Origin of the sequence: Pseudopedobacter beijingensis, assembly GCF_042678145.1 — a bacterium.
Classification (GTDB): domain Bacteria; phylum Bacteroidota; class Bacteroidia; order Sphingobacteriales; family Sphingobacteriaceae; genus Pseudopedobacter; species Pseudopedobacter beijingensis.
In genome coordinates this window covers 57,672-115,342 of the sequence record NZ_JBHUDG010000049.1, presented here as the reverse complement: position 1 = coordinate 115,342, position 57,671 = coordinate 57,672, and the positions used below count along the sequence as shown (strand labels likewise).

The 57,671-nt window shown below is 36.9% G+C and carries 43 protein-coding genes and 2 tRNA genes (2 of these 45 cut by a window edge); 25 read left to right on the top strand and 20 right to left on the bottom strand.

The window, feature by feature from the left end; all coding sequences use genetic code 11:
- A protein-coding gene (gene gldB, locus ACFSAH_RS17470) for a gliding motility lipoprotein GldB (protein WP_379664035.1) crosses the window boundary here: on the bottom strand, positions 1-374 show its 5' portion. It extends 673 nt beyond the left edge of the window; only the first 374 of its 1,047 coding nucleotides appear in the window; its start codon is at positions 372-374; its stop codon lies off the left edge, out of view.
- A gap of 79 nt (positions 375-453) precedes the next feature.
- On the opposite strand from gldB, the gene ACFSAH_RS17465 reads away from it, so the two are divergent.
- The 5 genes from ACFSAH_RS17465 to ACFSAH_RS17445 all read left to right on the top strand — a co-directional run bounded on the left by ACFSAH_RS17465 (position 454) and on the right by ACFSAH_RS17445 (position 4,128).
- Entirely contained in the window at positions 454-1,101 is a 648-nt protein-coding gene (locus tag ACFSAH_RS17465; RefSeq protein WP_379664034.1) for a porin family protein, read from the top strand.
- Positions 1,102-1,376: 275 nt separating this feature from the next.
- On the top strand, positions 1,377-3,017 hold the full coding sequence (locus ACFSAH_RS17460; protein ID WP_379664033.1) for an NAD+ synthase: 1,641 nt from the start codon (positions 1,377-1,379) through the stop codon (positions 3,015-3,017).
- 37 nt (positions 3,018-3,054) lie between these two features.
- Complete coding sequence (locus tag ACFSAH_RS17455; RefSeq protein ID WP_379664032.1) at positions 3,055-3,486, top strand: nuclear transport factor 2 family protein; 432 nt, start codon at positions 3,055-3,057, stop codon at positions 3,484-3,486.
- A 140-nt stretch (positions 3,487-3,626) separates the two neighbouring features.
- Positions 3,627-3,875, top strand: a complete 249-nt coding sequence (locus ACFSAH_RS17450) for a hypothetical protein (RefSeq protein WP_379664031.1) — start codon at positions 3,627-3,629, stop codon at positions 3,873-3,875.
- Positions 3,865-4,128 (top strand): type II toxin-antitoxin system RelE/ParE family toxin, encoded by a 264-nt coding sequence (locus ACFSAH_RS17445; RefSeq protein WP_379664030.1) that lies wholly within the window; start codon positions 3,865-3,867, stop codon positions 4,126-4,128. The genes ACFSAH_RS17450 and ACFSAH_RS17445 overlap by 11 nt, the downstream gene beginning before the upstream one ends.
- Positions 4,129-4,680: 552 nt before the next feature.
- On the opposite strand, the gene lnt is transcribed toward ACFSAH_RS17445, so the two are convergent.
- Genes lnt through truA form a run of 3 tightly spaced genes read right to left on the bottom strand, consistent with a single transcriptional unit; the run spans position 4,681 to position 8,853 of the window.
- On the bottom strand, positions 4,681-6,279 hold the full coding sequence (gene lnt, locus ACFSAH_RS17440; protein WP_379664029.1) for an apolipoprotein N-acyltransferase: 1,599 nt from the start codon (positions 6,277-6,279) through the stop codon (positions 4,681-4,683).
- A gap of 8 nt (positions 6,280-6,287) precedes the next feature.
- Complete coding sequence (locus ACFSAH_RS17435; protein ID WP_379664028.1) at positions 6,288-8,072, bottom strand: ABC transporter ATP-binding protein; 1,785 nt, start codon at positions 8,070-8,072, stop codon at positions 6,288-6,290.
- Entirely contained in the window at positions 8,065-8,853 is a 789-nt protein-coding gene (truA, locus tag ACFSAH_RS17430) for a tRNA pseudouridine(38-40) synthase TruA (protein WP_379664027.1), read from the bottom strand. Before truA ends, ACFSAH_RS17435 begins: the two co-directional genes overlap by 8 nt.
- Before the next feature lie 133 nt (positions 8,854-8,986).
- Between truA and ACFSAH_RS17425 the strand changes: the two genes are divergently transcribed.
- A complete protein-coding gene (locus ACFSAH_RS17425) occupies positions 8,987-9,448 on the top strand; it encodes a DUF4293 domain-containing protein (RefSeq protein WP_379664026.1) in 462 nt (153 codons plus the stop codon).
- Between the two features lie 89 nt (positions 9,449-9,537).
- On the opposite strand, the gene ACFSAH_RS17420 is transcribed toward ACFSAH_RS17425, so the two are convergent.
- A complete protein-coding gene (locus tag ACFSAH_RS17420; protein ID WP_379664025.1) occupies positions 9,538-9,837 on the bottom strand; it encodes a YgaP family membrane protein in 300 nt (99 codons plus the stop codon).
- 142 nt (positions 9,838-9,979) lie between these two features.
- Here ACFSAH_RS17420 and ACFSAH_RS17415 point away from each other — a divergent pair, with 142 nt between their 5' ends.
- From ACFSAH_RS17415 to ACFSAH_RS17390, 6 genes are all read left to right on the top strand, one after another.
- A complete protein-coding gene (locus ACFSAH_RS17415; protein ID WP_379664024.1) occupies positions 9,980-11,224 on the top strand; it encodes a T9SS type A sorting domain-containing protein in 1,245 nt (414 codons plus the stop codon).
- Positions 11,225-11,417: 193 nt separating this feature from the next.
- A complete protein-coding gene (locus ACFSAH_RS17410; protein ID WP_379664023.1) occupies positions 11,418-13,217 on the top strand; it encodes a DEAD/DEAH box helicase in 1,800 nt (599 codons plus the stop codon).
- Between the two features lie 262 nt (positions 13,218-13,479).
- Positions 13,480-14,223: a 3-oxoacyl-[acyl-carrier-protein] reductase gene (gene fabG / locus ACFSAH_RS17405; protein WP_379664022.1), complete on the top strand. Its 744-nt coding sequence runs from the start codon at positions 13,480-13,482 to the stop codon at positions 14,221-14,223.
- Positions 14,224-14,319: 96 nt separating this feature from the next.
- Complete coding sequence (locus tag ACFSAH_RS17400; RefSeq protein WP_379664021.1) at positions 14,320-15,045, top strand: SIMPL domain-containing protein; 726 nt, start codon at positions 14,320-14,322, stop codon at positions 15,043-15,045.
- 21 nt (positions 15,046-15,066) lie between these two features.
- Positions 15,067-17,121 (top strand): hypothetical protein, encoded by a 2,055-nt coding sequence (locus ACFSAH_RS17395; protein WP_379664020.1) that lies wholly within the window; start codon positions 15,067-15,069, stop codon positions 17,119-17,121.
- Positions 17,108-17,725 (top strand): trimeric intracellular cation channel family protein, encoded by a 618-nt coding sequence (locus tag ACFSAH_RS17390; protein ID WP_379664019.1) that lies wholly within the window; start codon positions 17,108-17,110, stop codon positions 17,723-17,725. Before ACFSAH_RS17395 ends, ACFSAH_RS17390 begins: the two co-directional genes overlap by 14 nt.
- Here the strand turns inward: ACFSAH_RS17390 and ACFSAH_RS17385 are convergent.
- Positions 17,722-18,033 (bottom strand): FtsB family cell division protein, encoded by a 312-nt coding sequence (locus tag ACFSAH_RS17385; RefSeq protein ID WP_379664018.1) that lies wholly within the window; start codon positions 18,031-18,033, stop codon positions 17,722-17,724. The two genes, ACFSAH_RS17390 and ACFSAH_RS17385, sit on opposite strands and share 4 nt — an antisense overlap.
- 141 nt (positions 18,034-18,174) lie before the next feature.
- Here ACFSAH_RS17385 and ACFSAH_RS17380 point away from each other — a divergent pair, with 141 nt between their 5' ends.
- A complete protein-coding gene (locus tag ACFSAH_RS17380; RefSeq protein WP_379664017.1) occupies positions 18,175-19,506 on the top strand; it encodes a DEAD/DEAH box helicase in 1,332 nt (443 codons plus the stop codon).
- A 286-nt stretch (positions 19,507-19,792) separates the two neighbouring features.
- Here ACFSAH_RS17380 and ygiD read toward each other — a convergent pair whose 3' ends face one another.
- The 5 genes from ygiD to ACFSAH_RS17355 all read right to left on the bottom strand — a co-directional run bounded on the left by ygiD (position 19,793) and on the right by ACFSAH_RS17355 (position 23,338).
- Positions 19,793-20,626: a 4,5-DOPA-extradiol-dioxygenase gene (ygiD, locus tag ACFSAH_RS17375; RefSeq protein ID WP_379664016.1), complete on the bottom strand. Its 834-nt coding sequence runs from the start codon at positions 20,624-20,626 to the stop codon at positions 19,793-19,795.
- 10 nt (positions 20,627-20,636) lie between these two features.
- The gene (locus ACFSAH_RS17370) at positions 20,637-21,290 is read right to left on the bottom strand and encodes an NAD(P)-dependent oxidoreductase (RefSeq protein WP_379664015.1); all 654 of its coding nucleotides are present in this window, start codon (positions 21,288-21,290) and stop codon (positions 20,637-20,639) included.
- A 52-nt stretch (positions 21,291-21,342) separates the two neighbouring features.
- A complete protein-coding gene (locus ACFSAH_RS17365) occupies positions 21,343-21,753 on the bottom strand; it encodes an Rrf2 family transcriptional regulator (protein WP_379664014.1) in 411 nt (136 codons plus the stop codon).
- 96 nt (positions 21,754-21,849) lie between these two features.
- Positions 21,850-22,320 carry a hypothetical protein gene (locus ACFSAH_RS17360; RefSeq protein WP_379664013.1) on the bottom strand — a complete coding sequence of 157 codons (471 nt, stop codon included), beginning with the start codon at positions 22,318-22,320 and terminating at the stop codon, positions 21,850-21,852.
- A gap of 4 nt (positions 22,321-22,324) precedes the next feature.
- Positions 22,325-23,338: an LLM class flavin-dependent oxidoreductase gene (locus ACFSAH_RS17355; protein WP_379664012.1), complete on the bottom strand. Its 1,014-nt coding sequence runs from the start codon at positions 23,336-23,338 to the stop codon at positions 22,325-22,327.
- A 139-nt stretch (positions 23,339-23,477) separates the two neighbouring features.
- On the opposite strand from ACFSAH_RS17355, the gene ACFSAH_RS17350 reads away from it, so the two are divergent.
- The gene (locus ACFSAH_RS17350) at positions 23,478-23,660 is read left to right on the top strand and encodes a hypothetical protein (protein ID WP_379664011.1); all 183 of its coding nucleotides are present in this window, start codon (positions 23,478-23,480) and stop codon (positions 23,658-23,660) included.
- Positions 23,661-23,698: 38 nt separating this feature from the next.
- Here ACFSAH_RS17350 and ACFSAH_RS17345 read toward each other — a convergent pair whose 3' ends face one another.
- From ACFSAH_RS17345 to ACFSAH_RS17335, 3 genes are all read right to left on the bottom strand, one after another.
- Complete coding sequence (locus tag ACFSAH_RS17345; RefSeq protein ID WP_379664010.1) at positions 23,699-24,235, bottom strand: ferritin; 537 nt, start codon at positions 24,233-24,235, stop codon at positions 23,699-23,701.
- A gap of 91 nt (positions 24,236-24,326) precedes the next feature.
- Positions 24,327-24,689: a hypothetical protein gene (locus ACFSAH_RS17340; protein WP_379664009.1), complete on the bottom strand. Its 363-nt coding sequence runs from the start codon at positions 24,687-24,689 to the stop codon at positions 24,327-24,329.
- Between the two features lie 179 nt (positions 24,690-24,868).
- A complete protein-coding gene (locus ACFSAH_RS17335) occupies positions 24,869-25,789 on the bottom strand; it encodes a PfkB family carbohydrate kinase (protein ID WP_379664008.1) in 921 nt (306 codons plus the stop codon).
- A 110-nt stretch (positions 25,790-25,899) separates the two neighbouring features.
- On the opposite strand from ACFSAH_RS17335, the gene ACFSAH_RS17330 reads away from it, so the two are divergent.
- Together ACFSAH_RS17330 and ACFSAH_RS17325 are read left to right on the top strand one after the other, a co-directional pair.
- A tRNA-Asn gene (locus ACFSAH_RS17330) sits at positions 25,900-25,973 on the top strand.
- A gap of 65 nt (positions 25,974-26,038) precedes the next feature.
- A tRNA-Asn gene (locus tag ACFSAH_RS17325) sits at positions 26,039-26,112 on the top strand.
- Positions 26,113-26,164: 52 nt separating this feature from the next.
- Here the strand turns inward: ACFSAH_RS17325 and ACFSAH_RS17320 are convergent.
- From ACFSAH_RS17320 to ACFSAH_RS17295, 6 genes are all read right to left on the bottom strand, one after another.
- On the bottom strand, positions 26,165-27,142 hold the full coding sequence (locus ACFSAH_RS17320; protein WP_379664007.1) for a PorP/SprF family type IX secretion system membrane protein: 978 nt from the start codon (positions 27,140-27,142) through the stop codon (positions 26,165-26,167).
- A 5-nt stretch (positions 27,143-27,147) separates the two neighbouring features.
- Positions 27,148-28,110, bottom strand: coding sequence for a T9SS type B sorting domain-containing protein (locus tag ACFSAH_RS17315; RefSeq protein WP_379664006.1), 963 nt, complete (start codon positions 28,108-28,110; stop codon positions 27,148-27,150).
- Positions 28,111-28,114: 4 nt separating this feature from the next.
- Positions 28,115-28,798: a hypothetical protein gene (locus ACFSAH_RS17310; RefSeq protein ID WP_379664005.1), complete on the bottom strand. Its 684-nt coding sequence runs from the start codon at positions 28,796-28,798 to the stop codon at positions 28,115-28,117.
- Positions 28,799-29,077: 279 nt separating this feature from the next.
- Entirely contained in the window at positions 29,078-31,075 is a 1,998-nt protein-coding gene (locus ACFSAH_RS17305) for an OmpA family protein (protein ID WP_379664004.1), read from the bottom strand.
- Between the two features lie 20 nt (positions 31,076-31,095).
- Entirely contained in the window at positions 31,096-32,085 is a 990-nt protein-coding gene (locus ACFSAH_RS17300; protein WP_379664003.1) for a PorP/SprF family type IX secretion system membrane protein, read from the bottom strand.
- A gap of 51 nt (positions 32,086-32,136) precedes the next feature.
- On the bottom strand, positions 32,137-37,602 hold the full coding sequence (locus tag ACFSAH_RS17295) for an Ig-like domain-containing protein (RefSeq protein WP_379664002.1): 5,466 nt from the start codon (positions 37,600-37,602) through the stop codon (positions 32,137-32,139).
- A gap of 416 nt (positions 37,603-38,018) precedes the next feature.
- Between ACFSAH_RS17295 and ACFSAH_RS17290 the strand changes: the two genes are divergently transcribed.
- From ACFSAH_RS17290 to ACFSAH_RS17250, 9 genes are all read left to right on the top strand, one after another.
- Positions 38,019-40,541, top strand: a complete 2,523-nt coding sequence (locus tag ACFSAH_RS17290) for a hypothetical protein (protein WP_379664001.1) — start codon at positions 38,019-38,021, stop codon at positions 40,539-40,541.
- A 78-nt stretch (positions 40,542-40,619) separates the two neighbouring features.
- Positions 40,620-41,252: a sterol desaturase family protein gene (locus ACFSAH_RS17285; protein ID WP_379664000.1), complete on the top strand. Its 633-nt coding sequence runs from the start codon at positions 40,620-40,622 to the stop codon at positions 41,250-41,252.
- A 10-nt stretch (positions 41,253-41,262) separates the two neighbouring features.
- Entirely contained in the window at positions 41,263-42,555 is a 1,293-nt protein-coding gene (locus tag ACFSAH_RS17280; RefSeq protein ID WP_379663999.1) for an NAD(P)/FAD-dependent oxidoreductase, read from the top strand.
- Positions 42,556-42,954: 399 nt separating this feature from the next.
- Positions 42,955-44,673, top strand: coding sequence for an FAD/NAD(P)-binding protein (locus ACFSAH_RS17275; protein WP_379663998.1), 1,719 nt, complete (start codon positions 42,955-42,957; stop codon positions 44,671-44,673).
- Between the two features lie 326 nt (positions 44,674-44,999).
- Positions 45,000-45,593 (top strand): RNA polymerase sigma-70 factor, encoded by a 594-nt coding sequence (locus tag ACFSAH_RS17270; RefSeq protein WP_379663997.1) that lies wholly within the window; start codon positions 45,000-45,002, stop codon positions 45,591-45,593.
- Positions 45,594-45,898: 305 nt separating this feature from the next.
- Positions 45,899-47,113 carry a FecR family protein gene (locus tag ACFSAH_RS17265; RefSeq protein WP_379663996.1) on the top strand — a complete coding sequence of 405 codons (1,215 nt, stop codon included), beginning with the start codon at positions 45,899-45,901 and terminating at the stop codon, positions 47,111-47,113.
- 287 nt (positions 47,114-47,400) lie between these two features.
- Positions 47,401-50,781, top strand: a complete 3,381-nt coding sequence (locus tag ACFSAH_RS17260) for a SusC/RagA family TonB-linked outer membrane protein (RefSeq protein ID WP_379663995.1) — start codon at positions 47,401-47,403, stop codon at positions 50,779-50,781.
- Between the two features lie 17 nt (positions 50,782-50,798).
- Entirely contained in the window at positions 50,799-52,310 is a 1,512-nt protein-coding gene (locus ACFSAH_RS17255) for a RagB/SusD family nutrient uptake outer membrane protein (RefSeq protein WP_379663994.1), read from the top strand.
- A gap of 108 nt (positions 52,311-52,418) precedes the next feature.
- Positions 52,419-57,671: the 5' portion of an FG-GAP-like repeat-containing protein gene (locus ACFSAH_RS17250; RefSeq protein ID WP_379663993.1), read on the top strand. 207 nt of this gene lie beyond the right edge of the window; the window shows 5,253 of its 5,460 coding nt (coding positions 1-5,253); its start codon is at positions 52,419-52,421; its stop codon lies off the right edge, out of view.

The window sequence follows — 57,671 nt, the reverse complement described above, 5'->3', positions numbered from 1 at the left end:
TCTATTTGTGGGGTTGCTGCATCCAGATTTTTGTACACACTGTCTGTTTCTTTTTGTAAATCCTGATAAGCGGGCCCGCTAAGAATCTGACGAACTAAATTATAGTAGCTGGTGTCATCGGTAGAACCTAAGGCTAAAATCTTACCAAAGTAGTCATGGTAGAATACGCCGTACTTTTTTTCCAGCAGGGGGAGTTGTACGGTTAGGCTATCTAGATTCACTTTGGCCAGATCTTTGTCAAACCGTTCTATATTTAAGGTGACCTGAATGTTACTGATGTCAATTTTCTTTTCGTTCCGACAAGATGATAAGCATAATAAGCTTATCGAGAAAAAAAAGCTAAATTTGGCACAATTAATATAAGAAAGCTTCATTAAATTTATTTTAATCAATTAAGTTCGAAATTATAAAACTTAGTGCAGCTCAAAGAAAAACATAATTAAATAAATAAACATGAAAAAGTTATTACCTATTGTCTTACTTGTTCTTTTGGTAAATGTGGCTAAAGCACAATACGATTACGATGATGAAAAAGATTTTAAACTTGGATTAACTGTACACCCTAATATTGGCTGGTTGAGATCGGATGTAGATGGCTTACAGTCTGATGGTGCAAAACTGGGTTTTAGCTATGGTGTGCTGGCCGACTTTATGTTTGCAGAAAGCTATGCTTTTAGCACTGCTTTAAAACTGACTACTATTAACGGGAAATCGGAAGCTAATGAGAATGGCGTGATTACAAAATCTGCTTTAAAATTGCAATACATAGAAATTCCAACAAAACTGAAATTACTAACAGGCTCTGATAAGGATATCAGATTTTTTGGAGAGTTTGGTTTAGGTCACGCATTTAATGTAAGGGCAAAAAGCAATATTAAATCCAGTGATCCTACTCAAAGTGAGCGTAATGTAGATATTTATAAGAACACGAAATTCTACAGAGGCTCTATTATTATAGGTGGTGGTGCCGAAATTAAAGTAGCCAGTACAACTAAAGCAATGGTAGGTTTAGCTTTGGATAACGGATTTACAGATATACAGAAGGGTAACGGGACACTTAAATCGTCTTATTTAGCGATTAACGTAGGCGTATTCTTTTAAAGAAACGTGAAGTATCAGGAGGGGTGAAGTCTGAAGTCGGGAGACCGAAGACCGAGGTCCGAAGTTTGGTTTCTGAAGACGGATGTCAGGAGACCGAAGACCGAAGTCTGGTGTCTGAGCGGTTACTAATCGTAAAGGATGTTTTTACGTATAAAGCTTAAAGTACAAAGCGTAAGGGTAAAGATCAGGCACCTGGTCTGGAGACTTGTATTAGTTACTACATACTAATGAACTAATCAGTCATCCGGATAGTTACTAATAACTAAAGATTAACGATGAAAATAGCACTTGCACAAATCAATTATACCATAGGTGATATAAAGGGTAATACTCAAAAAACTATTGATGTATTAAACCAGCAAAGAGCTAATGGTGCAGATTTGGTTGTTTTTGCTGAAATGAGTGTTTGCGGATATCTTCCTAATGATTTTTTAAACTATAAGCAGTTTATACGACAGTGCGAACAGGCTATAGAAGAAATTAAGGCACATACGCAGGGGATTGCCTGCATTGTAGGGGCTCCGGAGGTAAATCCGGTATTGCAGGGGAAGGATTTGTACAATGCGGCATATTTTATTGAAAATGGAAAAATAAGTGCGGTTGTAAGAAAGGGGTTACTACCTACTTATGATATTTTTGATGAATACAGGTATTTTGAACCTGCAACGGATTTTAAATGTATTGATTTTAAGGGGCACAAAATAGCTTTGACTATTTGTGAAGATCTTTGGAATTTGGGCGATAACCCTTTGTATACGACTTGTCCAATGGACGAGTTGATTAAAGAAGAACCAGATTTTATGATCAATATTGCTGCTTCCCCATTTGATTATAAGCAGGGGGAGCAGCGTATTTTTATTTTATCGCAAAATTGCCATAAATACCAGATACCATTGTTTTATGTTAACCAGGTTGGGGCAAATACGGATCTGATTTTTGATGGCGGTTCACTGGTTTTTGATAAGGCTGGCGATATGGTTGCCGAACTGTCTTATTTTAAAGAAGAGGTTCTGGTTTTTGATGTGGAACATGTTAAAAATTCGATTATCCTGGGTGAGAAGCCGGTAAAAAGGGAGCCTGTAGAGCAGGTGTACAATGCTTTGGTAATGGGGATAAGAGATTATTTCCAAAAATCAGGATTTAAGAAAGCCACTTTAGGATTGTCGGGAGGAATAGATTCTGCCATTGTATGTGTACTGGCTGTTGAAGCATTAGGGGCAGAGAATGTATACCCTGTTCTTTTGCCGTCAAAGCACTCCTCAGATCATTCTATAAAAGATGCAGAAGATCTGGCTAAGAATTTAGGGTGTAATTACACTACTTTACCTATATCAGATATTACTGATGCGGTAGAGGAAACACTTTCTGATGAATTTAAAGGATTGGAATTAAATATTACGGAAGAAAATATACAGTCGCGTACTCGTGGTTTATTGTTAATGGCTATGTCCAATAAATTGGGCTATGTGCTGTTAAATACTTCTAACAAAAGTGAAAGCGCCGTGGGCTATGGTACTTTATATGGAGACATGTGCGGTGCTATTGCTGTAATAGGGGATTGTTATAAGACCCAGGTTTATAAATTGGCTGAGTTTATTAACAGAGAGCAGGAGATAATTCCGGTTAATACCATTACTAAAGCTCCGTCTGCTGAATTAAGACCTAACCAGAAAGATTCTGATTCGTTACCGGATTATGATATGCTTGATAAAGTGCTTTATGAATATATAGAGCTACAGAAGAGTGCAGGCGAGATTGTAGAGCTGGGGTTTGATGAAGCGGAGGTAACTAGAGTAATGCGTTTGGTAAACAATGCAGAGTTTAAACGGTTTCAGACAGCTCCTATCTTAAGAATATCTCCCAAGGCTTTTGGTTCGGGCAGAAGGATGCCAATAGTTGCAAAATATAGTTTTTAGTTGTTAACTTAGCCCCGAACCCTATTATTAATATAAAATGAAGAAATTAATTCCCTTAATTGTTGTTTTTTTTATGAGCGTTTCTAATCTATCGGCACAGTCCAAAGCAGTAAAAGAAGTAGAAAATACTGTAGAAACCATGCGTTTGGCTATGATTTCCGGTGATAGAAATGTATTGAATAAGCTGGCTTCAGATCAATTGACTTATGGTCATTCCAGCGGTAAAATAGAAAGCAAAACGGATTTTGTAGAAACTCTGGCAACTAAAAAGTCAGATTTTAAATCGATTACTTTAAGCCAACAAACTGTTGATGTACAATGTAAAACTGCCGTGGTTCGTCATGTGCTGGATGCGGATACATTTGATGGAGGCAAACCAGGTAAAGTTCATCTGGGCATTGTATTGGTTTTTGCAAAAGACGGTTCTAACTGGAAGTTATTAGCCAGACAGGCGTTTAAATTACCATAGGGTAGTTTTTAAGTTGTTGATTATCTTCTAGTTCTGAATCTTTTGGAAGACTTGGGTGTAAATTCAAAATGAAATAGTTCCGACGGTTTTTGTATATTTGTTTTAATAGCACTTATATAGTTTTAGATAAATTTGGAGTCATGACTATACTTACTGTCAATATAGATAATGAAAAAGATTTACCTGTTTTAAAGGAAATTCTGAATCGTTTTGGTTTAAATTATACGATAGATAAGCATGATTCCGTGGAGAAAAAGGAGGAAAAGTTATATAAGAAATTAAAACAATCTTTTGGTGAGATTAAAGAATGGGAAGAGGGGAAAGTGAAACTACAAAAGGTTAAGGATGCCATCTCTGAAATTGAAGCTGAATTAGGGAATGACATTTGATGTTGTTTTAACTTCGGGCTTCAAAAAAGAACTGAAAAGAATTGCCAAAAAGCACCGTCAAATCTTGCAGGATATTCGCCTCTTAAGCGATGAGTTGACTAAAAACCCTACTTTGGGTATAAGTGTAGGTGAAAATGTATATAAAATACGAGTAGCTATCTCTGGCACTGCGAAGGGTAAATCTGGAGGTGCCAGGGTGATTACCTACGTCAAAGTAATAGGTGAAAGGTTATTTTGTCTGAGATTTACTTAAAGAGCGAATACGATACTGTAAATGTAGATGCGGTTATACAACGTTTGGTGAATGAAGGATTTATAGACCTATAAAAAAGAGAGAGACCAAAAAGCACTGCCCTTGTCAGGCTGATGCTGAATATATTGTAATATAAATCAATATAAAATGACTTTTGAATTGTATTTCGGTAATCAAACTAAAGCAGGTTCAACCGTTCTGCTTAAATTCCGCATCAGCACAATTCGGTTGGCATAGGTTAAGCCTAAGTATAATCTTTCAAAGAATTGTGCGTAGCGGAGAGTTTTTGGTTCCTTTTTGAGGGAAAAAGGAACTTGACCTGGCCGGTCAAGAGGCCGGAGAGGTAAGAGCGAAAATGCCTGATTGTGAGATTTTTGTAAATAACGTCAATGGTAGTCTTTCGTCGGACTCAGGATAAACAACTCTCAGTAGAAGTATCTTCAGTTTTACTGAGGAACACATTTCGACTTCAATGTGATATCTCCCATTTTTTAGATATTCCCTTTTTTACTTTTTGGGTATCTTCTTTTTAAATTTTACCTCCCCAAGAAGTTAAATACCCCTATCTTTTCCTTTAATCTTTTTACGTTCGAAAGCCACAAGTAATACTCCTATAATACCTATGCCTATAAAGGGATAAGCTATCCAGTCTTTATGTTTGGTATAAAAAGTCAGCTCAGAGTTAAGATTGATGTTCTGACTGATAACTGCTGGTTTCCACCAGGCTGTTTGCTGTACAATATCGCCTCGCTGGTTAATAAATGCCGAAATACCGGTGTTGGCAGAGCGGGCTACCCATCGTCTGTTTTCTACAGCGCGTAAACGGGCATATTGTAAGTGTTGATCTTTGCCGCTGGTGTTTCCCCACCAACCATCATTGGTAATAATAGCAATAAACTGAGCTTCTTTATCTATGTATTGGGCCACCCAATTTCCCCAGATAGATTCGTAACAGATAGCCACGGCTGCTCCAATACCTCCTTTAGAATAAAGTACAGATGGCTCGTTCTGGTAACCGTAACCTCCGGTAGTGCCGCCAAATTTGGCGAAAATGGGTTTCATAAAAGATAATGCTGCGGCAAAAGGCATTTTTTCTACACCGGGAACCAGTTTGGATTTATGGTAAAACTGAACCTCGGCGGAATTTTCAAATGCTACAGCTGTATTAAAGCTATCCCAATACATATTACTGGAAGCATCGTATTTTGCAGATGGCGTTTGTTCCGTCTGGTAGGTCAGAAAAGTTTCTGCTCCTGTAATTAACGTTACATTGGGATAAGGTTTTAAGAAGTTCTGAATAGTAGGGAATATGCGTGTATTCCTGATCTTTTCTTCGTTTATATATTCGGGAATGGCAGTTTCCGGCCATAGGATAAATTCGGTATTGAACTTTGCAGAGTCCTGGCTTAGCTTAATCAATTGGTCTAGTTGTTGGTATACAGAGCCGCTATATTTTTCATAAGGATCAACATTGGGCTGTACTACTACAATATTTGATGGGTTATTGGTTTCTTCGTAAGATGAATAGGTGTACAGCGAAAATGCTATAGGTATAATAATCCATAAAGCCCAGGCCATACTTGTTTTTAAAATACCTTGACGGTTGGCGGCGCTACGGCTCCGCCAGATATTTAGTAATAAAACGTTACTTGTTAGAATCCAGATGGTGCCTCCATAAACTCCTGTGTATTCATACCATTGGTAAAGCTGAGGTGTGTTTGCCAATCCATTGCCCAGATTCATCCACGGAAAGTTAAGGTCCCATGATTGATGCAGGTATTCGTAGGTTACCCAGAAACCAATAAGGAAAATGTCTGCAATAAGTGACTTTACTTTATTCCGGATTTTATAGTGTAGCCAGAAACTGAGAGCCATAAGTAATGCCCCTAACAGATAGGCTACAATAGAGCCTTCAGGACTGGCATTCCATATCCAATAGATAGAAGCTGTATTCCATATTACGAATGTAAGAAAGGTGATTAAAAACACCTTTTTACCTTTTTTGGGAACCTCTGTTTTATTGATGTTTTCTGTTGCTATCAGCAGTGGCAACAAAGCAAATAACAGAATGAACGAAGTATATGGAATGGGAGGCCAGGCTAACCATAGTAATAAAGAAGAAGCCAGGGCATAAAGAATGTTTCTCTTCATGTTTTTAACTAGTTTTTAATTCCCTCAGAGTTAAACTGAAGATCGTAAAGGTTTTTATACATACCGTTTTGGTGCAACAATTCCTGATGGGTTCCCATTTCCATTATTTTTCCATGATCAAGAACAATAATGCGGTCAGCATTTTGAATAGTTGATAAACGATGGGCTATTACAATAGAGGTTCTGCCTTTCATGAGTTTGTTGATGGCATTCTGTATCAGTAATTCGGTCTCGGTATCTACAGAAGAAGTGGCTTCATCTAAAACCAGAATAGTAGGGTTATATACCAGTGCTCTTATGAAAGAAATCAATTGAGCTTGTCCTGTAGATAAAGAGTTCCCTCTTTCCTGTACCTGATAATCGTATCCACCGGGTAATTTCATGATAAATTCGTGAGCGCCTACCTGCTTTGCCGCATTTATAATCTGCTCTCTTGAAATATTTTCGTTTTTTAGGCTGATATTATTAGCGATGGTGTCCGAAAACAAGAAAACATCTTGTAAAACTGTAGCAATTTGCGATCTCAGGTAGCTTAGTTCAAAATTCTGAATATTGATGCCGTCAATAGTGACTTCTCCTTTACTTATTTCGTAAAAGCGATTAAGGATATTAATAGTAGATGATTTACCCGCTCCAGTAGCTCCAACCAGAGCCAGCGTTTCGCCTTCTTTTACGTTAAAAGTAATGTCTTTTAATATCCACTCATCGTCTTGTATTTCTTCGTTGTGCTGTTGATAAGAAAACCAAACGTGGCTAAATGAAACATTTCCTTTGAGTTTCTCTGGTTGTAGTGTGCCTTTGTTCTCTGTTATCTCATCAGTATCTATCACATTAAAAATACGCTCGGCGCCAACCATTCCCATTTGCAGGGTATTAAACTTATCTGCAAGTTCTCTGATGGGTCTGAAAAGCATGTAAACATACATGATAAATGAAAATATTACCCCAGGAGAGATTTGGTTGTCGAGAATACTTTTAGAACCGTACCATACCAGTAATCCAATAGATAGGGCAGATATAATCTCTACCACAGGGAAAAAGATGGAGTAGTACCAGTTAGACCTGATATGGGCATCACGGTGCTCGGCATTAATATTCTTGAATTTTTTAAATTCCTGCTCTTCGCGGGCAAAATATTGTATAATGCTGATTCCGCTAATGTGTTCCTGTAAAAAGGTATTGAGCTTGGCAACCTGTGTTCTTACATCCTGAAAAGCAGATTTAATGGCTTCTTTGAATATGTAGGTTGCGATGATCAATAACGGCATGGGCAGTAATACAACCAGTGTAAGTTTCCAGTCGATATAAAACATGACGCCTATGACCGCTACAAGTTGTAAAATATCGCCTATAATGACAATTAAGCCTTCGGAAAAGATATCTGCAATAGTTTCCAGATCAGAAACAGTTCTGGTAATCAATTGTCCAATAGGGGTTTTGTCGAAATATTTTAACCTTAATTGGGTGATGTGGTTGAATACATCTTTTCGTAAATTTTTGATAACGGATTGTCCCAGAGAATTTGTAAGGTAGGTATGATAATATTGTATGATTGTCTGGAAAATTAATATTCCTACCAAAACAAGGGACATTTTTACCAATCCGTCATAATTGTCGAAAAGGACATAGTCATCAATAATATATTGTATCAGCAAAGGCCTTAAGGGAGAAATGGCAGCAATAGCAATAGTGAGGCATATAGACCAGAAGAACATTTTCTTATAAGGTCTGGCATAAGCGAATATTCTTTTTAGCAGCTGCCAATCGTAAGCTTTTCCGGTTGGTTTACTCATTATCTAAAATTTCTTCAAAAGGTTTTACAATATAAGGATAGCTTATTTCTGTTAAAAATAAACCACAGGCTGGTACGGATGCGCCTGCATGTGCGCGACTTTTGCTTTCTATCACTGAGCGGATATGCTGGGCCCTGTGCTTGCCTTTGCCAATATCTACCAAAGTGCCTACAATGGCTCTTACCATATTTCTAAGGAATCTGTTTGCGGTAATGTGAAAGACAATAGCGTTGCCCTCTTTAATCCACTCGGCGCGGCTTACATCGCAGATATTGGTGAAGTTTGCCGCATTGGCTTTACAGAAGGCTCCAAAATCTTTGTATTCTAATAAATAAGCAGCGGCTTTGTTCATTTCTGTAATATCTAATAAATCGGGAACCAGCCAACTTGTATGTGTTTTAAAAGGGTTTTTATGGAAGTGAATATGATATTCGTAGGATCTTTTGATTGCATCAAAACGGGCATGAGCATCCTCATGTACTTTAACTATATGCTTCACGGCAATATCATAAGGAAGCATGGCATTGATGCTTTTTAAAAACCTTTTTTGTTTTTGTTCTGAGAACTCTGTTGCGATATCAAAATGAGCAAAAAATTGCGTGGCATGTACTCCCGTATCTGTTCTGCCACAGCCTAATGTTTCAATCTTTTCTCCAAAAAAGTTGGACAAGGCCTGGTCCAGCTTTTCCTGAACAGCAATAGCATTAGGCTGGTATTGCCAGCCGTGGTAATGTTGCCCGTGATAGCTCAGCTCAATAAAAAATCTTTGTTTTTTACACACTTTACAAATTTAGCTTTATCTTGTTTATCCAGTGTACGAGAAGTGTTATTATTGGATAAATTTAAATCATTTTTGTAAAAAACAGCTAATTTGTGTTTGTTTGAACAAATTTTTAGCATTCAACTATTAAGATATGATACAGAGAATACAATCGGTATATTTATTATTAGCCTCTTTGGCTTTATTTGCACTATTTATTTTTCCTTTGGCTAATGTATTGGATGCATCTGGCGCAAAAAGAATAAGAATTACGGGTGTTTATGAAATTGCTGAAAATGGCCTGGTACAAAAAGAGAGCTTTTTGCTGCTTACTATTGCTACTGTTGTACTGGCATTAATTCCTTTAGTGCTTATATTTCTGTATAAGAACAGGAAACAGCAAATGCTTTTTGTGTACTTAACTGCCGGGTTGGTTATTGGATATAGCTATTGGCTTTCTACCCTTTTAAAAAGCGCAACTGTGGTGAGTTTGCAGGCTAGTGATTATGGTATAGGAATAGGTTTGTCTTCTGTGGCTGTTTTGTTTTTAATATTGGCAGCCCGGGGCATTAAGCGTGATGACCAATTGGTACGTTCTGCTGACAGACTGAGGTAGAGCGAATACTCAATAAATTAAGGTATTGTAGATTAGGTCGAGCACATTGGTTATTCTGAAGCTCGACCTTTTTCTTTTTAACTTCTCTATTACGATGATATTGTAGTGCCTTTAATGACTATGATCGGCTCGGAACGGTGTTCTTCTTTAGCGAACTTTTCTGCTATAGGGCAATATCCTGTTAGACCCCGGTTGATTAAGCCATAACTTAATGCCAGTTCTGAGACCGCTAACCAGGGCTTGGAAAATAATCTTTTAATTCCCTTAACTGCGAAGAAAGACCCCGTAGCTACCGAAAGAAGTCTTTCTGTTTTACTAATGTTAGTGTAAGAATCCATTCCTAGTGTTTCTTCAACTCTTTCTTTGATGTTATCGATCATGTTTGCCATAGTGTTTTTGTTTTTAATAAAATAAACTCTACAACAATGATGCCTTAAAAAGGTAGGTTTTTTTATTTCGTTTTAGTTGTGTGTTTTGATTTTAGGTTTTAAATTTTTATATTAAATATTTAATAACCAATTATTTAAACGTATGAATAGATTTTTACTTTTATTGATTGGACTGTTGTGTGCAGTTCAATTGAAAGGGCAATTATTAAAAGTTGAATTTAAAGATGGTACGGCTCTTAATTCTTATTACAGTAATGCTCCAACTTCAAATCAATTGTCTAATATTGATGTATCAAATGACTATAGTTCTGTTTCTATAGAATCTGGTATGCTGAAAATGAAAAGAACTTCTGACGCGACTTCCGTTGCGTCTTTTTCCAGAATCACACCCTTTGCTAATTCTCCTAAATTGTTGATTTGCGAGTTTGACCTGAAAGTGGAAGGAAATGCCAAAGCTACTACTACGGCCGCTACTTTTTTACTGGGAAGTAATTTTACAAAGGCAAATAATACTGAAGCCGTTGACAAAATTCATTCCAGATTCAGTATTAATTTATCAGAGAATGAAGGTGAGTTTTTTCTGAAAGAGTCGGGAAATAAAGGAGTAATAGGCACTGCGCTTACAGGGAAATGTAAGGTTAAATTTATTGTTAACAATTTGGGTGAATCTTATACTTATATTTCTGATGATAAAGAGTATAGTTTAGCAAACGATCAATGGGATCTTTGGGTAAATGGAGAAAAATACCTGTCGGGTAAAGAGGCTACAACTGCTGGTCAGGAGTTAGAGAATATGAAGTTTTTCTTTGATAAAGGTATAGCTTCAATATTTGTTGGAGATGTAATTGTGTATGGGTTAGAGGCTCTTCCTGTTGGCTTGCTTTCTTTTGAAGGTAAGGCGTTGCGAAATGGTAATCAGTTAACATGGTGTATAGCATCTGCGGAGAATTTGCAGCGTTTTGAAATACACCGATCTAAAGATGGTGTGAATTTTAGTTCCTGGAAAAGTGTTTCTTATCAGGATGGTTTTTTTTCCTATCGTGTGGAGGATATGGCTTCTGAAGGAATCTCTTATTATAAACTGATTGCAGTCGATGGAGATGGAGTGAAGACAGAATTGAAAACTATTTATATCAAATCTTCAGCTATTTATGCCATGGATATAATTCCGGTTATTGGTGATATTTTGTTTAAATTATCAGAAGAGAATAAATCTGTTTCCAGCGTCAGGATACTTGATGTAAAAGGTGCTGTATTGTGTTCTAAGGCTATAGATAGCCAGTCTATGGATGAGTATATTTCTTTAGGGGTAGATTTGCCAAAAGGAGTTTATATTTTATCGACACTTATAGGTAGCGAATGGATCAACAAAAAGTTTATTAAGTAATATTGGGAACTGAAATGTGGGTGTGAGTGTTTGTGGTGATGGTTTATGTTGGCATTTGGGTGTAAATGAAGTGGATAAGGATCTGTCTTTAGGGCGGGTATTTACGCTTTCTGTGAAATTTTATTTGCTTTTTCAGTGTAAAAGCGTAACTTTGCGCCCTATTTGGCAATGTTGCCATATTTTATAAGTTATCATGAACCCATTCAATGAACTGGGGATCCGTCATGATATTGTTAATGCGATAACTGAGTTAGGTTTTACAAATCCTACTCCAATCCAGGAAAGTGCCATTCCGGTCTTGTTATCAGGCAGCAACGATTTTGTCGGATTAGCCCAAACTGGAACAGGGAAGACGGCCGCGTTCGGTCTTCCATTGTTAGAGCTGATAGACAACACAAAGAATTATCCACAAGCTTTGGTTTTATGTCCAACACGTGAGTTGTGTTTGCAAATCAGTAACGATTTAAAGAATTTCTCTAAAAATTTAAAAAATGTTAATGTAGTTGCCGTTTACGGTGGAGCTAACATTGTAAATCAGCTTAGAGAGATAAAAAGAGGGGTACAAATTGTTGTGGCTACCCCGGGACGTATGCTAGATATTATCAACAGAAAAGCTATCGATTTCTCAAACGTTAATTACGTAGTACTTGACGAGGCAGACGAGATGTTGAACATGGGTTTTCAGGAGGATATCAACGATATTTTGTCTACCACACCAGATACTAAAAAAACCTGGTTGTTTTCTGCAACCATGCCAAGAGAGGTAAGAAGAATTGCAGAAAAATACATGACTGACCCACACGAGCTTACAGTGGGTAAACAAAATACAGGAAATGCTAACATAGAGCATGAGTATTATATTGTTAAAGCTCGCGATAAATACGCTGCATTTAAGCGTATTGTAGATTTTAACCCGGATATCTTCGGTATAGTTTTCTGTCGTACAAAGATAGAAACACAAGAAATTGCCGAATCTTTGGTTAAAGACGGATATAATGCAGATTCGTTACATGGTGATCTTTCGCAACAACAACGCGACAGAGTAATGAAGCGTTACAGGGAAAGAAACCTGCAGTTGTTAATAGCTACGGATGTTGCAGCCAGAGGTATAGACGTTAACGACGTGACTCACGTAATTAACTATTCTTTACCAGATGAGATTGAAAACTATACGCACAGAAGCGGTAGAACAGCAAGAGCCGGAAAAACAGGGGTATCTATCTGTATTATTAATTCGAGAGAAATTCATAAAATCCGTCAAATCGAGAAAGTTATTGGTAAGCAATTTACCAAAGCAGAAATCCCGACCGGATTTGATGTGGTAGAAAAGCAATTGTTTGGTTTAGTGAAGCGTGTACATGACGTAGAAGTAAACGAAGAGCAAATAGAGCAATACCTGCCAAGAATTATAGAAGATTTTAAAGACATGACTACCGAAGATGTAATCAAACGTTTTGTGTCTTTAGAGTTTAACATGTTGTTGGATTACTACAAAAATGCACCTGATTTGAATGCTTCTGCAGACGAAAGAGGTAGCAGGGAAAGAGGAGAAAGAAGCGAGAGACGTAGCGATGGTTTCACCAGATTATTTATTAACCTGGGTTCTGTAGATGATTTTACTCGTGGCGATTTGTTAGGCTATATCTGTAATAATACAGGTGTAAGCGGCAGAGCTATTGGGAGAATAGACATGAAAGGTGTGTTTTCTTTCTTTGAAGTAGAAGATGCTGACGCAGATAAAATAATGCAGGGCTTTAAATCTGTAGATTATAATGGCAGACCTGTAAGAATAGAAGTTTCTAGCGAACCAAGAGGAGGTCGTGGTGGTGATAGACGTGGTGGAGGAGAAAGAAGAGGTGGAGACAGACGTGGCGGCGGAGATAGAGAGAGAAGAAGTGCAAACGGAGGCGGCGGTTTCAGAGACTTTTCGGGTAAGAAAAGAGAAGGTGCCGGAAGCGGCGAGAGAAGAGGATTTGGAGGAAAGAGAAGATAAAATAATCCTAAGTAAGGATTAGAAAAAACAAAAAGCGCTTAATTTCAGGCGCTTTTTGTTTTATAAGGGGTAGTGAATATTAAAAACGGAAAAAGAACTTATAGCCTCAGCAAAGAGCTGTTTTTGAAGTTTGAGCATTTTTGGTAGCTACTCTTAATAAAAAATTAATATTTTCACAGTTTCAACTACTTGATTGAAAAGTTTTAATACTGTTCTGTAGAAGTAAGTTGAGTATTTTTATTTTAGACTTATTAAATAGAAGATGAAATTACTTGAAGGAAAAACCGCATTGATTACAGGGGCATCAAAAGGTATTGGTAAAAAAATTGCAGAAAAATTTGCAGAACAAGGTGCTCATGTGGCGTTCACATATTTGTCTTCCGTAGAGAAAGGACAGGCCTTAGAAGAAGAGTTAAAAGCTTTTGGAACCAAAATAAAGGGTTACCGTTCTGACGCTTCAAAATTTGATCAGGCAGACCAGTTGATTAATGATATTGTTGCCGAGTTTGGAACGCTGGATATTGTGGTGAATAATGCAGGAATTACCAAAGATGGATTATTGATGCGCATGACCGAGGAAAACTGGGATGATGTATTGGAGGTAAACCTTAAATCGATATTTAACACCACTAAAGCAGCTTCTAAGATTATGATGAAAAACCGTAAAGGCGTATTCATTAATATGAGCTCTGTGGTTGGTGTGCAAGGTAATGCCGGACAGGCTAATTATGCGGCATCCAAAGCGGGTATTATTGGATTTTCTAAATCTGTTGCTAAAGAATTAGGATCAAGAAATATCAGAACCAATGTGGTTGCTCCGGGATTTATACGTACAGAAATGACTGATGTTTTAGATCCGAAGGTAGTAGCAGGTTGGGAAGCAGGTATTCCGTTAAAAAGAGCAGGAGAGCCTGAAGATGTAGCAAATGTATGTGTTTTCTTAGCCTCTGATATGAGTGCTTATGTAAACGGACAGGTTTTATCTGTTTGTGGCGGTATGTTGTAAATAAAAAAATTATAAATGTAAGAGGCCACTGTTAAAGTGGCTTTTTTTTTGCTGTAGTTTTTTAACATAAAAAGAATTTATTCAATACTATTTATAATGAAAAACAACCAGCTTGTATTACCCGCTGTTATTTTGTCCGTAGCATTGTTAATAGCCATGCTTATTTTTTCTGGTACATGGAAAAAAGTGGGGGCAGCAGAACAAACTATTAATGTTACCGGATCGGCTAAAAAGCTTATTGTATCTGATTTAGCCGTTATCAGAGGGAGTCTGAGTGCAGAAGCGGAGACAGCGAAAGATGCCTATCAAAAACTACAAAGTCAGAAACCTGTATTACTGGCTTATCTGGCAAAACATGGCTTTACCGAAAAAGATATAGACTTTAAAACTACAAATTCGTATCCTAACTATAATTATAATAATAATGGGATGCAGGTAGGCGTGAGGTCTTATTCTATAAATCAGATGATAGAATTTGAATCTAAAGATGTAGAAAAAATGAAAGCCTTGTCTATTGATATAGCTTCTTTAGTAGAGCAGGGTGTCGAGTTTACAGTAAATCCACCGGAATATTATTATACCAAGCTATCTGATATTAAAATAGATATTCAGGCAGAAGCCGCAAAAGATGCAATGGTAAGGGGGAAAAGAGTAGCCGAAGCCACCGGTAGAAAATTAGGAGCCTTAAAAAGTGCCAGAATGGGTGTGTTGCAAATTACACCTGAAAATTCAAACGTAACATCTGATTATGGTATTAATGATGTCAGTTCAATTAGAAAAGAAATTACAGCAGTAGTAAATGCCAACTTTGAAATAGAATAATTTTTGCATTTTTAACATGAAATGTTAGGAGCAATATTATTCGAAAATACATCGGGCTGGTGGCTGTTGTTATGTCTGGCAACAGGCTTGTTTTATGCCTATATATTTTATAAAAAACAGGAGAAAGGATCTTTAAAATATATACTATTTACACTTAGAACAATTGTTGTAAGTGTCATCTGTTTTTTATTGATGGCACCTTTGCTGGCTGTGGATAAAAATGTAGAAGAAAAGCCCCTGTTAATTGTGGCTCAGGATAATTCTGCATCTATTCCTCTGGCTAAGTCTCCCGGATATGATTTGAAAAGTTATCAGAAGTCTTTAGATGAACTGATCAATAAACTTAAGGCGAAATATAAAGTAGAGGTACTTGGTTTTGGAGACCGGGTAGCTAAAGCCGAAATATTTGATTATAAGGATCAGCAAACAGATTTTTCTACACTTTTCAACTATATAGATGAGCAATACAGTGCCAATAATGTTGGCGGAGTAATAATAGCATCTGACGGTATTATTAATAGAGGATCTTCTATCAACCATCAGGCAATTTTAAATAGAGCTTCTGTCTATACTATTGCTTTGGGAGATACTATTCCACGAAAAGATGTTGCCATACGCACTGTGAACTACAATAGGATTGCTTATTTGGATAACGAGTATACTTTGGAGGTGGCCCTTCAGGCTAATAAATCGAAAGGCGAATCTATAACTGTAAATATTGAAACTTCTGACGGACAACAGAAAAGACAACAGCTGTTTATTGAAAATGAGGAATGGAAAAAGAATGTTTCTTTTAAGCTGGATGCCCGAAAAGTAGGAACGCATAAAATTACCATAAATGTATCCAGATTGCCGGAAGAACAGTCCTATCAAAATAATAATCGTACTATTTATATTGATGTACTAGAAGGGAAAGAGAAAATACTTTTAGTGGCTAATGCGCCGCACCCGGATATTGCTGCCTTGAAACAAAGTCTGGAAAGTAATAAGAACTATGCGGTAGATGTAGTTAAAGCTGATGAGACCCCCAAAAAACTTGGAGAATATAGTGTAATTATATTACATAATTTGCCTTCACTAAAATTTCCGGTTAAGAACTTGCTGGAGAGTACTCGGGAAATACCAATTTGGTTTATTGCAGGTACAGAAACCAATATGGTATTACTGAATGCAGCTCAGGAACCTTTTAGCTTAAATACAGCAGCTCAGTTCAAGAATCATACGGCAAATCTGAATAGCCAATTCTATGGTTTTACATTATCTGAGGCAACCCGGTCTTTTATGCGGAATCTGCCTCCGTTAGCAGGTCCTGCCGGACAAATGGTCTTTAAGGGAGAGAAGCAGGTGTTAATGAGCGATCAGGATGGACAGGATTTATGGGCCTTTTCAAAATTGCGGAGTAACCGGGCTATTTTGCTGGGCGAAGGTTTGTGGAGATGGCGTATAGAAAACTATAAAAACTCCGATAATTTTGTGGCATTTGATGAGCTTGTTTCCAGAACGGTACAGTTGTTAAGTATTAAACAGGATAAAAGACGATTTAAGGTATATCCGGCAAAAAGTAATTTTCTGAATAATGAAGATGCTTTATTTGGAGCTGAGTTGTACAACGAATCGTACCAGCCTATAAACGATGCAGACGTAGCTATAAATATGAGCAATGATGCTGGTGATAAATATAGTTTTGTATTCAATAAAAAGGATAAATTCTATGAACTTAATGCCGGGATGCTGCCTGCCGGACAATATAACTATACAGCCAGTACGCAGTTGGGAGAGAAGAAAATGGAAACAAAAGGTTATTTTGTGATTGAGAAAGTAAATGTAGAATACGAGAACTTAACGGCAGATCATCAGTTCTTATATCGTTTAGCCAGTATGAGTGGGGGAGAAATGGTTTCTCCGAATCAATTGGACAAACTTTATGAGCTTATAGAAGAAAATGAACATATTACGTCAGTTGTTCATAATGATCGTACCTTTGAGGAACTCATTAACATGAAGTGGATTTTTGCTGTATTGCTGTTGTTGCTAAGTTTAGAGTGGTTTTTAAGAAAAAGGAATGGACTTTTATAGTGTATTGCTGGAAAACCTGATCATTATTTTGGGTACTTCCTCTTTTGCTGTGTCTGGTGCATTTGCTGCGATGCAAAAACGTTTAGATGCTTTTGGTGTATTGATAGTGGCTTTTGTTGCTGCAGTGGGCGGTGGAACATTGAGAGACCTGATGATAGGAGATATACCGGTATTCTGGATTAAAGAGCCTTATTATGTCGTTATTATTATCATTACCGCCTTATTGGCTATGTTTTTCTGGAAGAGGCTAAAAAGGTTTAAAATTATATTATTTCTGTCGGATAGTCTCGGTCTTGGCTTTTTTACCATACTTGGCTTACAAAAAGGACTGGCTTTGCATTTAGATGCGGGTATATGCATTGCTTTAGGGCTGGTAACAGGGTGTTTTGGAGGGATATCCCGTGATATATTGTTGAATAATATTCCAATTATATTTAGAAAAGAAATTTATGCTACAGCATGTATTGTAGGGGGATTGGCCTATTTCGCTTTATATTATGCAGGATTGGATAAAAATCTGACAGAGGTACTGTCAATAGGTGTCATCGTATTAATTAGAATAATTGCTGTTAAAAAACATCTGGCTTTACCCAGGTTTTATTAAAAAAGACCTTTTTTTTCCGGTTGATCTTCTATAATTACAAAAACGTCTTCGTTATCTCTTTTCATGAGGTATTTTTCACGGGCAAATTTTTCCAGTCTGTCTTTGTTCGTTGTTAATTCTTCCAGGTCTTTTTTTACTTTGGCAATTTCATCAGTGTAAAAGGCTTTTTCCTGTTCAAGTTTTTTTACCTGATTTCGGTAATCGAATTGAGATATGGCATCATTTCGGTCAAAAAACAACATCCAAACTAAAAAAGCCATAGATGTTAAAAAGAATTTGTTTTTTACCAAGTCTACCAAACGTTTCATAAGTCTCTTTTCTAGATTACACACAAAGATGGTTATTTTATCAATAAACAGAAATTTTTTTATTAAGTTTTTGATTTATAGTGATTTGTGTTTGTGTTGTTTTGTTTTATATAAAGATTAATTCGAGTGCTGTTGCTAAATATGACGCTAAGTTTCCTGATACCGTTTTTCAATGCTATTTTTGCAGTAATGAGTTCATTCGAGAAATTAAGATTGAGTAAGCAGTTACAGATAGCTGTTTCTAATGCAGGCTATTTTCAGCCAACAGGATTACAATCAACTATTTTTAGCCGTATAAATGGTGGACAGGATCTGGTGGCTGTTTCTGGAGAAGGTGCTGGGAAATCTACTGCACTGGTGCTGGCGGCCCTTAATAAGCTAAAGCAAACCGAGGAGATTGCACCACGGATTTTGATTATGGTTTCCAGTCAGGAGCGGGGAGAAGAACTAATACAGCAGTTTGAACTATTGAACAGAAATAAATCGCTACGTATATATGGTTTGTTTAATAACGGACCTACTTTAGACGCACAGGTGCTGGAACTTACAGATGGAGTGGATATTGTGGTTGCAATGCCAGACAGGGCTCGTTCTGCTTACCTTAAACTGGGACTTAACTTAAATAAACTACAATTATTTGCTGTGGATGATGCAGATGAAATTGTAGCTAATGGATTGCAGTTACCCGTTGCCGAACTGGGAAGAAGTGTGCCTAAGGCGCAGAATCTTATTTTCTCTTCCGTTTATCATGGTAAGATAGCCCGGATGTTAAGTTATTTTATGGAGGAGTTTGATGTTATTGAGGTTGATAATCTGGAACAAAAAGATGTCCCATGTGTGGAGCAGATACTGTACACAGTTCCTAATTTTAAAACTAAACTGAACCTGCTTAATTTATTGTTGGAGGATAGGGAAGTGTTCGATAAAGTTTTAGTGGTTGTTGGGTCTAAGTTTACCGCTGAGACAGTTTATAAAATGCTGAACCCTAAGGAAGAATTGGTAGATGTTTACACTTTCAGATGTATTGAATTCTCTGAAAATAATATCGAAAACTTAGCTGATTTTGAGCAGATGCCACAGAGAAGGGTATTGATAGTTAGTGAAGAAGATTTGCCAGACTTGGAAACCAGTAATATTCCATTTTTGATGTTCTTTGATATTCCTGATCATCAAAATAACTTTATTCAGAAAGTAGTCTTGAAAAATGAGAAACAAGAAGATCAGCTGGCTCTTTGTTTAGTTACAGATCTGGAATTAGGGACGATACAGAAGATAGAGCAGGAACTTGGTTTACGGATGAATAGAATGGATTTACCGGAAGATTTATACGTAGAAACCGAAAGCAAAAAGAAGAAAGTGGAGAAGGAAGAAGAGGATGACCCTACGAGGGGTGGTGCTTTTCATGAAAAGAAAGCAAAGAATACAAAAACAGCAAACATTAAGCCTTCTGAAAGGTATAAAAAGCATAAATAAAGGGACTGTCTCATAAACAGGAATGTCATATTGAGCGGAGTCGAAATATGTCTTGAATGGTACTATACAGGCTTCGACTCCGCTCAGCCTGACAAAAAAAACACTAATTTGAGACAGCCTTTAGAATCATAAAGCTTTCATGATTTATGAAAAGAGATGGAAGTTTTGGGTGGTTTTTCAGAACAACAGAAACTTTAGCAAAAAGCGGAGACAATAGTAAAAACTTTGATTCCGCTTTTTCTTTATCTGACATAGCTTTAGCAATAGGCTATAGATTGCCCTCTCCCTATTTTAATACAACCGATGTCATTGTTAATGAACCTCCAACAGGAATATCATTTAAAAAGCTGATCTCATCTTTCTCATCCTGAACGGCCAATGAATAAAGCAAAGGCAGATAGTGCTCAGGCGATGGGATAGCGTAGTTTCCTGCCAATCCAAAATGCTGATAATTTATCAGTTCCTGATGTTTTTTTGCGACAATCAGGTCTTTCATCTTTTCGTTTATCTCTAATGCCCAATCGTAACCAAAGCCAGGCTCCAGCATATTGTCCCAGGCTATCATTCTCAGGTTATGAACCATGTTTCCACTACCAATAATTAATATTCCTTTTTTTCGTAGTATCTGTAATTCTCTGGCCAGTTCGTAATGATAGTGTGCTGGTTTTGAATAATCGAGGCTGAGCTGTAAAACCGGAATATCTGCATTGGGATAAAGATGTCTTACCACACTCCAATTGCCATGGTCTAATCCCCATACCTGATCCAGTTCAACTTCGGTAAAGTGATTTAATACTCCGCTGATATATTCTGCCAGTTCGGGATCTCCCTGCGCAGGGTATTGTACCTCAAATAAAGCTTTGGGAAACCCACCAAAATCGTGTATAGTTCTGGGGTGTTCCATTGCCGTGACTTTGGTCCCTTTTGTTTCCCAATGTGCTGATATTACCAAAATGGCTCGTGGTTTAGGAATTTCTAATGCCAGTTTACGCCAGTTTTGTACAAATATATTCTCATCAATGGCATTCATTGGACTCCCATGTCCCAGGAATAAAGCAGGCATCTTTTCTGTTTCCGAAAGATTTTGCTGCCATTGATATAGTTTTTTTAAAGATTCCATTTTTGTGGGTTTAATACGCTGCAGTAAATCTTTCCTGATGATGTTGCGGATGCTCTATTTCATCAAAAATAACTACAGCTAAATCTTCTACAGATAGTCTTGAGCGGTTTTCTGTGTCAAATACAGGTTGGTCTTTACCTAATCGGTATTGAGTTGTTCTTCCTGTTTTTACATCCGGAGACATCTCAAACGCAGGACTAAAAAACACCCAGTCCAAATCTTTGTTTGTGGTTAGGGAATTAAGATAATCTCTTGCAGCAGTGGCCCCTGGTTTTATTTGTTCAGGAAAGTCAGGTGTATCTACAGCTTGTAGGTTGTCGGCTACAAAAAGACTTCCTGCTCCGCCAATTACAATATAACGTTTAATCCCGGCATTTGTTACAGCTTTTTCTATTGCCTTAGAACCTGCTATAAAATCAGCATAAATATTGGGATTTGTCCAACCGGCATTATAAGCACTTATAACTACATCGCTACCTTTTATGGCGTCAGTAAGTTTTTGGGTATCAAGAACGTTTACAGCAATCTTTTCTACCCATTTTTCATTGGTAGGGATGTTTTCTGCGTTTCTTGCTATGGCTTTTACGCTCAATTCTCTAATGATAGCTTCATTTACCAGGCTTTTACCTACAAAACCGGATGCTCCTATGATTGATATTTTCATAAATATAAAGAATAAATGTAATTATTTTTGTTACAGTTTTGATTAAAAAAAATTATTCGAATTCTTTACAGAAATCTTCTAAAGTTTTGTTTTTAAGTTCTTGTAGTAATGCAATTTCAGCATCGGCATATACTTTGTTTAAACGTTTGTTTATTTGTTTACCAACAGGACAATTAGGGTTTGGTTCGTTTTTAGCAAAAGAAAATACGCTGTCTTTGTATATGCTTTTGAAAATTACCGCTAAATCTATTTTGGAAGCATCTTTTGCTAAAAAACAGCCGCCATTTTTTCCCTCTCTACTATTAACTAATCCGGTTTTTTTAAGTTCTGCTATTTCCTTTCTAACCAGTACAGGGTTAATATTAATGCTGGAAGCAATGTACTCAGAAGAAAGTAAAGCTTCTTTGCTTAACCTTAGTAGGGTTAAAATATGTATGGCTATAGCAAATCGTCCGTTGTTCATTTTTAATTGTAATCTTTTTTATTACAGTTAAAATGTAGAGATATTAAAATTTCTGAAAGAAAAAGATGAGTTAAAAAAACTTTGAAATGACAAACTTTAATATGATTTATTCTCTTTCTCCGCTTTTTTGTCAAAGTAGGTGCCTATTCCGAGACCTATTCCCAAACCTATAAATATGCCTAGTAAAGAGGTAATAAAGAAAGAATAAGGTATGCCAAAACCTATACCTATAATTGTCCAGATGATAGAGTGGTAACCTACGGGAACTAATCGGTAATTTCTTTTGAGATAAGACTTTAATGTTCTGATGCTCTTGTAATAAGGTTTAAGGTTTGTTTTAGTAAGTGTAGAGGTATTATTAGGTATTAAACTTATAGAGCGGTCTACTAGTCGTTTTAGTACATCAATTTGATCATCTTCATTAACGAAAGGCGTTACCTTATTCAATGCTCTGCAGATAATATCCAGATTCAGTCTTTTGAAATCTGCTTCGCCAATTTTTTCCTGAACCTTGTTTAGTTGAGAGAAAATTTGTCTTTTCCAGGTATTAAAGTCGTTCGTTTTCATAATACTAGCCATTCTTTTTCAGACCGAATATTTTAGCCATTAATTTATACGATTCAAACCTGTCTTGGGCATCCATGGTATAGGTAGATATAATTACTTCGTTAGTATCTACGTTTTTACATAGTTCTTCTATGTTCTTCTTTACACTATCTGGTGTGCCAATAATCATTCTTTTTCGGTTTTTGTCGATACGTTGTAAATCATAATCGCTATATTCTACATCCCTGATATCGTTATAATCAAATTGCTGATTATAGAGCCCCTTTTCAAAACTCAGTAATCTGTAATCCATATAGGCCTGTACTTGTTTTACTTTTTTTTCGTCTTCGGAACAAAATCCAAAAATACCTATACTGGTTTGTGGTGCAGCTAATTCTGCTGATGGACTAAATCTTTCTTTATAAGTTTTTATAGCTTCAGCGGCTCCAATAGGATTGATAAATTGAGCAAAAGAACAGGCTATGCCCATATATGCTGCTATAATGGCACTTTCCCCGCTCGAGGTTAAAATCCATAAATCTGGAGAAGTATTGATGGAGGGGATTGCCTTCACCATCATTTCAGATATTCCATCAATGGGTTCTTCGTTCAGGAAGCTTCTGATATCTTTGAGTTGCTGAAGATATTGCTGCGGATCAAAATTGTTAGAAGGATTAAGTAAGTGTGCTGTTAAACGATCACCTCCTGGTGCCCGACCCATGCCCAAATCTATTCTGTTGGGATACAATGCTTCTAATACCCTGAAGTTTTCGGCTACTCTTAATGTGCTGTGGTTAGGCATCATCATGCCGCCAGAACCCAAACGGATATTTTTAGTTTCAGCTCCTAAACGAGCAATCAGTACTTCTGGGGAACCTGTGGCTAGCATCACCGAATTATGGTGTTCGCTTAACCAATACCTGGTATAGCCAAGTTCATCGGTAAGTTTGGCCAACTGGATGGTCTCTTGTAAAGAAGCATTGGCATTACTTCCTTTTCGTACAGGAGTCTGATCTAGTACACTAAGTTTAATATCCATATATCAAAATTAACTAATATACGATGAGCCAGTAGAATGAATAAAGTCATACTTTGAATTCTGACTGATTGATGACCTTTATAAGGACGAATAAAGGCATGTTCTTTGATAGATTAATGCTTCATCAATACCAAATATTATGAAACATCAACCTAAAAACAATCAAGCGGACAAGGACACGCAGGGGCAAACAACTTCTAACAGGGGATTTGTAAGTGTGAAAGAGATTAAAGGGCATCAGGTTCCTAATGCAAGCAGTGCGTCTAATGCGAACCGGGAGAGGAGGCCAAGCCAGAGAAAAAGAGAGAACAACGATGAATAAAAAAAGCCGGGAATTATTTGTTCCCGGCTTTTTTATGCTTATTCTCCAGCATCTTCGCTGTAAGATATCTTTTTTACGTGTTTGTCTATTTCCCAGCGTCCTGTTCCTTCTTCTCCTATTACATCGAATAATTCCAGAGCCCTTCTGGCTTTATATTCTTCTTCTCTTTGCTCTTTAAAGAACCAATTCAGGAATTCTAATGTTACATAGTCTTGCTCTTTGTGGCATTTAGCGGCTATGTTTTTGAATGATTGTGTGATGGCTATTTCTGCTTCTAAGGCATCTTCAAAAACTTCTCTGAAAGAGCTGAATTCTACTTTAATATTACTGATTTCAGGAGATATAGCTGTTCCACCCATGTCTGCTACATAATGAAAGATCTTCATTTGATGATGTCTTTCTTCATCAGATTGCTTGTAGAAATATTCTGCTGAATAATCGTAGCCGTTTCTATCGCACCATGATGCCATAGATAAATATAATGATGCTGAAATAGCTTCCTTTTTAATTTGTTGGTTAAGTAGGTTTTCTATCTCTGTAGATAGTAAACTTTTGATACGAACTAAATCTTTCATGTGGTTATCTTTAAATCGTTTAATCCAAAGATAGGTATAGAAAAAGCTAATAGGATGGGGAAATGTTAATTTGGAGTTAATCTAAGTATGGTTATAGTACTATTCTGCTGAGTCTATCTGTAACGATACTGTTTAGTTCAAACATGGCAAAAGTACCATTTAAAAGATCTTTGAGGTTTAGTATTTCCTGAATATCTAACACGAAACATTCTTCGGCACCACATAAAAATATGATTTCTATCCCCGGGTGATCTACGTCTGTCATTCTAACCAAATCTATCTGATCCACGACTCTTTTTAGTCTTTGCAAGCAAGCCAATTTGTATTTAGCTTTTCTGCCGGAAAAATTGAGGTATATGCAATTCTCTTTGTCAGATTGGTGAACTGTTCCAAAAGGAGTAGAGAAAATCTCTTCTGGCTCACATCTTTCTAAAGTTGAATTGATAATTTCCATGACGGCACAAATATGCATCTTGTTTAGAAATAATCCAAATAAAAAACAAATGATTTTAGAAAGGTTTAGTGAATGAGGGAGTATATGGAATAAAATGGGGTTATTTTATTCTGACTTTATAAGTTTCCTGAACATAAAGGACATTTATCACCATGTCCTTTATGTTTTTAGGTTGTATTTTAGCCTTTTATTTCGAAATGGCTTAGGTTAACAAATTGTTGTACCCGGTTTGAGATTTCTTCTTGTGTAAGGTTTTTTATACGTTCGATTCCAAATTTCTCCACACAGAAAGATGCTAATGCAGAACCAAATATAATTGCATTTTTCATGTTGTTAAAGTTGATGGTTCCCACTTGTGCAAGATAGCCTATAAAACCACCAGCAAATGTATCGCCAGCACCTGTTGGATCAAATACGTCGGCAAGTGGTAAAGCAGGGGCAGAGAAAATCTGGTTTCCATGGAATAATAAGGCACCATGCTCTCCTTTTTTAATGATAAGATATTTGGGCCCCATTGTAAGTATTTTCTGCGCTGCTTTTACTAAAGAGTATTCTCCGGATAATTGTCTGGCTTCAGAATCGTTAATTGTTAAAACGTCTACCAGTTTTATAGTTTCTAATAAATCTGTTAATGCAATGTCCATCCAAAAGTTCATAGTGTCCAATACTATTAATTTAGGACGTTTCTTTAACCTTTCAATAACTGTTTTCTGTACTTGTGGGGTAAGGTTTCCCAACATCAGGTATTCGCAATCCTGATAAGTTTCCGGTATAATAGGATCAAAGTCTGCCAATACGTTTAATTCCGTAACAAGTGTATCACGGCTATTCATGTCATTGTGGTATTTGCCAGACCAAAAGAAAGATTTCTCCCCTTTTTTTATTTGCAGACCTTCTACATCTATGTTTTTTGATTTGAATGTTTCGATGTCTTCCTGATGAAAATCATCACCTATTACTGCAACAATCTTTGTTTTGTTGTAGAAATAAGAAGCGGCTATACTAGCATAAGTTGCTGCTCCGCCAACTATTTTGTCTGTTTTCCCAAAAGGGGTTTCTATAGCGTCAAAAGCTACGGTTCCTATAACGACTAAGCTCATAAAATTTATTTAAAAAATATTTTGTACAAATATTGCATAATAAATTTAAAATCCCGAATATTGCAGTCCCTTAACCAGAGGGCCGTTTTTTAAAAACGGATTGATGAAATTCCCGAATAGCTCAGCTGGTTAGAGCATCTGACTGTTAATCAGAGGGTCGCTGGTTCGAGCCCAGCTTCGGGAGCAAATTTACAGATCGCAAGGATCTTGTTTATAAAACATATTAAATACCAGAATTAAAAAAAAAATTCCCGAATAGCTCAGCTGGTTAGAGCATCTGACTGTTAATCAGAGGGTCGCTGGTTCGAGCCCAGCTTCGGGAGCTTAATAAAGCCGATAGGATTTTCCTGTTGGCTTTTTTTGTTTAAGGTGACTTTAGAAATAACACCCTGTAAATCCGTTTTTAGTATTGTTTAAATCTCTTAGATACAGCCCGATGGATATTTCATGAGTACCATTGTTTTCCCCCCGGAGTTTGTTTAAAGAGTAGTCAAATGAATAACCTATTCTTAATTTTTGTGTAGGGAATATTTCCATCATAATACCTGTGGCACTTGATTTTTGCAAATCTTTCTGCAGGTTTGATTTATCATATAATTTTACTCCGGTTCTGTACATTGCGCCAAGCCATATTTTTTCCCTTAACAGGATGAAGCCGTTTAGGTCTAAATTGGTAGGGCCTCCAAAATCGTCTTTAAGCAATGCTATAGGTTTGAGTATAATATCGTCAGATACATTTAATATCATGCCGCCTAGCAAATATAAATGAGGTTTTAAACCAATATACCAGTCACTTTTCTTTTTGCCAAAAGAGAAATTAGAAAGGATATTACTGGCAGATATTCCTGTAAAAAATGTTGCATTAGAAAACAGTACTCCAAATCTGGCATCGGGTAAAAGGTTTGATTGTGATGATATGGGTATATAATCGTCTCCCGAATCATTTGGGTCAAATAAATTTCCATTTAATGAGGTTTGTAAGAAACCAGCGTTTATACCAAAGGAAATTTTGCTATTCTCCTGGTTGAGGTATACGTGATAAGCATATCCACCATAAATACTTAAATCGTTTTGTACGCCTATTTTGTCTTTATTAACCATTAAAGACAATCCTACTTTTTCATTCATCAGTAACATATCTCCGGATAGGGAAAACGTTTCGGGTGCTCCCTCTACGCCTGTCCATTGTTTTCTATAATTGCTTTGAAGGTATATATTGTTTTTATAACCAGCATAAGCAGGGTTTATATGAATGGTATTGAAAATATACTGACTAAAATTTGCATCTTGCTGGGCACTTGCCGATAGGGAAAATACCAAACAGAAAAATAAAAAATAAACCTTTTTCATCATACAATTTATTTTTTGTCCCTAATAAGTGTAACGAAGCCTTTAAAGGTTTGCCATTGTCCGGCATCGTTTATGCGCAGTACATAGAAATAAGTGGCCTCATTAAGTCCATCACCTTTCCAGGTACCTTTGTATGGTTTTTGCTCAAATACGTGATTCCCCCATCTGTTGAGAATGGTTAACTCATTGTCGGGGTAATTTTCAAGACCTATAATTTCAAAAAAATCATTTTTACCATCATGATTTGGAGTAAATACATTAGGAATTTTAATTCCATATACCGGAATACTTATGCTAGATTCATTGTTTGAAAGGTCAGGATCCGGAGTTTCGGATTCAATAGTGGCTTTGTTAACTACCTGTCCCGTCGAAATGGCTTTGGCAATAATGTTCAGATCAATTTTTTCATCTTTGGATAGTCTTTTTATTTCCCATGTAGCTACATTAGAAGTGTAATTAAAAGAATGTTGTACTCCTTTAACCGGGGTAATTTCTTTTAACTCCAGTGCTTTGGGAAGAGTATCTTTTACAATAACTTTTTTGGCTACATCCGGACCGTTGTTTGAGACGCTTATCGTATAATTTATTTCGTCTTTGGTTTTGTGAGTTTTATTCTGATCGGTAGATTTTTGTATGGATAAATCAGCGGACAAGCCAAAGGAAGGATTGTCAACAACAGTGATAATGATAGCATCTGAAACGGATGAGCTACAGTTAACTGTGTTAAAAGCCATAACTGTATAGCTCCCAGCCTCTGAAACATTCAGATCTGAGGAGGTGGCTCCAGATATGATATTACCATCTTTAAACCATTGATAATATTGTGTGTTTAAGGAGTTCGCCTGTAAATTGATGTTGTCGCCACGTTTTATACTGACTTCTGTTAAATTGTTTTTTAATTGCGAAAACCCCGCTATTGATATTAATAGCAGGGTCTTTAAGATTATATATCTTAGGCAATTATAAACCATTTGTTTACAGCGTAGAGCTTCCTCCTCCTACAGATATGGTTGGTGTAGTTGGTTTGTCATGTACTTTGAATTCCATGTTTTTACTGTCGGCACAATAATATGTAGTTCCAAATTTATAGGCATACTTAACTATCAATTTGTAATCTCCCGCAGTAGTATAATTTGTGAGTGCATACGAAGAACTTGTTGCGCCGGTAATAGCAGTTTCTGTTGTTCCGCTTACACTATACCATTGGAAAGCAATGTCGGCATTAGTAATGTTGCTGTCGGTAATACTAACAGTTGCACTAAAATTTGTACTCGTAGCATCGGCAATACAAAAGTCTTTTTTAGTTTCTGTGATACTGAATGGAGGTAAGACATACACGGGTATTTTTTGTGCATCAGAGAGACATCCTGTCGTTGAATTTTTTGATACGATGTAATAATATCCTGTTTTTAAGTCTGTGCCACTAATCTGATTTCCTGTGATAGATAGGGGAGCAGGGGTATTGGTGTCATCTGCAATGTAGCTAACTTCCCATTCATGTCCGGGACTTGATGGTGTACCCAGATTGATGGTTCCTCCAGAGCATACGTATTGTACGTCTGCAGTTGTTTTAGGTACAACAGTTGCTGCATTTACAGTATTGCCTATTAATAAAGCCATAAGGCTTAATGCAAAAATGGTAGTACTAATTTTTTTCATGTTGTTATTGTTATGTGGTTTAAACTTTTATGTTGATGTTTTTTAGCCAAAGACAGGTTAGTGCTAAAAATGCCTGTATGGCATTAGCAAATTGTAAAAGGCGTTGATGTTAAAATGGAGATTTGTTGGTCTTTTAGCTAATTTCTAATAACCAGTAAAACAGGGAGAAGACGAAGAAATATTCGAGTATTAGAATGGTGTATTCAAATTCCCAAACAACTTTTCTTCTCTCTTTTCTACTGGCTCTTTTTTGTTTCATAGCCCTTTTGTACCAAAGCTCTATTTTTTTATCACTTTAAATTCTGTTCTTCTATTAAGTTGACGTCCTTCGGGGTTGTCTTTGCCATTGATCGTGTTTGGAGCAATAGGCATGCTTTTTCCGTAACCTCTAGCGGTTATTCTGTGAGCATGGATCTCCTTTTCTACTAAATAGTTGACACAAGATTGAGCCCTCCGTTGAGAGAGGTCAAGATTGTAGGCATCGCTACCAATACCATCTGTATGGGAACTTAGCTCTATGGTGATGTTAGGGTTATCTCTCATTAAGTCGGCTAAGAGATCTAATGCTATGGCAGACATAGGTGTTAGTTCTGCGCTGTTGAACTCATAATAAATGTCCTTTAGTACTATAGGTTTGTCTATCACCAATGGAGTCAGGCAATAATTTGTATTGATTAGGGTGTCTGCTTTTGCCAGTTCGGCATAAGAATATCTATAAATTTTTGAAAAATAATTGTCCTTTTCGATGGTGATTTTAATAGGTTTTGGACTATCTATCATAAATGAATAAACTCCGTTGTTATCCGTAGTTACTATTTTTGTTTTATTGGTTAACGAATCTGTTAGAGTAACTTTAGCGTCTACAACAGCATGGCCTGTTTCACAATCTGTTAATGAACCTTTGATTGTAATGTGCTCTCTCTTAAATTGGAAAAGCTCTAAACAACAAAGAGATTCTCTGTCTGAGCTGATAAAGCCTTCGTTGCCTAGTTTATCCGTAGCGGTAAAGTACAGATCGTCTTTTGAAGAGTTAAAAGGAAAACCAAGATTTTGTGGCTCAGACCAGATGGAGAAATCACCTTCACTTTCAAAGAAATCGAAACCGCCCAAACCTATTCTTCCGTTTGTGCTGAATATCAGTGATTTTGTCGCATTGTTATAATAAGGAGCCTGTTCATCATCTGTGGTGTTAACCATATTTCCCAGATTAATAGCTTGACCCAGAGAACCATCAGACCGGAGAGACGAGAACCATAAGTCATATTTCCCGTATCCTCCGGGCCTGTCTGAAGAAAATATCAGGTATCTACCGTCAGATGTTACAAATGGCTGTATGCTGTTATATCCGGATACGTTAATTTGCAGGCCTGCACTTTCTGGCTTAGACCACTTGGAGTCCATCTTTACAGCAGTATAAATAGCTTTTGTGCCTTCTTTTCTGTTCCATTTGGTAAAGAAAGCTCTGTTGCCATCTGGTGTTAATGCTATTGCTGCATTTTCATCTCCAGAAATTCCAAGGTCTGTTTTTATAATAGCATTTGCATTTGTGGAATTAAGATTGGTTTTTTCTATTTTATAAATTGCATTCAAATAGGGGGACTCTTTCTTCTTAATTTTAGATGAGCCTGTACTTAATACTTCATCTTTTCCTGAGACTTTTGTGGGGCGTGAAGAAGTAAAATATAATGCTTCTTTGGTTATTAATGGTGCATAGTTAGAACCTTTTGAATTGATGGGTTGTGACAACTGTTTCAGTGAATTCAAACGAGGATATTTCATCTCGTTAATTGCATATTTACAGCTTTCTATCTCCCTTTTAGCTCTGGCGGTGTAGGCATCATCTTTTTTATACTTATCCAAAAAATTATTGAAAGCCCCAATAGCATCCTCGTACTTATTATTGGCCCTAAGAGAAACAGCATACCAAAATTCCGAAAGATTGTATTTTTCGTCGGTAAAACCTTTAGAAACGGCATACCATTTTTCGGCATTGGTGTAATCTTTATAAAGACGGTAGCTTTCTGCCAAATTGTACACCATCTGTTCGGTCTCGTTTCCTTGTTTTTTGGTTTTTCCTTTCGAATCCGGAGTATAGGGTAGTTTTAATCCAACGCTGTCATCGGCAATGTTTAATGCTTTTTTATAATATTCTGCAGCAGCATAATATTCTTTATTTTGAAAGTATACATCTGCAGCTTTCCGGTAATCAGGGATAAATTGTGCCTTTGCATTACATGCAATCAGGCTAAGCAGTATAATTATATTTTTGAGTTTCATGTTGTTTTAGTTTAGGATGATCATAATCTTGGACAAAAGAAATTGGGACCTACTATTCCCTTTCTGCTAGTGAAAGAAAGAGAGATTTCCAATCCACCGTTATTTTTCGATACGTTTTTAAGTGATGATGTATTCATATCATAACTTAATCCTATAACCATATTTTTGATTTGCAATCCCAGAAAAGCAATTGCAGCACTTTCGAAACGATAATTACCTCCCACAAGCAAATCTGTTTCCTGATTTAACATAAATTCGGCATAAGCTCCGGCAGATGTTTCATGGGCATTGCCTTGTGCCATATAGAGTGCGTTTGGAGTGATACCTACATTGTCGGACACTTTTACCCGCGCTCCACCATGTACTGCATACCTCATTTCCATTTTTTCTTTATTTCCCAAAAATTTGTCTACCGGTCTGGTTAGGTGCGCTACACTGGCACCAGCAAAAACGTTAACCGACTTGTTTGGTGCTCCATCGAAATACATGATACCGGCATTAACGTCTGGAGTTAATGAAGAGCTGGAAGCCACATTGTCATAACCTGGTAAAGCAGGATTATATCCCATGGTAGGGTCAAACTGGTTGCCTAATGTCATTTTGGAAGCATCAAAGCTTTTGTTGATAATTCCCGCCTGTAACCCAAAGTTTAAGATGTTTAAACCATTAGAACCAAATCTTATTCTGTAAGATGCTGAGGCAAGTGCTGTTAGATAATTGAAATCAAGCTCGCCCGCTTTTTGGTTCATCACGGTTGCACCAAAAGCAAGTTGTTTGGTGGGGGCCATATCAAATGAAGCTGCACCGGTGTAAAAAGCATTGTTGAGATTACCCCATTGTTGTCTGGCGTTAATGGAAATTCTATAGTCCCCATCTACTACCCCGGTTAATGCGGGGTTTAATAATAAAGGATAAGCGTAGTATTGCGAAAAATGAGGGTCTATTTGAGCCTGTACTTTTGTGAAAAGCGACAGTGCTGCTATGAATATGATGAATTTATTTGCTTTCATGACTTTTATATAATAAAGTTTAAATACCTAAAGGGAGAGTATGACTTTGATCTATCTGATCAAAGTCACTGTACCCTTCTTAGTTGTTTTGCTTCCGTCATAGAAGCCGATATCTACTAGATATACATATACTCCTGATGGTTGTGCCTGCCCTTTGAAAGTTCCGTCCCAACCTTTACCTGTTTGGTTGCTTTCAAAGATCAGTTGTCCCCACTGATTGAATACTTTCATGTTTACTTTATCTAATGTGTTTCCGTAAATCAAGAAAATATCATTTTGTCCATCGTTGTTAGGAGTGAAAGCATTTGGTATAAATACATCGTTTCCTATAGGGTTATTTATATCTCCGTCTACTAAGGCAGATCCTGCACTTTGTTCACAAGCAGAAGATCCCAAAGCTCTTACAGAGAATGAAATTATTTCCCCAGGTTTTAAGCCTGTTACTGTATGGGTTATTCCGTTCGCTCCTGAACTTGCTTGTATCCAGGTTAAACCACCATCTATAGAAACTTCGTATGCCAGAGCAGTGGCTATTGCATTCCAGGAGAAGGTAACGCTATTGGTTGTACGGTCAAGCACTTTTGCAATTGGTGTATTTAGTTTTGCAATTACATTAATGGTTACTGCTGTTCTGGTTGTACTGGTACAACCATTGGTTGTTACCGCTTCTACATAATACGTTTTGTTTTCTGTGATATTACCAGTAGAGTAACTTGTGCCGGTATATATAGCTGTACCTCCTGTTTTATCGTTGTACCATTTGTACTCTATACCATTCACTGGATTATCAACCGAGATAGTGGTTCCCGAACCTGAACATACAGCGCCTGCATTTTGTACGGTTAATGAAGCTGGAGCAAGCGGTGTTGCCACTACTGTAACTGTAATGGTTGCTTTTGATGAGCTATTACAGTTTCCATTTGTAATGGCCTCTACAAAATATTGGGCACTAGCATTTAATGTTGCAGTGGTGTAGGTGCTGCCAGTGGTTAGCTGATTGTTATTTTCGTCATACCAAACATAAGTATGGTTAGCCAAAGGATTGTTTATTTCAAGTACTGCAGTACTGTTAGCACAGATTGTTATAGCACTTAGTTTTGTTACAGGTACAAGAGGTACAGTATTGACGGTAACAACAACTGAATTTCGGTCAACACTAGTACAACCTGCTGCGGATACTGCTTCTACATAATAAGTTTTAGTGCTGTTTGGGCTGACAGCGTAGGTTGTTCCGCTTTTTTTAAAATCTGTTCCTTCGTACCAGTTATAGGTATAATTAGAATTAGGATTGTCGACTTCTAAAGTTACAGATTGTCCTGCGCAAATGTTTATACCTGATGATTTAACGTTAGGAGCCAATGGTAATGGCACAACGTCAAAATCAATAGTTTTCATATCAGCAGCTTTTGTAGTACAATATCCATTTGCGGAAACAGCAACCTTATAGCTATAATGCTGATTGACATTTACTGAGATATTAAATATTCCATCCTGACTGCTTGCAACCAATGTTCCGTTTTCATACAGGTAGTATGTAGGGTTAGTTAACTGTAGGGCTGCGGTAGCAATAATCTCTACTTTGTTCTGTTGGTTTATACAAACGGTAGTGCCTGTCTTTCCGGTAACGGTCACTGTTCCAACTTGTGTAGTCGGACATTCGACGTTAATTTGAGAAACCTGGACTTTTCTTGACCCTTCGATAGTGATGTAAGATGTACTTGTGATTTTAGTAGCATTGCTTAAATCTGCATTGGTTTGTACCTTAAAGGTGAAGCTTTCACTTTGTCCAACAGGTATATTAGGAATTGTATGGCTAACAATCAAAGAATTTGCATCGTAACTTCCACCAGAATTTGGAACATAGCTGGTGTAACTAGGAATAAAGCTTTCAATAGTTGTATTATTAAGGGGTACATTCCCCACGTTTTCTACATTAATCGTAATTGTTAATTCGCTGTTCGGTTCAGCATCTCCGGATGTGGTATTAGCTACAATACTTCCCGAAACATTAAAAGATGAATTTTTAGTGTCTTTAGGCCCATCTTCTGCCGTTTTTGGATTGGATTCTGTGGGATCTGTAGGATCAACAGGATCTTTAATAATAGCAATGTTCCCAATTTTTGTAATACCAGTTAAGTCGTTATCTATTTTTACTTTTAGGGTAACATTTTTGGTCTCTCCAACCGGAACATCTATCGTCCAAGAGACTGTTCCAGCATTTTCTGTACCCAAATCAGATGCTTCAAGGAAGGTTGTGCCGTTAGGTAACTGATCTGTTATAGCTATATCTTCCAGTTTTACATTTCCTTTATTAATGACACTAATGGTATACGTGAGCTGTGATCCGGATACTATCATGTTGTTATTATCCAATCCACTAACTGTTTTGCTCACATCGTAACTCCTTTTCTGGTCTGTATCGTTTGGTGGTGTAGTTGGATTCTTAGGGTCGTTCGGCTTTTCTGGGTCTGTGATGGTAGCAGTATTGCCGATAGAAGGAATCCCTGTTAAATCACTGTTGACTTTCACATTAAAAGTAATGTCTTTAGCTGCACCTACACCTAAATCTATAGTCCAGGTTAACGTGTTAGAACTGAAAACCGGAGCATCTGTGGCTGATCCGTTTTCATAAGTAGTTCCTACCGGGATAAGGTCTACAATAGAAAGATTTTTGATGTCTATGTTTCCAGTGTTTTCCACCGAGATAGTATAGGTAATAATATCCCCTGGAGCAACTTTTGTCCCCGGTGCTATATTATCCTTTTTGCTTGCGGTAAAGTCTCTTTTTCCATCGGTGTCTGTTGGAGGAGTGGATGGATTTTTTGGATTACCCGGATCTGTAGGATCCGTAATTAAAGCAGCATTAACTATAGATGGTAAATTAGTTAAATTATCATCTACTTTAACTTTTAATAAGATAGTTGCGGTAGAACCGACAGGTATGTCCAAAATCCAGTTTACTGTATTGCCAGTTAAAATTCCTCCATGGTTATCGCTTACATAAGTAGTTCCGTTAGGGATGTTATCTGTGATAGATATGTTGTCCAGTATTACGGTTCCTTTATTTTCGACTTCAATTTTATAAGTTAGTTCGGCACCGGCATCAATCTTGCCATTGGCATTCAAACTTGTTGGATCCAGTGTTTTTTTAGCATCAAATGCTCTGATTTGTTCAGTGGCAATTGGTGTAATTTCTGGTTCCTGAATTTCATTGGTCGAACCTACCTCTATTTTAGCTTTGTTACCAATAGAAGGGATTGTTGTAAGATCATTAGGGATTGATACTTCAAATGATACGGTTAAATTATCTCCTGCATTTACTGAAAGGTTATCCCAGGTTAACGTATTGCCATTGAGAGAACCAGAATGGCTGGCACTATTTTGAACATAAGAGGTTCCGGTTGGGATAGGGTCTGTTATAGTAATATTAGTCAGGGTAGTTGATCCCGTATTGTTAATGCTGATATGATATGTTAATGTGGATCCCGCATCAATTTTACTATTGGCATTTAATCCGCTTACCGTTTTTGTAGAGCCGAAACCGCCAACCGATAGAGTTACAGCAGTGCTAGTTTGGGAGAAACAACCGCTAGTTCCTTTCACTTTTACTGTGTAATCTCCGGCATCGGTGGCAGCAGCATTATTTATGGTAAATTTATTGGAAGTTTCGGTGAGTTGAACTCCATCTTTATACCATATATATTCTAAGGCATCAGGTGAGTTGGCTGTAAAAGTTACAGATCCGCCTGTACCAATAGTTTGGTTACCTGCTAAGTCTATGGTTGCGGGTTGTACCTGAGTGACTACAAAGTTTATTTTTTTTAGACCTCCAGCTGGTGTTTCGCATATATTATTTCCTTTTAAACTGATGTAAAATGATTTTGATGCAGGTGCACCATTCATTAATAGCTTACCATCATTATCAAAAGTATAGGTAATGCCATTTTCTACGGTACCGTTTGTAATAGGCCTGGTGCGGTTTTCGTCAAAATACCAGGTAAAAACAGGGTTGGTAATGTTTGTACCCGATACCAGTTGCGGAGCAAGTAAAAAGTTATTGGGTTGACCATCATTACAAATGGCATTATCCTGAACTGTAAAGTCGGAAGCCTTTGCTGCCGGTGTAGCTATGATGGTTATTTTAGTTTGTTCAGATGCGGCATCAGTACATCCGTTTCTGTAAACAGCAACATAATAGGTGTGTGTTTTAGCGATAAGAGCATTTGTGGTGAATTCCGTTCCATTGTTAGCCAAACCAGTAGTAATAGGAGCTCCCGACTCATCAAACCACTTATAGGTAGCATTGCTTTCTGGTTGAGATATTGTGAGTTTTATTTGAGAACCTTCGCAAGTAGTTAATATATTATTTGTTAACCCTGGAGTAGAAACGGTTGGTTTTGGGGCAACTCTGCCTATTTCATAAACCTTCAAACCTTCCAGTACATTTGCTACTCCAACTCCTATAGCTACCTTTATTTTGTTGAAGGCTTTAGTAGTAGGATAGGTTAGTACATATTTAGTGCTGTTTCCGGGGAGTAGTCTTAATTGTAAGAAACTTGGGTTTAGCGAAAGAGACTCTGCAAGGTTATTGTCAGTAAATGTTTGAATTCCCATACTGTTTGTAATCAGGTTCAGATCTAACAAGCCAGGGTTTTCTTTTTCAATAACTAATCTTATAGAATCTTTTGCCCTACTTAAAGCAGGATACACTGCAGTTAGAGAAGTCTCGTTTAAAGCAGAAACATTTGCTCTGATGATGGCGGCAGTATTTTCGTTTCCATCAATAGAATTATAGGGATTTTCTACCCTATTTAATCCTCCTAATAAAATGCCATTGGCGCCATAAAGAACATCCAGTGGTTGATTACATATGATACTATTTCCCGGATCGGGTACAAACGATGCGTGAAAAACTTTTGCAGTAGTAAGGGCTCCTATCCCTAGTAGAGAACCTTCAGGAACTCCTAATTTTATTTTTACTCCGTCATATGCTACGCCGGGAATAAAGGTGAATTCTATGGTTTGATCACCGGATATTAAGTTAAGCAAGTCCTGGGCTTTATGTACCGATCCGACTTCATTTCCACTACCATCATTTTTCTTCTGTGCTCCATTTATGGCTTGTACGGTTAACCCCCCTAATACAGATAGCAGGTTACCTCCAATTCCTAACTTAACAGTTACAGGAGAATTTGGTGCTGGTTTTTTGTTTCCTGTAAAGCGTAGTCTTACAGTAGCTTCACCTCCTAGTTTTATTCCTAATACGTTTACGATGGTAGAATTTAGCTCGGTATACGTTTTTACGTCGCCATCTACAGCTTTTTGCTGATCAGTAACGTATCCGGCTTTAATTACGAGTAAATATTGATCATTACTCTTTTGAATATCGTTTGCATAAGTACGTATAGATTGCTGGGCATACGAACTTGCAAAAATAAACGTTAATAAGAGAAGAAAGAGGGTTTTGAGTGCCAGTGGACTCAAAAGCCGACTTTTTTGTGTAAATAAACTTTCCATAATGCGGTTGTTATAAGAAATATTAATTTCCAATTCTAACAACATGGCGTAGATAATTCTTAGTTTATTTTGTTCAAATAGTTAATCTGTTTGTTCATTCTGTTCATTCTGTTCATTATTTCGATTTCAGCAAACTATTGTAACAAAAATATGTCACTTAGGGTATATATAACCAAAAGCAAGAAGATGTGATGTAATCTAATTAATCTGGTTTTATTGTAATTAATTCATAAAAAATCATTACGTTCATTATTTGTTCATTTGTTATTTTAAAAGTATTATTTTTACGTAAAAGTTTTATTTGCTGAAAGTGCTGATTTTTTTAAGATTGAATAAGTGTTGTTTGCTTCTTGATCAATTATATTTTTACGCTATCTATGGACCCAAATTTACATTTGCTTAAAAAACATGTTTTGATGAAAGCTTCGATATCTGCACTTACACCGTCAGATTGTCGGAGACTTTCTGTGTTAATCAATAAGGCTGTACATAAAAACGTAAGTGAAACCACACTTAAACGATTATTTGGATTTGCCGAAACAAAACATAAATTTTCCAGATATACTATAACTGCACTCTGTGAATTTATAGGAAAACAGAGTTGGGAGCAATTTTGTGAGGAAAGCAAAAAAACTGAAAGCATAAAAAACAATGTATGGAATGTGCTTCAATCCAGAGCGAGATTAATTACCCGTTATACTTTAAATAATATAAAAAATAAGTGCTCTATCCCTTTTCCTTATACTATTAACAGAGAGTTTTCGGAAAGAGATTTTAATTATTTCTATAATAAAGAATTTGTATATAGTTCTTTTGTTTCGCAGGCGGGATTTGGTAAATCAGTCATGCTGGCACATTTAGTAGAAAAGTTTTTTATTACAGAAGGAGCTCCTTATCAAAAAGACATATTGCTGTTTATTAACCCAAATATGTTGCCCGGGTTAGAGAATCTGGATTACAATATAGAGCAATGGTTAGATGAGCAGATGGATGGTATTTCTACAGATAGCTTCAGCCAATATTTTAATGACCATCCTGAAGAGCTGGAAGGAAAGATCATTATCATATTTGATGGTTTTGATGACATTACTTTAAAAGATGAACCATTTAATAAACTAATTAACTCTCTTGCAGACTTTGTATCATTACATGCTAAAGCTTCCTGGATTAAGATAGTATTGAGTATGAGAACCACCATGTGGCTCAAGTTTTATGAAAAGATAAGACACTCAGCAATTATAAAATCAAAGTGGTATAAGGGAAATTATTCAGCAAATGATGATTTTTCTAACCTGCCTCCCCTTACGGATAGGGAAATCGATTTTGTAATTCAGAATTTTTCTCCGGAAAAAATAGAGGATATCAATCCTAAAATAAAAATGCAGCTCAAATCACCCTTTTATCTGCATATTTATTATGATTTGTTACAAGATGGACGGGATGCAAAATGTTTGACCGATTTGACATTTTACGAATTGATAGTCAGTTTTGTACATCATAAAATTAATCTTTCCTCTTTTTATACCGAAAAGGTTATCCTTCTGAAAAACTTTATCAATATAGCCTCCAAAAATCAGAAAGGCAATGCAGTATATAAAGTAGATATCCTTAACGATATCGTTAAATTTAAACAGGCGTATGATGAATTAATTCTTCATGGTATTCTGGTAGAAGAAAAACAATATGGTGATGTGCTTCCTGTAGAAATAGTGCGTTTCCAACAAACCCATGTTTTTGAATATTTTTTGTTTATAGAAACGATTGAAAAACACGATCGAAAAGTAAACTCAGAATATCTGAGGCATGTGTTAGAAGAATTTGAAAACTCTAATATTACTCTGAAATTATTGCAATGGACTGTACGTTATGTAGTTATTAACGATCATGAAGCAGCTTTAATAGATATTATCAGGATGAAACTACCTGTAGAAGAGAAAAAGTATTTGTTGTTTTTTATAGCGGAGATGTTGGAAAGTAAAACCAACGAAAAAGCAGATCATCACTTCAGAATTAATTCCCCTGATGTTCACAACGTATTTCTACAGGAGTTGCTGAACTTTGATTTTACAGATTTTTATTATAAGAACACCTTGAAGAGTTTGGCTTTGGCGAGTCCAGTCAGTGAAAACAAGCTTATTTATATGTCGCTGCTTGCTTATGTTTATTTTTTTGAGCTGGATATACTGCAATTGCGGGAAATATTTGGTTTAATGCAAGAGCTGTCAAATTTTGATTCGGCCTTTACCTTTAGTCAGATAAATGCGGTAGAACTTATTCTTAGTAGTTTAAGCTTGTCTTTAGACGATACAGCTGATGAACTAAAATTGGCCAACTTTATGAAAGGGAAGGATTATTTTGAACAATTATTTGAGGAGTTTAAACCAAAGGCAATTATCAGCTATTTGTCATTTTGTATAGTTTCTATTCTATATGGAAAAGTAGGCGAATTTGTTCAGCTTAATCAGGATTTATACAAAAAACATCCTCATATTGTTAAAGGTAGAAGTGGTTTTTCTCTATATGTATTAATTGTTTCTGCTTTTGTTAACTTAAGTACAGATAGCGGTGTATTAAAAAAATTGCTAAGACATATCAGTTTAGTTAAAAATAATATTGGAGATGGTTTTCACTCGTTTTTTTACGTGATGCTCTGTATGTTAATGACTATACATAACAAATTGTTAAGCAATAACGAACAAGCAGCCATATATATGGAAGAAGGGGTAGCTATATCTGAACTTAAAAAAATACATTCATTTGAAACCATTTTTTTAATGGTAGCAGTCAATATTTACGGGAATATGGGAGATATAGATAAAGCAGAGAAAATGTCGTATAAATTACACTGCTTACTGGAAGAAAAACGTATTTCAACTACCAATCTTATTGGTTTTTTCAAAGGAGTGAGGTTACGGGACAATAATCTTTTTATAAAATAACCTTATATTAGCCATTCAAAGCATTGCAACATTTCTGCATTTTAATTGTTTAGTACTCTTGAAAAATGTCTCTGAATTATGCAACCAGAAAAAGTGAAAAACAAAGGTCAGGCCAGGTTATTTAAAAATCCTGTACTGGAAAGCCTAACAAAAACAAGACCGTGGGTAATTTATATACTTTATATTCCGGTCTGTTTATATATGCTGTACTATTCACATACCAGTTTAGGATTCTCTATAGGTCAGGTTTTTAAAGTTTTTTTCATGGCATTGGCCATTTGGTCCTTATTTGAATATATAGCCCATAGGTATCTTTTTCATTTTGAGACAGATAGCAAATGGGGACAACGTATAGTTTATATTTTCCATGGAAATCATCACGAATATCCCAGAGATAGGATGAGGCTGTTTATGCCGCCTGTTCCAAGTATAATATTAGCCTCGGTAATATTTACGGCTATATGGTTTTTGTCCAAGCTTATTATGGGAAACCCTCATTACACATTTATGTTTTTTCCGGGTTTTATGATTGGTTATTTGGCTTATGTGTCCATGCATTATGCTATTCATGCTTATAAACCACCCAGATACTTGAAAGCCTTGTGGAGAAATCATCATCTTCATCACTACAAATATCCGGAAAAAGGATTTGGAGTAAGCTCAACCTTTTGGGATGTGATTTTCAAAACTGTCCCTGAAAAAAATAAATAATCTATAGCTAATGTTAGCAAAAACAAAAAAAGTTGTAATTGTAGGAGGAGGATTTGCAGGAATAAACTTGGCAAAGAAGCTGATGAAATCTTCTTTGTTTGAGGTGATTCTGGTAGATAAAAACAATTACAACTTTTTCCCCCCTTTGATTTATCAGGTTGCTACCGGATTTTTAGAAAATTCAAGTATCAGTTATCCCTTCCGGAAACTGTTTGCAGCTAAGCGTCTCAGGTTTAGAATGGGGAATGTGAAACGGGTACTTTTACAGGAAAAGCAGATAGAGCTGGATACAGGCATATTGGATTATGATTATCTGGTTTTTGCCACAGGTACAGAAACCAATTATTTTGGTAACCAAAACATCAGACAAAATGCTCTTCCGATGAAAACATTGGATGATGCTTTGTTTATGAGGAATACCTTATTGCAAAGGCTGGAAAGGGCAACTGTAACCAAAGACAAGCAGGAAAAAGAGCGACTTTTAACTATTGTTGTTGCAGGAGGAGGACCTACCGGAGTGGAGATTTCTGGTATGCTTGCCGAATTAAAAAAATCGGTTATCCGAAAAGAATACCCAGAACTTATAGGAGCCAAATCAGATATATACCTGGTAAATGGCGGGGCAGAATTACTTTCTCCTATGAGTGTGAAATCACAGCAATACACTTACCAATCTCTTGCTAATCTGGGTGTGAAAATATTATTGAATACCAGAGTTAACGATTTTAAAGACAATAAAGTTGTTTTAGGGAATGGAGAAGTTATAGAAACCGAAAGTCTGATTTGGGCATCGGGAGTAAAAGGAATTTCTTTTGATGGACTTCCTCAGGAAGTTTATGGGCCGGGGACAAGAATGCTGGTAGATCGGTTTAATCGGATAAAAGATTGTGAAGATGTTTATTCTATTGGCGATGCGTGTTTAATACTGGACGACCCCGAATATCCAAGAGGACACCCTCAGTTAGCACAGGTTGCCATTCAGCAAGGAGTAAATCTAGCACTCAACCTTATTAATAAAGAAAGCGCAAAACAGCAAAAACCTTTTATGTATAAAGACAGGGGATCGATGGCCATTATAGGTAAAAATAAAGCTGTAGCCGATTTACCTTTCAAGAATATACATTTTGATGGCTTTATAGCCTGGTGCGCCTGGTTATTTATACACATGATGTCTCTTTTGAATTATAGGAACAGGCTGAAAACATTATATAATTGGGCAGTAGCTTATTTTACAAGAGACAACTCTTTAAGAATGATTATCAGGCCAGGCGGAAAGAAACAGGAGGCGGAGCAGCAAAACTAAACTCTCTAAAATACCGTATTTATAAAACTGTTTTTCTGTTAAATATTCCAATTTTTAATCATTCTCTATACGATAAGATTATAGAACTGAGAGTTTAAGGCTTAAATACCTCGTTGAAAATAAAACTATATAGAGTATCTTCTTATACCCATGAGAATCAAAGACTATATAGCCTTTCTTAAAACTTTGCCCTTTTCGATATATCGTACCTACAATAGTTACCACCCTCATAAATCAATACCCATGGTAGATGTCTGATCGTCTATTAGTCAAGGCATTATTGCCCTTAATAAGGAATACATTGTCTGAATAGATACAAATTCAAAACTACCAAAAAGATTTTGTGTTATAATAAAATCCCCTTTAAAAGGAGATAAATGATCAGATAAATGTATTTAGATGAAAGCAAAAGACCATATTTGCAGAGTAGCCATAGTGGGGGGCGGTCCATCAGGACTGCTCATGTATAAACGACTTATAGAAAGCAATAAAAAATGGAATATAGATGTTTTTGAGAAGAAGCAGATTGTAGGGGCCGGGATGCCTTATAGTCGTGATGGCGCATTGGATGAACATATTACCAATGTATCTGGTAATGAAATTCCTTCATTGGTAACTAGCGTTGAAGACTGGTTAAAATCAGAGGATAGTGATACGCTCCATCGCTTCCATATCGATGCCGATAAATTTAATGATTACAAGGTATTGCCCCGGTTATTATTTGGTAGGTATTTATCGGATCAGTTTCACTTGTTAGAAAAAAGAGCTAAACAGAAAGGAATGCCTACAACCATTCATTATTGTGCTGAAGTAACAGATATTGTAGACTCTCCCGAAACCGGGCTGGTTACTATTGTTGTTAACCAAAATGAGCGTCTCGAATATGAAAGGGTAGTCATCTGTACCGGGCATTACTGGCCAAAGGATAAGGAAGATATCAGCAAACATTATTTCGAATCTCCTTACCCGCCATCTAAACTTACTATACGTTTAAACCATCCAGTGGCTATTAAGGGCTCTTCGTTAACAGCAATAGATGCGATCAGAACATTAGCCAGAAACAATGGTGTATTTCAAAGGGATGATAATGCTAAGCTAAGCTACCAGCTTGATCCAGAGAGTAAAGGCTTCCGTATAGTTTTGCATTCCAGAAATGGCATGCTTCCTGTTGTTCGGTTTCATCTTAAAGACTCGCATCTTGCTCAAAATGCAATATTGAGCGATGAAGAAATAGCAGAAGTCAGAAATCAAAATGAAGGTTTCCTACCATTAGATTATATCTTTCAGAGAATCTTTTTAGCCAAACTTGAAATGCAGGATCCAGAATTTTATGGACGGGTAAAACATTTGGATATGGAAGGGTTTGTAGAAGAAATGATGGTATTAAGGGAAAATGTACAGCCTTTTTTATTGTTGAGGGCAGAGTATGTGGAGGCAGAAAAATCCATCAATCGGAAAGAAACTATTTATTGGAAAGAAGCATTAGCTATTTTAAGTTTTGTGATGAATTATCCTGCAAAATATTTTTCTGCAGAAGATACAATACGCTTACAAAAAAGCTTAATGCCCTTAATTTCTATTGTTATTGCCTTTGTGCCTCAGTCCTCGGTATTGGAGATGTTGGCCTTACATGAAGCGGGAATATTAGATATTGTAGCCGTAGGAAATGATAGTGAAATAGAGATGTCAGAAGAAAAAGGAGCTGTGTACCATTATACTATGGAAGATGGTAAGGCAGTATCTCATCATTTTAAGACCTTTATTGACTGTGTAGGGCAACCCCATTTATTATATCGTAATATTCCTTTTCCCAGTTTAATCAGTAATAGAACTATTAGCCCGGCAAAAATCATATTCCGTAATCAGGCTAACGGCAAGCAGGAATTTAATGAGGGAAATAAAAAAGTAATACAGGAACAAGGTGGATTTTATTTACAGGTTCCCGGTATACGAATTAATGATTACTTTCAGGTGGTAGATGCTTACGGAGCCCTTAATGAACGAATTTATATGATGGCTGTTCCGTTTATAGGCGGGTATAATCCCGATTATTCAGGGCTTGATTTTGGAGAAGCGGCATCGGCCAGAGTTTTAAAACGCTTGATAGAGCATGAATGAAAAGTTTAAGAAACAAAATCTATCTCTTTCCTTATTATTCGTGACGATTCAATTCCTTTGTATCCCCACTTTTTAATTTCCTGCCCGCAACTTTAAAAAGCTTATATTTTCCTGATACTTCCAAACTGTATCTTAAACTCCCATATACCTGTTATTTTTTTTGGTTTTTGTTGCTCGAGTAGGAGGGCTGCAAATAAAACACCAAGACTACGAGTAGGTTAATAACATAAAACCATTTAAAAACTAAAAGTAAATTTGCACTATCGAAAAATATACCTATTATTGATGGTGGTTTTTCCATAAATTTTTAGCCAGCGGAGAGCATTATGGCAATTAAACCTATTTATAACGAAAGCGAGCTATTGATGAAAATTGCAGAAGGGGACGAATCAGCCTTCTGTGAACTTTTTGATTATTATCAAAAGTATGTGTTTTCATTTGGTCGTAAGTTAATGCGTTCCAATGAAATTGCAGAGGAAATTGTTCAGGATATCTTCATTAAAATATGGGAACGTAAAGAAAAACTAAGGGAAGTTGACAATTTTGGAGGTTATCTGAATATATTGGTTCGCAATCATTCTTTTAATCTGCTCAGGCAACTAGCCTATAGGCAAAAAACAGGGGCAGAGATGGTATTGTCTTATTCAGATGAAGATAACCATACCCAACAAACTATAGATTACCGCGAAACATTAAGAATATTAGAGGAGGTCCTTGATACCCTCCCGGAGCAACAAAAAACCGTTTATAGGTTATGTCATTTAGAAGGTCTTAAATATGAAGAGGCAGCAGCTAAAATGAATATATCTGTGGCAACTGTACATTACCACATGAAGCTGGCGCTAAAAAGTATCCGAAGTCATTTAATTAAGAACGGCTTATCCTATCAGATACTTTTATTTTTCTTTTTTGAGCTTTAAACCTAAATTACCAATATATTTAGACTCTGTTGAAGATAAACAGCTAATAAAATGTTAGAATCACAGATTTAAAAGATTTCCGGATTCCACAGATTAATTTGCATTGTAATCTCTATTTGTATACCAGTCTTCCGTAAAATCCGTCCGTATCATTAGTTATTCAGACAAAATGATTTAAATTAATTATCTTATTTTTAGATAGTTACAGTTTTGTTTCTCTTTTTTATCAAAAATGACTACCCGGTCATTCCGGTTATGTGTCAATATTAATAAACCAAAAGCCCAAATTAAGCTGTCTTAATCTAATGAGTGATAATAAACACAGAATTTTGGAACTATTCCGGAAATACTTGTCTAATACAAGTACGCTCTCCGAAGAGCAGGAGTTTTTGAGTTATATAGAGGATCCTTTACACAAGAATGAAATTCAGGAAATTCTTTCCGAATCTTTTCAAAATCAAACAGAAATAGAGAGCCTGAGCGATAGCAGCCGCAAACGTATATTAAACCAAATTTTGCATAACGACAAAGCGGAGCTTAAGTCAGGAAAGATTTATAAGCTTTGGAGTAGGATAGCTGTTGCAGCTACTGTTCTTTTATGCTTAGGTATCGCATTGTATTTGTATCAGTCGGATAATAATAAGATAAAAACAGAAACAGTTGCGAAAGGTCATATGAAACTGGATAGCAGTAAAGTTTATCTGACCTTGGCGAACGGAGATCGTATTGCTGTATCTGATACCAAAGAAGGTCATGTTGCAGAACAATCCGGAATTACCATCACAAAAACAGCGGATGGTCAATTGGTTTACTCCATTTCAAATGCCTCTCAAAAAGCAAATTCAAATGAATACAATACCGTGGAAACACCCAAGGGGGGGCAATATCAGATCAATCTGCCAGACGGCACAAAAGTGTGGCTGAATGCAGTATCCTCGTTACGATATCCGGTTTCTTTCTCTTCACTAAAAGAGCGGAAAGTTATCTTAAAGGGCGAAGGGTATTTTGAAGTATCCGAAGATAAAACCAGGCCCTTCATTGTTGTCACAGATAAACAGGAGGTAGAAGTTTTAGGCACTCATTTTAATATTAACGCATACAATACTCAGTTGACGAAAACCACTTTATTAGAGGGGTCTGTAAAGGTTTCGTCAGCGGGTCTAGTGCAGCCAACAGTTCTTAAACCAGGACAAATGGCTGTAAATGACAGTAAACAGATAGATGTGGCTGATATGCCCTATGCATACAATGAGGTTGCATGGAAAGACGGATATTTTGTTTTCAACAATGCGAATATTAAAGACATCATGAGAGATCTGTCGAATTGGTACGATCTGGAAGTTGAATATGAAGGGGACTTATCTAATGTCTATTTTCATGGAAACTATTTAAGATCCAGAGACGTAGTGAAATTACTCAGATCGATAGAACTGACCAACAAAGTTAAATTTATAATAGCTCCGGGAGATGTCTCCGGTAAAGAAAGGAGGATAACTGTAGTAGAAGAAAAAGATAATTGAATTATATAAATTCCGATTTTAGATTACATAAATGCTGTTGTATTAATCTATAAATGAGTTAACTGCGTTTTTTAATTTTGGACTTTATATAAATATTTGATATAATTTATTGTAGGGTTATCAAAAACCAGGAGTGTTGGAGCACTCCCGGTTTGCCAGTCCCTTTGGGATCGGATAGGATAACTAATTGTTGACACGAATTAATTAAACCTAGCCAAATGTATAAAAAAATTACTGCATTAACGTGTAGGAAGCAGTTCTGCTATACCTATAAATTTTTGTTAGTCATGAAACTCAGCTTTATCATCCTGATGCTTGCCTTTTTACAGGTTAGCGCATCGTCTTTTGCACAGAAAGTGAACATTCAGGTAAAAGATGCCAGTATCAATGAGGTTTTTTACAAATTAACCCAGCAGACAGGCCATACATTTACCGCAGATGCTGCACTCATTAAAAAGTTGGGGCGTATCAGTTTAAACCTGAGCAATAAAACACTTAAAGAAGTGTTGGAAAGGTGTTTTGTAGGGCATGATGTTCAAATGGTGTTTAATGAGAAGGACAAGATTGTAATTATTAAAAGCAATATCAGTAAAGCTGTAGCCCAACCTTCTGCGAATGTTACCGGTAGAGTAACTGATGAGAATGGAGAGCCGTTGGTAGGAGTGAGTGTGGGAGTAAAAAATCAGATAGCGGGAGTGGTAACTAATACAGAAGGTAGATATTCTATCAAAGTTCCCAGTTCTAACAGCATTCTGATATTTTCTTATTTAGGGTTTGCTACGGAGGAAAGGATTGTTCTTAATAACAGAGAAATAAACGTAGCGCTTAAAGGAAAACCTAAAGGGTTAGATGAAATCGTGGTTATTGGGTACGGGACTGTACAAAGAGGAGACCTGACGGGGGCAATTTCCAGTATTTCACAAAAAGATTTGGAAAAAGTACCGGCAGCAACGTTTGATTTAAAGCTACAGGGAAGGGCGGCAGGTGTAATGGTAACTTCAACATCTGCAGAACCTGGAGGAAATGCAGCTATAAGAATAAGAGGAGGAAATTCTATTTCAGGAGATAATCAGCCTTTATATGTAATAGATGGATATCCGATGCCAACAATTACAGAAGCATCGGGAACAGGATATGGTCAGGAATCGAATCCGCTTTCAGGTATAAATCCTGATGATATAGAATCTATAGAAGTCTTAAAAGATGCTTCTGCTACTGCAATATATGGAGCAAGGGGAGCTAATGGGGTTGTTATTGTCACCACAAAAAGAGGACGTGAAGGAGCTACCAATATTTCATTTGATGTATTGACAGGGACTAGTCGTATCATCAATTTGCCTGAAGTGGGTACGGCCCAACAATATGCAGAGTTTCAAAATGAGTGGAATCAATCAAGAGGTGTTTTTCCCTACTATGATGGTTCTTCTGAATACAGACCGACGCCAGAACAGGCAGGCATAGGGACCAGATGGCTTGATGAAATATTAAGAACTGGAGTTAATCAAAAATATAATCTCAGCATCAATGGAGGAAACAGCCAGACAAGATATAATATATCAGGTAATTATTTTGAAGAGAGTGGGGTAGTAAAGAACTCTAAAATGACAAGAGGAAATCTTCGGATTAATCTTGATAATAACATTTCTAAAAAATTTACATTATCGACTACTGCAAGTATAACAAGTTCGGCAAATAATAGGATTAACCCCGGAGCGGCAGCAGCTACTATACATGGTGATGCCATTTATTTGGCTTTGAGAGCAAACCCTGTTATACCGGTTGATGCAACAGGTACAGGCCCATGGGGAGGAACAACATCTGGTGACTCAGATGGTAATTTTTTTGAAAATCCATTGTTTCTGGTAACTCAAAAGAAAGACAAAACTAAAAATGAAGATTCTTTTGCCCAACTAAAGGGTGATTATAAAATTACTCAAGATTTAGGATTTGTAGCTAATGTAGGGTCTACCAGGAGGTATAGTGAAAGGGATATTTATTTTCCAAGACCTACAGCCTTAGGGTTTCTGTACAACAGTATGGCTTTTGTAAATAAATATACCAATATCAATTATGTTACAGAGGCATATTTCAGATATTCAAAAGTATTTGCAAACAAATATAAATTAAATGCAGTCGCAGGAACTTCTTATCAATTGAATGAATCCAGAGCATATAGCTCAAGAGTGTCTGGTTTCCCTGATGATATATTAAATACTGATGGAGTGCAGTTTGCAACAACATTATATACACCATCAACAAGCAAAGTGGTACGTGTAATAAAATCTTACTATATAAGAGGTAATTTTGATATTGCAAGTAAATACTTGTTCACTTTTGCAGGAAGGGCAGATGGATCATCGGTGTTTGCTAAAAACAACAAATGGGGATATTTTCCTTCCGGTGCTTTTGCATGGAAAATTGTTAATGAACCATTTTTTTCTGGACTGAAACGTACTGTAACAGATTTAAAGTTGAGAACCAGTTATGGTATTACAGGTAGTCAGGCTATTGCACCATTAGGTTCTCTTTCCAGAATTTCCAGTACTAATTATGCTTCGGGAGAGACTATTATATCAGGAACTTCTATTACTTCAGTTGGAAACCCGGATTTGACATGGGAACAATCCAAACAAGCTAATATAGGTTTGGACGTGGCATTTTGGAGAAACCGTGTCAGAATTACAGCAGATGCCTACAATAAAGAAACAGATAGATTATTACAATCTTTCAATATCCCAGCTTCATCAGGATTTTTAACAACAACTGTTAATATGGGATCTGTAAGGAACAGAGGACTGGAATTTGCTCTGGCAGCAGATTTAATAGATAATAGAGTTGCAAAATGGACATCAGGTTTTAATATCAGTATGAATCGGTCTAAGGTATTGGAGTTAGGAGGAAACAGTGAAATCTATGGTCTTGCTCCTGCTACAGCAGCGTCCTTTATCAGGAATGTTCCTATCACTATTGTTCAAAATGGAGGTACTCTTCCTGCTTATTGGGGATTGGTTGCTGAAAGACTAATACAGGAATCTGATTTTGATGAGAACGGAAAACCAACTTTTGCCATGTATAATAATGAGCGGAGACTTGGACAGTGGCTTTATAAGGATACTAATAACGATGGGATTATAACAGCTGCAGACAGACAAATTTTAGGAGATCCTAACCCTAAAGCTCTTTTTGGTTTCACTAATGATTTCTCCTATAAAAAGTTGTCGGTATCGGTATTCTTTCAGGGAGTGTTGGGAAATGATATCATGAATCTGACAAAGGCATATTTATCAACAGGAATGCCTTATTTGAATAAATCAGCAGACTGGTTCGCGAACAGGTGGACAGCAGAAAACCCTACGAACGATATTAGTTATCCGGCTTTGGGAACAGAGATGGCTAATTTACAACCAGGTAATTACTATATAGAAGATGGTAGCTATATACGTTTGAAGAATGTTACGTTGTCTTATGATTTTAAAATCAATAAATCTTTTATTAGAAATCTGACACTTAGTGCGTCGGCAACAAATCTGTTAACTATTACAAATTATTCTGGTTTCGACCCCGAAGTTGGGATTTTTGGTAATAGCAATCTTTTACCCGGCATAGATTTAGGGTCTTATCCGCGATCTCAAACTTTTCAATTAGGTCTTAAATGTAATTTAAAATAGTGATATAAATATTAGTTATGAAAAATATAGGAATAAGTTCAATTGTATGTATATCATTCATAATGATGTTATTTTCGGGATGCGAAAAATTAGACGAGAAAGCCTATTCGACTTTAACACCTGAAAATTATTTTAGTAATGCAGATGAGGCAAAGGTAGCTTTGATGGGCGTGTATAACACTTTAAACAGGGAACATATTTGGACACATAACCTGTTTACTATGGTTTTGTTACCCAATAAATATGTAAGAACAAGAGTACCCGTACATAAGTCAATTGCCCAATTTTCTTTCAGTGTATCTGATGATAGGATTGCTAATGTTTGGAATAATGCTTACGAAGCGATAAACAGGGCAAACACGATTATTGGCCGTGTACCAAACATCCAAATGACAGACTCTTTGCAGAGAATGTTTGTTGCAGAAGCCAAATTTATGAGAGCCTTAAGTTATTTTAATCTGGTGAGGTTATATGGAGGAGTTCCTTTGAAAACAGGAGAAACCGAAGGACTTTCTACTGTATATACTCCAAGAAGTACAGAGCAGGAGATTTATGATCTAATTGTTGCAGATTTACAATATGCAGAATCTAACAATTTACCGAAAATAAGACCCAGTTCTGAACGAGGAAGGGCAACGGAATGTGCTGCAAAGACTTTATTAGGGAAAGTGTATTTAACGATGGCAGGTTTTCCTTTAAAACAAACTGATAAGTGGAATTTGGCAAGATTGAAGCTAAAGGAAGTTATAGACAATAAGGCAACATATAATGTAGATCTTCTACCGAATTATGCAGACCTTTTTGATGTAAATAAAGAAGCTTCAAATAAAGAAGCCATCTTTGCTATACAATTTTCTTATTCACAAGTATCGGGAGGTAGTGCTCTTCCATTTTTTGCTGCTCCTTTGAATTCTACTTTTGCAACAGCAAACGGGCAGTACAATTATGGTTTTACTACTGATTTTAGAAGTTTGTTTGCTACGTCAGATAAACGTCGTGATGTTACATTAATATCGAGCTATGTAGCTGTTAATGGTGCTACTGTTACATATAACGCCCCGGGAAGTACCTATAGAGATCCTTTGGGAATTGCATTAGGAAAATATAAAGATGGTCCAAGTAAAGCGCCTGCTAATACAAGACATGCAACAGATATATTGGTTTTGAGATATGCGGATGTTTTATTAATGTATGCTGAGGCAGAAAATGAAGTGAACGGTCCGGATAACGCATATTCTGCAATTAATGAGGTAAGATTAAGAGCTAATGCAGGGGCATTGTCGGGACTCACGAAAGACACGTTCAGAGATGCAGTACATCTAGAAAGATTACTGGAGCTTTCAGGAGAGTTGCATGAATTTTTTGATATAAAAAGATTAGAGAAAATAGAAGATCATGTTACTAATTCATATGAAGCCCAACAGGTGCAAGTTAGTTATGATCCAAAAATGTATTTGTATCCAATACCAGATAGAGAGGTATCAACCAATAGGGCAATAGGTCTTGAAAATCAAAACCCGGGATATTAATATTCTAAAGATAGGATAATCAATTAATAAATATGGAAATAAGGTAGGTAGAGAACTCTATCAGGAGAGTTCTATGCCTATCATTTTCCAAAATTATAAACGATAAATATGAGAAGACAGCTATTTTTCTTATATGTGTTTGTAAGCTTGCTAAGCAGTAAAAATGTGAGCTCACAAACATCTAATGCTAATTTTACTTCCGGGAATTTATTGGTTGTAAGAATAGGAGATGGTGTGTCAAACCTGTCTGCGAATGCAGAAAAAATTTATCTGGATGAATATACGCCTAACGGCGTTCTGGTAAATACCGTAGAGATTCCTGCTGTAGCCAATGGCGGTAATCATGCTTTTGTTATCGGAGGAAGTTCTGCCACTTCGCATGGAGCGGGGAATTTATCACCCAATGGTCAATATCTTGCTTTGTCAGGTTATGATGCTGCAATAGGTACTTCATTAACTACTTTGCAAAATGTTGCTACACCCCGGGTTTTTGCAATTATCAGTAACGGAACAACACAGCCTATAATTAATACTACAACAAGAGTGACCATAGGAAATGGAGATAACAGATCTGCAATAACAACAAACGGTAATTCTATCTGGTTTGGAGGAACATCTCAGGGAGTACAATATACAACATTGGGCAGTACAACCTCAGTACAGGTTTCTGCAACACCTTCACCCACCAGAGGTACAGTAAGCATATTTAACGGACAGCTTTACCAAAGTACCAACTATAATCCCTATCGTATTGCAAAAATAGGGAGTGGTTTGCCTACATCTTCCGCTACAGTTACTCCTATAGAGGGGATTCCTGCAACCGGAACAAACGCACCTGCCGAACATGCGGCATGTGGCTATGTTTTCTTTGATGTAGACCCGGATATTCCGGGTAACGATCTGTTGTATTTTGTAAGTGAATTGGGAGGAGGTAATCTTCAAAAATATAAATACGATGTAAACAGCTCCAAATGGGTAAACATAGGCTCTTCGTCAGGCGGTTTGTTAACTTCTGTAAGAGGGCTTACCGGTTCGCTGGAAAATGATGTACCTGTTTTGTATGGTGTAGGGGCAGATAAGATTATAAAAATTGTTGATAATGCCGCATATTTTGGAGATACATTAGCTGTAAACATTTCATTGGTGCAGTCTGCTGTTTCGGGGAAAACTGCTTTCAGAGGATTGACTTTTACTCCGGGAAGCACACTTACCTATATAAGCAATAAAGGATTTATTCCGCCAACAGCAAATGCAAATTTTAAACCAGATAACCTGCTGGTTACGAGAATAGGAGATGGCATAGCAACTCTATCTGCAAATGCAGAAAAAGTTTATCTGGATGAATATACGCCTAACGGAGTTTTGGTGAATACAGTAGAAATTCCGGCTATAGCTAGTGGCGCTAATCACGCATTTGTTATCGGTGGAAGTTCAGCCACTTCGCATGGAGCAGGGAATTTATCACCCAATGGTCAATATCTTGCTTTGCCTGGTTATGATGCTGCAGTGGGAACTTCATTGGCTACTTTGCAGAATGTTTCTACACCACGTGTATTTGCAGTTATCAATAACGGAACAACACAGCCTGTAATTAACACAACAACTGCTGTTACCATAGGAAATAGTGACAACCGTTCTGCAGTAACTACAGATGGTAATTCCATATGGTTTGGGGGAACATCTCAGGGAGTGCAATATACAACTTTAGGCAGTACAACCTCGGTACAGGTTTCGGCAACACCTTCACCAACCAGAGGTACGGTGAGCATTTTTAATGGGCAGCTTTACCAAAGCACTAACCAGAATCCATACCGTATAGCCGGGATAGGAAATGGTTTGCCTACTTCATTAACCACAGCAACAGCTATATCCGGTATTCCTGCAACCGGGACAAATGCACCTGCCGAACATGCGGCATGTGGCTATGTTTTCTTTGATGTAGACCCTAACATTCCGGGTAACGACCTGCTATATTTTGTAAGTGAATTGGGAAGCGGAGACCTCCAAAAATACAAATATGACGCTGCTAATTCTACCTGGGTAAATATAGGTTCTGTTTCGGGAGGGCATTTAGCGTCTGTAAGAGGTCTTACAGGATCATTGGTAAATGGTGTTCCTGTGTTGTATGGCGTTGGAGGAAGCAAAATCATAAAAATTACTGACAATGCAGCTTATGGAAATACGCTGTCGGCAACAATTACCTTATTAAAATCAGCAGAAGTAAAAACTGCTTTCAAGGGATTAACTCTAACTCCGGGAACTGTTGCACAATACACCAACCATAACAATCTTCATTATACGTTCAGCGGAACAAAACAAGATTTAAGAAACTGGACATTTACCCCCGATGCAGCCTGGACAGTTAATAATGTAACAAGTTTAGATGGCAATGGTTCATTGGCAGCGCAGGCAAGCTCAACAAGTAGTACCTACACTGCGGTGCTGCCCTTCAGGTTGAATTTAACAGAGGATAGAATAATAAGAGTAGGATGCTGGGTAAAAACAGAAAATATTCCTTATGGAAGAGATGCAATAGCTACGGTACAGATTGCAGGGACTAATTACAGTCAGACTATGTCAGAATTTAAATCTCATTCTGAAGGGTTTAATTATTTAGAGAAAGACCTGAAAATACCAGCAGGAACAGAAAACCTGAGATTAATTCTAAGATTAAACGCAACAGAAGGCAAAGCATTTTTTGATGAAATCAAGATAACTGATATTACCGATTCCCTGAGTAATGGAAGCAGTAATTTTAATCCGTATGGGGTAGAGAAAGTTCCTGTATCGGGCGGAGCTTCATGGTTAGCAAATTTGCCCTATCGTATCATCGGAAATATCAATACAGGAAATGGAGATGAGCCAGTATGGGCAGATTTTGATTATTCAAGACTATTGCTTGCCGCAGGAGAGCGTAATCCTGTAAATCCGGATTCTATACGTGTTTTTGCAAGAATGTCAAATGGGCAGGGAATAGAATGTAAAGCTGTTTTAAGCGACCCTGTTTCTAATCTGGCAGATCATTATAACCGTAATGGTACATTAAAATGGCGTTCTGTTAACGGAGCTGTAAAGTATGAAATATATTTTGACATAGCCGGTGCAGAAGGACAGGTTTATTTTTCGGAAATGCCTAATCTGGGAGTAGGAGAACTGTTACATTATCCCGAGAACGAAAATAATCTGTTATGGGCAGGATGGCCTGGTGCAGGATTAGAAGTTATTGATGTTGATGGCGATGGAGATTTTGATATTTACGGACAAACTTCCGATTCGGGAATTTGGCTGCACAGAAATATAGGAACTAACGCTTCTCCACTTTTTCTGCCAAGAAGCAGACCTCTGGAGAACGATATAAAACCCACATATTTCCCAGCAGATCTTTATTTTGACTGGGATGGTGATGGACACCAGGATAGAATATATTATGTAAGACCTACCAGAACAGACCGTTATGATAATATACCCTCCACTATATATGTACAATTATATAGAAATGGAAGTTTTATAGCCGGGCAACCATTAAAAGACAGCAGTGGAAACAATGTGGTCTTTGAAAACTCAACATGGTTTTCGCTGAAAGCCGGAGATTTCAATAATGATGGTAAAATTGATTTAGTAGCAGGTACAGCCAATAGTGCAGCAGAAGTTATGTTGAATATGGGATTAGTGAACGATAAACCTACGGCACAATTAACCAAACTTCCATTTAATCTGTATGCTTCAGATGCTACACTTTCCGGAGGAATGTCTTTGAAACCATTTCCAATAGACTGGAATGCTGATGGTAAAACAGATATTGTATTTACATCATGGCAGGGCTTTTACTGGATATCTATGAACAAGGGCGTTAACAACACATTTGATTTTGATGACCCTGTTTATTTATATCAGAAAGGCGGAATAATGGTACATGATGATTCCTCTTCGCCATATACGGTAGATTGGGATGATGATGGCGATTTGGATATCATTAGCGGAGGAGCAGATGGTAATCTGATGTACTTTGAAAATGTAGGGACAAGAAGTGTCCCCAAATTTAAGGGAGGAGTATTTGTTACTGATGAAAATGGAGAGCGATTTTATGTTAATGCAGTAGAATCAGGAGGAACTGTTCAGGGATTAGAAGAGCAATATTGGGGATATTTGACCTGTGTGCCTGTAGATGTTGACCATGACGGGGATATAGACCTGATTATTTCTGACAGTATGGGCAGAGTGAGATGGATAGAAAATATAGGTACTCGTCAAAATCCGGTAATGTCTTCTGCCATACACAATTTTATAGTAAACGGAGATCCGTTTATTACACCCTGGCGAAACAGACCGGGAGTAGCGGATTGGAACAATGATGGCAGGCTTGAACTCATTGTGGTTAATGATACTATTGTTTCCAGCAGGAGTAAACTTATTTTCTATTCTCAATCGGCAACCAATCCGTCTGTTTTAATAAGAGGGACGGAATTAAAGGATCAGAATAACAACGCTGTTACGGTTGTAAACTACTCGCATCCCGGAGGTAATGGTCGAACACAGATTGAAGTTGGAGATTGGGATAGCGATGGAAAACTGGATTTAATTATTGGCCATCCCAGAACATTTATTACTGCTAATGGTATAACAGGAGGTAATTTGCTCTTGTTTAAAAATACAGGCACAAATGTAAATCCGGTTTTTGAAACAGGAGTGCTTCCTATAAGAGGAGATGCCCGTTTTGTGATACATGACGCCTGGCATTGTACCTATCCTAACATGGTGGACTGGAACAATGACGGATTACCGGATTTATTGACAGGAACAGAAACCGGCAGGTTTGCGCTTTATTTTAACGATTATTTTGTTGGTGATGAATATCCTGTATTTACAGCAGAAAACTTTGAATTTCAAGGCGAACAGGACAGTGTTTTTCAAGTATTGGATTTTAATAATCTGGATGCTTATACCACAGGTTTAAATACACAAAATATACAATTGCAACTGCTGGAAGAAGAAGCGTTGATTGCAGCAAATAAGACTTTACCAATAACCTTAACATCTTTTACCGGAAAAGTTTCGGGCAATTACGTAGATCTGGAATGGAAAGCCATTACAGAACAGAATGGTTCTTACTTTGATGTATTGCGTTCCTCAGATGGTACTGTATTTTCGGGTATAGGTAAGGTACAGGGGAAAGCAGAACAGCATACAGATTATACATTCAGGGACGAAGCACCATTAAATGGTATTACCTATTACAGATTAAGATTGGTTGATGAAAATGCAAAACAGAGTCTCTCCGGAATAATATCTGTGAAACGAGGAGTTCTAAAGTCAGAAAATATTATTGCTTCTGCATCAATAACCAGTCAACAGGTATCTGTA

What these genes read in the sequence shown, in the direction of transcription:
- ACFSAH_RS17390 (WP_379664019.1), top strand. Translation starts at nt 17,108, where the DNA reads ATGGACTTTTATAGTGTATTGCTGGAAAACCTGATCATTATTTTGGGT.
- ACFSAH_RS17295 (WP_379664002.1), bottom strand. Translation starts at nt 37,602, where the DNA reads ATGGAAAGTTTATTTACACAAAAAAGTCGGCTTTTGAGTCCACTGGCA.
- ACFSAH_RS17415 (WP_379664024.1), top strand. Translation starts at nt 9,980, where the DNA reads ATGAATAGATTTTTACTTTTATTGATTGGACTGTTGTGTGCAGTTCAA.
- ACFSAH_RS17360 (WP_379664013.1), bottom strand. Translation starts at nt 22,320, where the DNA reads ATGAAAACGAACGACTTTAATACCTGGAAAAGACAAATTTTCTCTCAA.
- ACFSAH_RS17385 (WP_379664018.1), bottom strand. Translation starts at nt 18,033, where the DNA reads ATGAAACGTTTGGTAGACTTGGTAAAAAACAAATTCTTTTTAACATCT.
- ACFSAH_RS17305 (WP_379664004.1), bottom strand. Translation starts at nt 31,075, where the DNA reads ATGAAACTCAAAAATATAATTATACTGCTTAGCCTGATTGCATGTAAT.
- ACFSAH_RS17365 (WP_379664014.1), bottom strand. Translation starts at nt 21,753, where the DNA reads ATGAACAACGGACGATTTGCTATAGCCATACATATTTTAACCCTACTA.
- ACFSAH_RS17355 (WP_379664012.1), bottom strand. Translation starts at nt 23,338, where the DNA reads ATGGATATTAAACTTAGTGTACTAGATCAGACTCCTGTACGAAAAGGA.
- ACFSAH_RS17290 (WP_379664001.1), top strand. Translation starts at nt 38,019, where the DNA reads ATGAAAGCTTCGATATCTGCACTTACACCGTCAGATTGTCGGAGACTT.
- ACFSAH_RS17410 (WP_379664023.1), top strand. Translation starts at nt 11,418, where the DNA reads ATGAACCCATTCAATGAACTGGGGATCCGTCATGATATTGTTAATGCG.
- ACFSAH_RS17425 (WP_379664026.1), top strand. Translation starts at nt 8,987, where the DNA reads ATGATACAGAGAATACAATCGGTATATTTATTATTAGCCTCTTTGGCT.
- ACFSAH_RS17300 (WP_379664003.1), bottom strand. Translation starts at nt 32,085, where the DNA reads ATGAAAGCAAATAAATTCATCATATTCATAGCAGCACTGTCGCTTTTC.
- ACFSAH_RS17345 (WP_379664010.1), bottom strand. Translation starts at nt 24,235, where the DNA reads ATGAAAGATTTAGTTCGTATCAAAAGTTTACTATCTACAGAGATAGAA.
- fabG (WP_379664022.1), top strand. Translation starts at nt 13,480, where the DNA reads ATGAAATTACTTGAAGGAAAAACCGCATTGATTACAGGGGCATCAAAA.
- ACFSAH_RS17450 (WP_379664031.1), top strand. Translation starts at nt 3,627, where the DNA reads ATGACTATACTTACTGTCAATATAGATAATGAAAAAGATTTACCTGTT.
- ACFSAH_RS17435 (WP_379664028.1), bottom strand. Translation starts at nt 8,072, where the DNA reads ATGAGTAAACCAACCGGAAAAGCTTACGATTGGCAGCTGCTAAAAAGA.
- ACFSAH_RS17270 (WP_379663997.1), top strand. Translation starts at nt 45,000, where the DNA reads ATGGCAATTAAACCTATTTATAACGAAAGCGAGCTATTGATGAAAATT.
- ACFSAH_RS17420 (WP_379664025.1), bottom strand. Translation starts at nt 9,837, where the DNA reads ATGGCAAACATGATCGATAACATCAAAGAAAGAGTTGAAGAAACACTA.
- ACFSAH_RS17275 (WP_379663998.1), top strand. Translation starts at nt 42,955, where the DNA reads ATGAAAGCAAAAGACCATATTTGCAGAGTAGCCATAGTGGGGGGCGGT.
- ACFSAH_RS17285 (WP_379664000.1), top strand. Translation starts at nt 40,620, where the DNA reads ATGCAACCAGAAAAAGTGAAAAACAAAGGTCAGGCCAGGTTATTTAAA.
- ACFSAH_RS17335 (WP_379664008.1), bottom strand. Translation starts at nt 25,789, where the DNA reads ATGAGCTTAGTCGTTATAGGAACCGTAGCTTTTGACGCTATAGAAACC.
- ACFSAH_RS17380 (WP_379664017.1), top strand. Translation starts at nt 18,175, where the DNA reads ATGACGCTAAGTTTCCTGATACCGTTTTTCAATGCTATTTTTGCAGTA.
- ACFSAH_RS17340 (WP_379664009.1), bottom strand. Translation starts at nt 24,689, where the DNA reads ATGGAAATTATCAATTCAACTTTAGAAAGATGTGAGCCAGAAGAGATT.
- ACFSAH_RS17350 (WP_379664011.1), top strand. Translation starts at nt 23,478, where the DNA reads ATGAAACATCAACCTAAAAACAATCAAGCGGACAAGGACACGCAGGGG.
- ACFSAH_RS17395 (WP_379664020.1), top strand. Translation starts at nt 15,067, where the DNA reads ATGTTAGGAGCAATATTATTCGAAAATACATCGGGCTGGTGGCTGTTG.
- ACFSAH_RS17465 (WP_379664034.1), top strand. Translation starts at nt 454, where the DNA reads ATGAAAAAGTTATTACCTATTGTCTTACTTGTTCTTTTGGTAAATGTG.
- ACFSAH_RS17260 (WP_379663995.1), top strand. Translation starts at nt 47,401, where the DNA reads ATGAAACTCAGCTTTATCATCCTGATGCTTGCCTTTTTACAGGTTAGC.
- ACFSAH_RS17400 (WP_379664021.1), top strand. Translation starts at nt 14,320, where the DNA reads ATGAAAAACAACCAGCTTGTATTACCCGCTGTTATTTTGTCCGTAGCA.
- ACFSAH_RS17265 (WP_379663996.1), top strand. Translation starts at nt 45,899, where the DNA reads ATGAGTGATAATAAACACAGAATTTTGGAACTATTCCGGAAATACTTG.
- ACFSAH_RS17310 (WP_379664005.1), bottom strand. Translation starts at nt 28,798, where the DNA reads ATGAAAAAAATTAGTACTACCATTTTTGCATTAAGCCTTATGGCTTTA.
- ACFSAH_RS17445 (WP_379664030.1), top strand. Translation starts at nt 3,865, where the DNA reads ATGACATTTGATGTTGTTTTAACTTCGGGCTTCAAAAAAGAACTGAAA.
- ygiD (WP_379664016.1), bottom strand. Translation starts at nt 20,626, where the DNA reads ATGGAATCTTTAAAAAAACTATATCAATGGCAGCAAAATCTTTCGGAA.
- ACFSAH_RS17320 (WP_379664007.1), bottom strand. Translation starts at nt 27,142, where the DNA reads ATGATGAAAAAGGTTTATTTTTTATTTTTCTGTTTGGTATTTTCCCTA.
- ACFSAH_RS17255 (WP_379663994.1), top strand. Translation starts at nt 50,799, where the DNA reads ATGAAAAATATAGGAATAAGTTCAATTGTATGTATATCATTCATAATG.
- ACFSAH_RS17315 (WP_379664006.1), bottom strand. Translation starts at nt 28,110, where the DNA reads ATGGTTTATAATTGCCTAAGATATATAATCTTAAAGACCCTGCTATTA.
- ACFSAH_RS17460 (WP_379664033.1), top strand. Translation starts at nt 1,377, where the DNA reads ATGAAAATAGCACTTGCACAAATCAATTATACCATAGGTGATATAAAG.
- ACFSAH_RS17455 (WP_379664032.1), top strand. Translation starts at nt 3,055, where the DNA reads ATGAAGAAATTAATTCCCTTAATTGTTGTTTTTTTTATGAGCGTTTCT.
- ACFSAH_RS17370 (WP_379664015.1), bottom strand. Translation starts at nt 21,290, where the DNA reads ATGAAAATATCAATCATAGGAGCATCCGGTTTTGTAGGTAAAAGCCTG.
- lnt (WP_379664029.1), bottom strand. Translation starts at nt 6,279, where the DNA reads ATGAAGAGAAACATTCTTTATGCCCTGGCTTCTTCTTTATTACTATGG.
- ACFSAH_RS17280 (WP_379663999.1), top strand. Translation starts at nt 41,263, where the DNA reads ATGTTAGCAAAAACAAAAAAAGTTGTAATTGTAGGAGGAGGATTTGCA.